43 protein-coding genes and 1 pseudogene (2 of these 44 only partly in view) are annotated in these 57,671 nt (G+C 43.7%); 18 read left to right on the top strand and 26 right to left on the bottom strand.

Annotated elements, in window-relative coordinates; genetic code table 11:
* The 6 genes from ACK8P8_RS05095 to ACK8P8_RS05070 form a co-directional block, all read right to left on the bottom strand.
* Positions 1 to 69, bottom strand: the beginning of a protein-coding gene (locus ACK8P8_RS05095) for a hypothetical protein (RefSeq protein ID WP_369859110.1). It extends 165 nt beyond the left edge of the window; only the first 69 of its 234 coding nucleotides appear in the window; its start codon is at positions 67 to 69; its stop codon lies beyond the left edge, outside the window.
* Complete coding sequence (locus tag ACK8P8_RS05090; protein ID WP_369859111.1) at positions 62 to 2,338, bottom strand: DEAD/DEAH box helicase family protein; 2,277 nt, start codon at positions 2,336 to 2,338, stop codon at positions 62 to 64. The genes ACK8P8_RS05095 and ACK8P8_RS05090 overlap by 8 nt, the downstream gene beginning before the upstream one ends.
* A 27-nt stretch (positions 2,339 to 2,365) precedes the next feature.
* Positions 2,366 to 3,466, bottom strand: a complete 1,101-nt coding sequence (locus tag ACK8P8_RS05085) for a phosphoadenosine phosphosulfate reductase (protein ID WP_369859112.1) — start codon at positions 3,464 to 3,466, stop codon at positions 2,366 to 2,368.
* Positions 3,459 to 6,686 (bottom strand): ATP-binding protein, encoded by a 3,228-nt coding sequence (locus ACK8P8_RS05080; RefSeq protein ID WP_410025588.1) that lies wholly within the window; start codon positions 6,684 to 6,686, stop codon positions 3,459 to 3,461. Before ACK8P8_RS05080 ends, ACK8P8_RS05085 begins: the two co-directional genes overlap by 8 nt.
* The gene (locus ACK8P8_RS05075; protein WP_369859203.1) at positions 6,683 to 7,546 is read right to left on the bottom strand and encodes a DUF4007 family protein; all 864 of its coding nucleotides are present in this window, start codon (positions 7,544 to 7,546) and stop codon (positions 6,683 to 6,685) included. The genes ACK8P8_RS05080 and ACK8P8_RS05075 overlap by 4 nt, the downstream gene beginning before the upstream one ends.
* 101 nt (positions 7,547 to 7,647) lie before the next feature.
* A complete protein-coding gene (locus ACK8P8_RS05070; RefSeq protein WP_369859204.1) occupies positions 7,648 to 7,830 on the bottom strand; it encodes a helix-turn-helix domain-containing protein in 183 nt (60 codons plus the stop codon).
* Between the two features lie 360 nt (positions 7,831 to 8,190).
* On the opposite strand from ACK8P8_RS05070, the pseudogene ACK8P8_RS05065 reads away from it, so the two are divergent.
* A pseudogene (locus tag ACK8P8_RS05065) lies at positions 8,191 to 8,817 on the top strand (alcohol dehydrogenase catalytic domain-containing protein); the annotation flags it as partial.
* Between the two features lie 88 nt (positions 8,818 to 8,905).
* Here ACK8P8_RS05065 and ACK8P8_RS05060 read toward each other — a convergent pair.
* The gene (locus tag ACK8P8_RS05060; protein WP_369859205.1) at positions 8,906 to 9,295 is read right to left on the bottom strand and encodes a DUF1016 N-terminal domain-containing protein; all 390 of its coding nucleotides are present in this window, start codon (positions 9,293 to 9,295) and stop codon (positions 8,906 to 8,908) included.
* Positions 9,296 to 9,696: 401 nt separating this feature from the next.
* Between ACK8P8_RS05060 and ACK8P8_RS05055 the strand changes: the two genes are divergently transcribed.
* A complete protein-coding gene (locus tag ACK8P8_RS05055) occupies positions 9,697 to 10,740 on the top strand; it encodes an alcohol dehydrogenase (RefSeq protein WP_410025587.1) in 1,044 nt (347 codons plus the stop codon).
* 227 nt (positions 10,741 to 10,967) lie between these two features.
* Here the strand turns inward: ACK8P8_RS05055 and ACK8P8_RS05050 are convergent, their stop codons facing one another.
* Positions 10,968 to 12,119 (bottom strand): bacteriophage abortive infection AbiH family protein, encoded by a 1,152-nt coding sequence (locus tag ACK8P8_RS05050; RefSeq protein WP_410025586.1) that lies wholly within the window; start codon positions 12,117 to 12,119, stop codon positions 10,968 to 10,970.
* A gap of 132 nt (positions 12,120 to 12,251) precedes the next feature.
* On the opposite strand from ACK8P8_RS05050, the gene ACK8P8_RS05045 reads away from it, so the two are divergent.
* Positions 12,252 to 13,019: a LuxR C-terminal-related transcriptional regulator gene (locus tag ACK8P8_RS05045; RefSeq protein WP_410025585.1), complete on the top strand. Its 768-nt coding sequence runs from the start codon at positions 12,252 to 12,254 to the stop codon at positions 13,017 to 13,019.
* A 101-nt stretch (positions 13,020 to 13,120) separates the two neighbouring features.
* Complete coding sequence (locus ACK8P8_RS05040; RefSeq protein WP_410025584.1) at positions 13,121 to 15,220, top strand: HelD family protein; 2,100 nt, start codon at positions 13,121 to 13,123, stop codon at positions 15,218 to 15,220.
* Here the strand turns inward: ACK8P8_RS05040 and ACK8P8_RS05035 are convergent.
* Positions 15,171 to 15,647: a YbaK/EbsC family protein gene (locus tag ACK8P8_RS05035; RefSeq protein ID WP_099290462.1), complete on the bottom strand. Its 477-nt coding sequence runs from the start codon at positions 15,645 to 15,647 to the stop codon at positions 15,171 to 15,173. The two genes, ACK8P8_RS05040 and ACK8P8_RS05035, sit on opposite strands and share 50 nt — an antisense overlap.
* Before the next feature lie 90 nt (positions 15,648 to 15,737).
* Between ACK8P8_RS05035 and ACK8P8_RS05030 the strand changes: the two genes are divergently transcribed.
* Together ACK8P8_RS05030 and ACK8P8_RS05025 are read left to right on the top strand one after the other, a co-directional pair.
* On the top strand, positions 15,738 to 16,508 hold the full coding sequence (locus ACK8P8_RS05030; RefSeq protein ID WP_410025583.1) for a GNAT family N-acetyltransferase: 771 nt from the start codon (positions 15,738 to 15,740) through the stop codon (positions 16,506 to 16,508).
* Between the two features lie 260 nt (positions 16,509 to 16,768).
* On the top strand, positions 16,769 to 18,064 hold the full coding sequence (locus ACK8P8_RS05025) for an MATE family efflux transporter (protein WP_410025582.1): 1,296 nt from the start codon (positions 16,769 to 16,771) through the stop codon (positions 18,062 to 18,064).
* A 120-nt stretch (positions 18,065 to 18,184) separates the two neighbouring features.
* Here ACK8P8_RS05025 and ACK8P8_RS05020 read toward each other — a convergent pair whose 3' ends face one another.
* From ACK8P8_RS05020 to ACK8P8_RS05010, 3 genes are all read right to left on the bottom strand, one after another.
* A complete protein-coding gene (locus ACK8P8_RS05020; RefSeq protein ID WP_099290464.1) occupies positions 18,185 to 18,550 on the bottom strand; it encodes a VOC family protein in 366 nt (121 codons plus the stop codon).
* Positions 18,551 to 18,644: 94 nt separating this feature from the next.
* Positions 18,645 to 19,448 (bottom strand): AraC family transcriptional regulator, encoded by an 804-nt coding sequence (locus ACK8P8_RS05015; RefSeq protein ID WP_410025581.1) that lies wholly within the window; start codon positions 19,446 to 19,448, stop codon positions 18,645 to 18,647.
* A 78-nt stretch (positions 19,449 to 19,526) separates the two neighbouring features.
* Complete coding sequence (locus ACK8P8_RS05010) at positions 19,527 to 19,838, bottom strand: hypothetical protein (RefSeq protein WP_186978626.1); 312 nt, start codon at positions 19,836 to 19,838, stop codon at positions 19,527 to 19,529.
* A 278-nt stretch (positions 19,839 to 20,116) separates the two neighbouring features.
* Between ACK8P8_RS05010 and ACK8P8_RS05005 the strand changes: the two genes are divergently transcribed.
* The 12 genes from ACK8P8_RS05005 to ACK8P8_RS04950 all read left to right on the top strand — a co-directional run bounded on the left by ACK8P8_RS05005 (position 20,117) and on the right by ACK8P8_RS04950 (position 38,502).
* The gene (locus ACK8P8_RS05005; RefSeq protein ID WP_369859241.1) at positions 20,117 to 21,166 is read left to right on the top strand and encodes a tyrosine-protein phosphatase; all 1,050 of its coding nucleotides are present in this window, start codon (positions 20,117 to 20,119) and stop codon (positions 21,164 to 21,166) included.
* A gap of 45 nt (positions 21,167 to 21,211) precedes the next feature.
* The gene (locus ACK8P8_RS05000; RefSeq protein ID WP_410025578.1) at positions 21,212 to 22,648 is read left to right on the top strand and encodes a bifunctional metallophosphatase/5'-nucleotidase; all 1,437 of its coding nucleotides are present in this window, start codon (positions 21,212 to 21,214) and stop codon (positions 22,646 to 22,648) included.
* Positions 22,649 to 23,012: 364 nt separating this feature from the next.
* A complete protein-coding gene (locus tag ACK8P8_RS04995; protein ID WP_369859243.1) occupies positions 23,013 to 24,701 on the top strand; it encodes a TldD/PmbA family protein in 1,689 nt (562 codons plus the stop codon).
* A 190-nt stretch (positions 24,702 to 24,891) separates the two neighbouring features.
* The gene (locus tag ACK8P8_RS04990) at positions 24,892 to 26,673 is read left to right on the top strand and encodes a metallopeptidase TldD-related protein (RefSeq protein ID WP_369859244.1); all 1,782 of its coding nucleotides are present in this window, start codon (positions 24,892 to 24,894) and stop codon (positions 26,671 to 26,673) included.
* A 228-nt stretch (positions 26,674 to 26,901) separates the two neighbouring features.
* On the top strand, positions 26,902 to 27,459 hold the full coding sequence (locus tag ACK8P8_RS04985; protein WP_369859245.1) for an RNA polymerase sigma factor: 558 nt from the start codon (positions 26,902 to 26,904) through the stop codon (positions 27,457 to 27,459).
* Entirely contained in the window at positions 27,456 to 28,046 is a 591-nt protein-coding gene (locus tag ACK8P8_RS04980; protein WP_227217361.1) for a Spy/CpxP family protein refolding chaperone, read from the top strand. The genes ACK8P8_RS04985 and ACK8P8_RS04980 overlap by 4 nt, the downstream gene beginning before the upstream one ends.
* 72 nt (positions 28,047 to 28,118) lie before the next feature.
* Positions 28,119 to 28,406 (top strand): hypothetical protein, encoded by a 288-nt coding sequence (locus tag ACK8P8_RS04975; protein WP_099290472.1) that lies wholly within the window; start codon positions 28,119 to 28,121, stop codon positions 28,404 to 28,406.
* A 41-nt stretch (positions 28,407 to 28,447) separates the two neighbouring features.
* Positions 28,448 to 31,294 carry a TonB-dependent receptor gene (locus ACK8P8_RS04970; RefSeq protein WP_303180351.1) on the top strand — a complete coding sequence of 949 codons (2,847 nt, stop codon included), beginning with the start codon at positions 28,448 to 28,450 and terminating at the stop codon, positions 31,292 to 31,294.
* Between the two features lie 12 nt (positions 31,295 to 31,306).
* A complete protein-coding gene (locus ACK8P8_RS04965) occupies positions 31,307 to 32,512 on the top strand; it encodes a DUF4876 domain-containing protein (RefSeq protein ID WP_303180353.1) in 1,206 nt (401 codons plus the stop codon).
* A 26-nt stretch (positions 32,513 to 32,538) separates the two neighbouring features.
* The gene (locus tag ACK8P8_RS04960) at positions 32,539 to 34,116 is read left to right on the top strand and encodes a DUF6850 family outer membrane beta-barrel protein (RefSeq protein ID WP_292270871.1); all 1,578 of its coding nucleotides are present in this window, start codon (positions 32,539 to 32,541) and stop codon (positions 34,114 to 34,116) included.
* A gap of 23 nt (positions 34,117 to 34,139) precedes the next feature.
* Positions 34,140 to 36,080 (top strand): 4Fe-4S binding protein, encoded by a 1,941-nt coding sequence (locus ACK8P8_RS04955; protein WP_099290476.1) that lies wholly within the window; start codon positions 34,140 to 34,142, stop codon positions 36,078 to 36,080.
* A gap of 250 nt (positions 36,081 to 36,330) precedes the next feature.
* The gene (locus ACK8P8_RS04950; RefSeq protein ID WP_369859246.1) at positions 36,331 to 38,502 is read left to right on the top strand and encodes a S46 family peptidase; all 2,172 of its coding nucleotides are present in this window, start codon (positions 36,331 to 36,333) and stop codon (positions 38,500 to 38,502) included.
* A gap of 260 nt (positions 38,503 to 38,762) precedes the next feature.
* Here ACK8P8_RS04950 and ACK8P8_RS04945 read toward each other — a convergent pair whose 3' ends face one another.
* From ACK8P8_RS04945 to ACK8P8_RS04880, 14 genes are all read right to left on the bottom strand, one after another.
* Positions 38,763 to 41,417 (bottom strand): zinc-dependent metalloprotease, encoded by a 2,655-nt coding sequence (locus tag ACK8P8_RS04945; RefSeq protein WP_410025577.1) that lies wholly within the window; start codon positions 41,415 to 41,417, stop codon positions 38,763 to 38,765.
* A gap of 67 nt (positions 41,418 to 41,484) precedes the next feature.
* Complete coding sequence (locus ACK8P8_RS04940; RefSeq protein ID WP_369859248.1) at positions 41,485 to 42,570, bottom strand: TlpA family protein disulfide reductase; 1,086 nt, start codon at positions 42,568 to 42,570, stop codon at positions 41,485 to 41,487.
* A 5-nt stretch (positions 42,571 to 42,575) separates the two neighbouring features.
* The gene (locus ACK8P8_RS04935; protein ID WP_369859249.1) at positions 42,576 to 43,631 is read right to left on the bottom strand and encodes a redoxin family protein; all 1,056 of its coding nucleotides are present in this window, start codon (positions 43,629 to 43,631) and stop codon (positions 42,576 to 42,578) included.
* Positions 43,632 to 43,649: 18 nt separating this feature from the next.
* Positions 43,650 to 44,639, bottom strand: a complete 990-nt coding sequence (locus tag ACK8P8_RS04930; protein ID WP_369859250.1) for a TlpA family protein disulfide reductase — start codon at positions 44,637 to 44,639, stop codon at positions 43,650 to 43,652.
* 6 nt (positions 44,640 to 44,645) lie between these two features.
* Positions 44,646 to 45,734: a TlpA family protein disulfide reductase gene (locus ACK8P8_RS04925; protein ID WP_369859251.1), complete on the bottom strand. Its 1,089-nt coding sequence runs from the start codon at positions 45,732 to 45,734 to the stop codon at positions 44,646 to 44,648.
* 5 nt (positions 45,735 to 45,739) lie between these two features.
* Positions 45,740 to 46,669, bottom strand: coding sequence for a hypothetical protein (locus ACK8P8_RS04920; protein WP_369859252.1), 930 nt, complete (start codon positions 46,667 to 46,669; stop codon positions 45,740 to 45,742).
* 9 nt (positions 46,670 to 46,678) lie between these two features.
* On the bottom strand, positions 46,679 to 48,313 hold the full coding sequence (locus ACK8P8_RS04915) for a RagB/SusD family nutrient uptake outer membrane protein (RefSeq protein ID WP_369859253.1): 1,635 nt from the start codon (positions 48,311 to 48,313) through the stop codon (positions 46,679 to 46,681).
* Between the two features lie 9 nt (positions 48,314 to 48,322).
* Positions 48,323 to 51,994 (bottom strand): SusC/RagA family TonB-linked outer membrane protein, encoded by a 3,672-nt coding sequence (locus tag ACK8P8_RS04910; RefSeq protein ID WP_369859254.1) that lies wholly within the window; start codon positions 51,992 to 51,994, stop codon positions 48,323 to 48,325.
* A 147-nt stretch (positions 51,995 to 52,141) separates the two neighbouring features.
* Positions 52,142 to 53,299, bottom strand: coding sequence for a FecR family protein (locus tag ACK8P8_RS04905; protein ID WP_369859255.1), 1,158 nt, complete (start codon positions 53,297 to 53,299; stop codon positions 52,142 to 52,144).
* 230 nt (positions 53,300 to 53,529) lie between these two features.
* Positions 53,530 to 53,709: a Fic family protein gene (locus ACK8P8_RS04900; protein ID WP_369859473.1), complete on the bottom strand. Its 180-nt coding sequence runs from the start codon at positions 53,707 to 53,709 to the stop codon at positions 53,530 to 53,532.
* A gap of 274 nt (positions 53,710 to 53,983) precedes the next feature.
* On the bottom strand, positions 53,984 to 55,420 hold the full coding sequence (locus tag ACK8P8_RS04895) for a S8 family serine peptidase (protein WP_369859256.1): 1,437 nt from the start codon (positions 55,418 to 55,420) through the stop codon (positions 53,984 to 53,986).
* A 106-nt stretch (positions 55,421 to 55,526) separates the two neighbouring features.
* Positions 55,527 to 56,096, bottom strand: coding sequence for an RNA polymerase sigma-70 factor (locus ACK8P8_RS04890; RefSeq protein ID WP_369859257.1), 570 nt, complete (start codon positions 56,094 to 56,096; stop codon positions 55,527 to 55,529).
* Between the two features lie 903 nt (positions 56,097 to 56,999).
* Complete coding sequence (locus ACK8P8_RS04885) at positions 57,000 to 57,188, bottom strand: hypothetical protein (protein ID WP_369859258.1); 189 nt, start codon at positions 57,186 to 57,188, stop codon at positions 57,000 to 57,002.
* Positions 57,189 to 57,193: 5 nt separating this feature from the next.
* Positions 57,194 to 57,671: the 3' portion of a hypothetical protein gene (locus ACK8P8_RS04880; protein ID WP_369859259.1), read on the bottom strand. The gene runs 47 nt beyond the window's last position; the window shows 478 of its 525 coding nt (coding positions 48-525); its start codon lies off the right edge, out of view; the stop codon is at positions 57,194 to 57,196.

Below are 57,671 nucleotides of genomic sequence, written 5' to 3'. Positions count from 1 at the left end.
GTATTCGTAATACGAACTTAAATTGTTGTCCGAAAGGACTAATCGCAACATTTTATCTTCGTTACTCATTGTCATATAAGTTTAAATTATAATGATTCATTGTATCTAACAACACCCCAACCGTATAAGCACTATTTTCAGAAAGTGAAGCAAAATTACACACACGCTCCAACTCTTTTTTCAACATACTACGTTCCATATTATAACTATCGCTATATGGCTTAACTTCAGGAACTACAACTAAATCGTGAATATATGCGAATAATTTATCAGCATGTTTGCGCAATATTCTTCCACGCCGTTGCACAAATTGCCGCGGATTTCCCGTACTTGCACAGAAAATCGCTAACTCGGCACGAGGAACATCTACACCTTCATCAAGACATTTCATTGACGTAAGTACGTCAATTTCACCTTTGGCGAATTGTTCTAAAATTTCATCTTTTCCATTTGTCTCCGAAATAAATTTACGCACTGTTGTTCGAGAATCAATATCTTTAACAGCCTTCGTAAAAACATCAATCAAATGAATTGCATTAATGTCTGTATCCGTTTCGTCTTTTTCAGAATAAATATCTGTTTCAAAATAATCGTTCGGGTCGTTTCCCTCGGGAACATACACAAGCGTATATTTCAAATTTCCTTTTTCTTGATAACGTTCCCTAAGAACATCACAAAAAATGTTTTTTTTATTAAACGCTTTATGAATAATGCGCTTTCTTGCTAACAACAAGGCTGTTAAAATCGGATTACTTTTAAAACTATCTGTCTTGCTATTATAAAACTTTGAAATTTTGAGAGACAAATCCATATAGTTTTTCAATTCTTCTTCGGTTAAACTAACAAGATGTGGATAGTAATAATAACGACATAAAACAGGGGCAATATCTTTTTCTCTATCGCCATTTATCGCCAATTCCATCGAAAACTCGTAAGTATAGCCATTTTCACTATTAAAAAACTTGTATATTTTTTGTGTACCATCCTCATCAAATTGCCGTTCAGGTGTTGCCGATAACCCAAGTCTTCGTTTATAATTTATATCCGGTAGAAATTTCAATAAAGAGGAAGATCCCATATTGTGACATTCGTCTGCAATAAGTAATGCTTTTGCAGATAATTTATTCAATTCTGCAAAAATATTTTTTCTTGAAAAAGAAGCATAAGTTGCAATAACTATATACGAAACATGTTCTACAGACAGTATTTTTTCTTGCAATAATATATTTCCGACCTCGTTTCTCCAATTAGGATTTTTGGAACAAACTTTCACGATTGAATTAAAATTAAATTTCTTACACTCACTTTCCCATTGATTCACAAGGGTAATAGTCGGCACGAGGATTAAGGCTTTGTAGTATCCTGTTTTTTTATAAATTTCGAGCAAGCAATTTAAAGAAGTTACGGTTTTACCTGTGCCTGTCGCCATTGCAAACAAACCTTGTTGATTATTATTTTTCCAATTTTCAAAAGCTATTTGTTGATATTTTCTTGCTCCTTCTGGATAGGGAAATCTAGGTTTTAATTGTTCTACTTTCTTCTTTTCTATTTCTTCCTTCAATTTTTTCTTTGCATTATCCATTGCCTTTTTGATTGTTGGACGAACTTCATTATTACTATTATGAAATATTTGCTCTTCTTGCTCAAGAAGTTCATCTATACTCTTGCCACCAAAGGCATTTTCTATGTCAGATATAATATCAATTGGCTCTACATAATTTACACTATCATCTTGTTCTGAAAATGTTTTTTCAAAAATCGTAATTGTATTTTTTACTTTAGCAGCATTTATATCGCCATCCCAATCACAAAAAGCATCAATACTTTCGATATTGTCTAATAATGCAGTTTTAGTAAAGTTACACGAACCATTAAATGCCACCATATTTTGCCCGTCTGAAAATACACCCGATTTCGTATGAGCAATTCCAATACTGTTTTTGGGTACGATAATTTGAAACTCAATGCGCTTTTTAGCAATTAACCAAGACAAACATTCAAAAAAATGTCTGTCCTTTTCAGACAATGTATTTCGCAGTTGTTCAATATTGGTTAAATCAAATGGAATTGTAGAGTTATCTTTTACACCTGCAATTATGGCATCTTTGTCTTGTACAGAAAGAATATTATTGATAATCAATCGCATTGTTCCTCCATTGTACAAAAATAACGCAAAGCCATCTGACAACGTACGAATAGCCGAAGAACTGAAAAATCCAAGCATCAAATCAAAGCGTATACTACTACACAAACATTCAGAAAAGAAGCCTAACGGTTCCCATTCCGTTTTTGATTTATATTGTCTATGAGGGGGCCATTGTACATCGGACTTTAACATATGCGGTTAAAATAATGTATGTAAATATTATATAAAACAATTCGCACAAAAAGCATCGCTATCGTCAGCAAACATATCTACTAACAAAGAATTTGCATTTTTCTTTGCTTTTTGTTCCTGCCGTTTGATGGCATCTAATTTGATTTGACGAATACGTTCCGGCTTAATCAAATCTGCTAAACTTTCACCTTGATTCCAAGTATAGCCATCTTTCTCAAATTCCATTGACTTTTGAAATAAATCGGGATGCTGTTCATAAAGCCAAATCCATTCTATTTTTTGTTGGAAAAAACAAAAGTAACACCCCGATCGACTACGACTGTATGTTCCCTTCTTTCCGTCAACTTCAAATTCAATCTCTTTATAATAAGCAGGAACTCCAACACCACTATCTTCCAAAATTTGATAAATATCGTTTATGCCCAAAACATCTTCGTTATCAAGTAAAGGAAAATCATCCAATTTTCCAACAGGAAAATCAGTCGTTTTTAGAAAAGCAAATACTGCTTTATTAAAAATTTTAACATCTAAATCTAACAACGCATTTAGTTTTTTACTGTAATAAAATTGCTTTGTCAGTGGTGTTTCTATAATTTGAATCGCTTTAAGTGAGTTATTTTCATCACAAACAGACTTATAAATTTCAACAAGTTGTGGAATAGCATCATTATGTAACACTTTATTGATAACTTCCATACTCCAAATATTTCTGCGAAATGGAAAAATCGCTTGAATATTCGGCTTTGTGGAAACATATCCCTCGCGTTCTTCATCACCACGTATACCTACATAAGAAATAGTGGGTTCATCACCAACAAATTTCTCAAATTCTGCCAATTTCATTTTTTGCGTACACCATCGTGCCTGAGGCGAAGGCAAATAACCTCCGCTTGATTTTAAAAAATGGTGAAATGGCGTTGGCTCGGGACTCCCCTGCGCCGCCTTTAACCTTTCAATACGTCCTAAAACAGATTCCAAATTATTTATAAGTTGTTCCGTTTCTTCCAATTCGCAACCTGTATCCGTATTATAATATTCCACTGGTAATTCAGGATATTTATTTTTCAGATAAATAGCCAATGCAGCACTGTCTTTTCCACCTGATATACCTAATACTTGTCTAACCATTATTTATTTTCGATTTTAGTATTCTTAATAAAGTACAAACATCTAAATTTTCATCACCCGTCAAAATTTGATTGATTCTTATTTCTAATTCTCTGGTTTTTTCTTTCTGATTTTCAGGTAAAATATAAGATTGCGGTTTTACTATTCCTTTTGTAGAAACTAACTCAAATTGATATATTTCTGAATTCGAGTTTTTATAAGCAACTCTCGATATATCAATAAATTTAGTAAGAGTAATAAACAAATGCCGTAATGTTTCTATCAGCAATGCAACCTCGTTATCTTTAATTGAAACTAACGGTTTATCCAATACAATAAAACAGATAGATTCATACCACTGTGTTTTGTCGGTTTGAGGCATCAACAAGCGATTTAGAAAACTTTTTTGCTTGTTAGATAATAAATTCATTTTTATCCCTTTAAATCGACTTTCTATTTCTAATTTATATTCCGGGAAATTATTTGCTTGCAGTCCCAAAACTTCAACAATATTTTCTTCAATTCGACTAATAAGATTCTGGTAACAAGAACGCAACTCCCGAATTGAGTTTTTTATCAAGTCCTGATATTGTGACATAAATTCTTTGTTTGCAGCTAAAGAATCGTTTTTGAAACCAAAAACAGCAGGCAAATCTTCAAAAAATGTTTTTTCAGGATCGGTGGCCTTTGCAAGCACACTACGAAATTTTGCCGTTTTGGGATTATCGAAATTCAATGTACTCTTGGCATATTCATTCAGATTATTGTAAAATACCAAAAAAGGCTTTATCGTTTCCAAGAAACTGTCTCGTGTAATTAAATCCTTATCATTAAGATTGATAAAATTACGGTATTGATTAAAAAACTCAATTTTAATTCCTTCTACTGCAAATGTCTTTATCCTAAATTCATTTGGCGATTTTTGCAATAAATCAAGTACCTCACGATTGATATTCGGAATATACCTACCCTCACTATCATAAAGTGAACAATCCTGTTTTCTGATAATTAAATAAATGGGAATCCAGAAATCTAAAAAGCCTTGTTTAAGTTTAAACGGTGCGACTTTTAAGGATTTTATCAAATCGCCTAATTTGCGCTGTTTCTCAATAGCTGACAGCAAAAACTCCTCACATTTGTTCCATAAATCTTTGATAGAATTATTATTTGGCTCACATAATGTATACGCACCATTAATTTCTCTATGAATACCCGTATTTTTAAGCAAAGAGTAATAAATTGTCTTTTCAGGCGGAAATTTATTTTCTTCAAAACCTAAATCGCTTGTTGCAACGCAATTATCATCAATTAAAGCATTGAGTAAATTTACACGAGCGAGTGAAATTGCACTGTTTATTTTCTGCCTATTAAACAATTCATTTTGAATAACTGGAGTTGAATAATAAACATCATCACAAACTTTTGAGAGCAATTTATTGAAATCTGCTTGCGAATGAACTTGTTTTTGTTCTCCACGGTAATACCATTCAATATTTTCCGAAAAAGACATTAAATTATAATTAACTTCCTTATTCAAAATATCCTTTTCGTATGAAATTAAATATTGTATTTCCTTTTCAGCAACTTTATCTTCTATCAAAATCTGTTTCCGAACATATTCCAGTTTCCGAATTTCGTACAAATGATTTACGATTGAATCTGAATTCTTGAAATGCACATACAACACTGCATTATTGCAGTTTTTTGAAATTTCAATTATTTGCTTATGACCTTCCTGATTTGCAAAAACAAGATTAATATAACCGTCGCAATCATTTGATGGAGTTAATACTTGTGCTTCATTAGAAAGTCGATATTCAAAAAAACGCGGTGTTCCTGTTTTATAAAAAGAAGCGTTTGCCTGTACTACCTTAAATTCAAAAAGTACATTTAAATCATCTATAAAATCAATCGGACGCGGGACTTGCCCCGCTGCTTTATAAAGTTCATCTTCTATATTTATATCAGTACCTTCAAAAATAATATACTGCGATTTATACTTTGCGAAACGAATAATTTTCTGATTTTCAAGTTCATTGATTACATCTTCAGGATTATGAATATTCAACGCTAGCTTTGCATATTGACACAAAGCGGTTCCGTCAAAATTGATAGTATTACTAAACAAATTACACAATCCAATTGTCTTTACAATTTTGCTAGCAATATCAACTTTCTCTACTTTCAAATACCCCTCAACTCGCTCCAACGCAACACGAATAGCTCGCCAATTTGTAGAATCAGCATTTACTTCCGACAAATAAGAATAAAAATTATAAATAATATAATCGTAAACATTTGCCAAATTATAAGTTTGAGTAACTGTTGGCTCAAAGTTATTGATTGAATTATTGTCTTTGGAATTTAGAAATGAAAACAGTGAGCGTTCATTTTGTCCATATCGCTGAATAGCATACGTGAGAATGACTGCAGAGAAAATATCAAGTGGATAGAGTTTTTCTGCAACTGAAATACTCAAATCATTGTTAATAAACTTAGTTCGTTTTGCCAAATTAAAAAGTGCATCAAAATTCTTTCCCGAAACGTTTTTTTTACTTGATTTTTCAATTTGTGCTGCAGCTAAATACAAAAGTTGTTCGACTGGTTCATTGAAAACAATCTCTTTAAAGCGTCCTTTTACTTTTTCCCATTCGTTGCGCTGCTGTTCACTTAACTTTTTGGAATAAGCACCGAAACTCTGGTGTAAAGTGGTAATCAGAATGACATTGTCGTGTTTCGGGTGATTAACAAACTCCGCTAACTGTTGTAAAAAATACAACTCTTTTTCAGGATTGTGATTTGCCGCATGTTCAAGTATTTTTCCAAACTCATCAATAACAAATAAAAGAAATTCTTTTTTCTTTTTATGCTCTATCAATTTCTGTTCAAGGCGAGAAAAAAACTCTTTTACATTTGTAGAATTACTTTCCAATTCATCGCTTAAAAGATTAGCAAGTGTATTATAATCACCTACAATATTAAGCGTTTGAAATTTCTTATAGTCATTGAATTGTCCTTTATTTTCAAAAAAAGATTTGGTATTTAGCAACAAATCTCTTTCCAACGCCGCCAAAAAACTTGATTTTCCCGTGCCGTAAGTTCCTACCAAGGTAAAACAATGAATACCTGAACTGTAATCAGCAATTAGACTCCCAAGAACTCGACGGGAATTTGAAGTTACAATATAATGAAAATCATTGAACTGTACGTTTTTTATATTTGTTGATAATGCGAATTTCATTGCCTCGTATAGTATTTTTCTAAAACGTCATTTTTATCTATTTCTTTAAGGAAAAATAATTGCTTAATGCCCCCGTCATCTGTATACCTCAACAATCGAGGATATTTTTCCACTAAGAGTAAAATAGTATCTATCAATTCGGTTTTACTTAAACAAAAAATCAACGCCAAATCCATTAACTTGTCGAAAGAAACAATTTGTTCGTTGTTTTTATAGTCAATTATTGCATACAAGAATATTTCAGGAACTAATTCACTTCTTCCCTTTATATTAAAATACAGCGTTTTATTTTCACTATCAGACTGACGAATAAGATTCAAATTGAGTAATAAAGCTGCAAAATCTTCGTTCTGTTTATCCTGCTTTGGCATTTCATAATTTTGTAATAAAACTCCAATATCCCTTTTAACCGTATTTTCGTTGTACAGATTAGAATACGCCGTTTCAGCACTTTTACGTTTTAGAAAATGCTGTAACTGTTCTCTTGTAAATTCATTATTTCTTTCTTTATGGAAATCGACAAAAAACAACTTGTAAATACTTGCTAATTCTGTTTTTACAAGCATATAATGCAAAAGCCATAAAGTTCCCAAATCTTCAATATAAGGATCTTTCCCGTCCTCATTATTAAAAAGGAAATCTGCAATATCGGTCGTTTTTCCCTCATCAAACAAGCCAAAAGCTCGTAACCAATAACGAATTGAAGAAACCATATTTTTCCCAACACCCAAATGGACAACAGCATCTTCGGCATTGAAATTATGATTTGCATTAACAAAATCATATCCCTTTTTTAGCCAAAGCGACTTACAATAAAAGGATTCATGTCCTGAAAATGTATATCTTATTTTTTCTACCATGTTATCTCTTTATATTTTTTAGCAATATTCAATACTTTACCTAAAATCATATATTCGTTCTCAACTACTACTGTACTTTAAGCGGCAAACTCAAGTGTTCGTCACTCGTCTTCGTCTGTTTGTAATAAATCAACAATCATTATAATCCGTTCGGCTTCAATACTCCGTTTTCCTTCTTCTAATTTGCAACAAGCTACCGTATCTATTTCCGAGACCGCAGCAAATTGTCGTTGTGACATTTGGCAACCTTCACGCAACTGTTCAGTCCGCTCTATAAATTTCATCTCCTCTCTATTTTTTTGCGTTTTGATATTTTTGGTAAATATATAATTTTCTCTGAACAATATCTATTTTAGCAGATGTTTTCTTTTAAATCCGCTTACCAATTCTATCACCAGTCTTGAATAGCTTCCAATTCTTTCACTGTTTTTTCCAATTTATATAGTCATATGCTGACATATCTAAATTTAGATTTTTCAGTGATTACTAATCAACAAAATTAGTGCATAACTTATCGATATCTTTAATTTTTCTTCTAATTCAGTACTCTAAAATCTCTCCTTCGAGATTAAAAAACTATATTTGAAACCCGAAAGAAAAATGCTTCTTATCAGTTTTAATATCAAAGTATATATTACGATTAAATGTTAGCATACACATACATAAGCAAAGGGAACTTCAGACTCCAAGAGAAGCCGCTACCTCAAATAAAAGATTCACGAGATGCTATCGTGCGTGTCACGCTTGGAAGTATTTGCACGAGTGATTTACACATCAAACACGGTAGTGTACCTCGTGCCGTAGCGGGCATTACCGTTGGGCATGAAATGGTGGGTGTTGTAGAACAAACGGGAACCGACGTTACTACCGTGAACCCCGGGGACAGAGTGGTCGTGAACGTGGAAACCTTCTGTGGAGAGTGTTTTTTCTGCAAAAAGGGATTCGTGAACAACTGTACCGACCCCAATGGCGGCTGGGCTTTGGGTTGCCGCATTGACGGCGGACAGGCTGAATACGTTCGTATTCCCTATGCAGACAGCGGACACAACCGCATTCCCGACGCGGTAAGCGATGAACAGGCTCTTTTCGTGGGTGACGTACTTGCCACCGGATTTTGGGCCTCACGCATTTCGGAAATCACAGAAAACGACACCGTACCTGTCATTGGAGCCGGCCCCACCGGAATATGTACCCTGCTTTGTGTGATGCTGAAGAAGCCGAAAAGAATTATTGTTTGCGAAAAGTCCCCAGAAAGGATTCAATTTATCCGGGTGATGTTGATATTTTCTGCATTCCTTCCTTCATTAGGTAACATTCATTGACCACTCGTTTAAATAAAGTTCAGACCTTCCCTGAGTATCAATTTCTTCGGGTACTATGTCCTCTGCTGACTTTCCACTGCGAGTTTTTACTCCGTGCTTCCGAAAAAAACATCCGCACGTCTGTGAGACCTCCCCAGTTAAGAATACTCATAGGATTTATCCTGCATAATACTAATTTTTCCAATTTGTGAGAAAGCTTCTCACAAATTGGAAAACGAAGATAGAATAACCTCATATAATTAAGGTTAGAACTACTAAAAACACGTCCATGCCGTAAAGTCAAATCCCGTGAAAGATTTTCTAACAATTTCGAGCCGTATTTAGCCCTTGCACTTCCTTCCTGCTCATACTCAATAACATATTTACCAATAAACAATGCATTAATAAAAGTGTAAATAAAGAAACAGTTCAATAATACACTTTTCATTTCTATATTTTATTTCCAAAATGCACTATATTTGCTGCATAATAGAAACAAAATAAAAAAAATAGCCATCTCAAAATTTAAAAATCAACTACTCGCTTTAGCAAATAGCTCTAGACCACAAGAACAGATTCCCCTTCATCCAAGCAAGCCATTTGCAAATTAAAACACCACTTATCACAACTAACCAAAAAGGGCATAATTAAAAGAGAAGGCTCCGACCGAACGGGTAAATGGGTCGTGACTGAATATCAGCAATAAAAGCTATTACCTCAAAAACTAACACCTTTTTCTTCTAATTCAGTACTCTAAAATCTCTCCTTCGAGATTAAAAACCTATATTTGAAACCCGAAAGAAAAATGCTTCTTATCAATTTTAATATCAAAGTATATATTACGATTAAATGTTAGCATACACATACATAAGCAAAGGGAATTTCAGATTCCAAGAGAAGCCGATACCTCAAATAAAAGATTCACGAGATGCTATCGTGCGTGTCACGCTTGGAAGTATTTGCACGAGTGATTTACACATCAAACACGGTAGTGTACCTCGTGCCGTAGCGGGCATTACCGTTGGGCATGAAATGGTGGGTGTTGTAGAACAAACGGGAACCGACGTTACTACCGTGAACCCCGGGGACAGAGTGGTCGTGAACGTGGAAACCTTCTGTGGAGAGTGTTTTTTCTGCAAAAAGGGATTCGTGAACAACTGTACTGACCCCAATGGCGGCTGGGCTTTGGGATGCCGCATTGACGGCGGACAGGCTGAATACGTCCGTATTCCCTATGCCGACAGCGGACTCAACCGCATTCCCGATGCGGTAAGCGATGAACAGGCTCTTTTCGTGGGCGACGTGCTTGCCACAGGATTTTGGGCTGCACGCATTTCGGAAATCACGGAAGACGACACCGTACTTGTCATTGGAGCCGGACCCACCGGAATATGTACCCTGCTTTGCGTGATGCTGAAGAAGCCGAAAAGAATTATTGTTTGCGAAAAGTCCCCGGAAAGGATTCAATTTATCCGGGAACACTATCCCGATGTACTGGCGACCGAACCGGAAAGATGCAAAGAATTCGTGCTTCAGCACAGTGACCACGGAGGAGCTGATGTCGTGTTGGAAGTAGCCGGAAGCGATGACACCTTCCGTATGGCATGGGAATGCGCCCGCCCCAACGCCATCGTAACCGTGGTTGCTCTTTACGACAAACCGCAACTTCTGCCTTTACCCGACATGTACGGTAAAAACCTTACTTTCAAGACCGGGGGCGTGGATGGTTGCGATTGCGCCGAGATTCTTCACTTGATAGAAGAAGGCAAGATTGATACCACCCCACTCGTCACACATCGGTTCCCCTTAAACAAAATAGAAGAAGCATATCGTGTTTTCGAGAATAAACTGGATGGTGTGATAAAAGTAGCGATAACAGGGAAAGAATGCTGAAATTAAAAAGAGGATAGATTTTCACCTATCCTCATAACCATTCACAAGCAGTTTTCGAATGCCTAACACACCTACCAACAACTCTGGTTTTCACGAAGAAGTCCCACAAAAGTAGAACTTCAAATACGCCTATACAGTAGAATCTCATCCAAAAGATGCAATTAACAAGTCACGTACCACCCCATCGTATTGGGGTTCATAGGATACGCGAATAGGCGCAAGACCAGTTAACGTTTTAAAACCGACATACTGAACAACTGGTCATTTCCCGCTTCGGGTATTTTCAGTTGTCGGCAAAATCTTTTAATTCTACATTTATCTGCATCAGTATGATAACTAAATTTCCATTTCAAATCTTCCGGAGCAACCACATGGTCAAGAATAGCCCTAAAATAAGGTAAATCCACGTCGCCCAGAGAATGTCCAAGTACCGTTATCTCCTGCAATTCCCGCAATGACTTGAAAAATTCCAGATTCCGGTCTATAATCTCTCCGCATCGTTTCACGTTTTCTTTATAATAATCCTCCAAACGCTCTTCAATCAAATCCGCGGCATAATACCTGACAGGCAACCGCCATCTGCCTTTTGCTTCATCTTCCGCAAAGAATGCCAAATACACCAACTTATCATTGGCGAAATACCTCCCGTTTTTCCCTTTCAAATTAGGACGGTACCTTCTTTTGTTTCTATTTTTATGAATCCACTCGTCAAAAGCCGCCTCAGCATTCTCCGCACGATGTCCTAGTACCAACTTACCAAACTTTTGTCTTCGCTCTCCATGTATATACACAATTTGCTCCCGAGGAATACCATATTCAGTTTCAAGAAAAAGTGTATAATTGAAGTTCAAAAAAGCCGCATTTCCATCAAGTAGTAGCATTTTCTTCCTAAACCCTTTCTCGTAATGCACGGTATTAATCCAGCGATGGAAATGATACTGCATCTCGACAGAACACTCCTTTACAATATCGCTTACCCACCCTATCAGTGCATCGAAATTCGTGTAAAAGCCATCCTCTTCCTCGTCCAACTCAGATAACTCCTCATCCATGAAGTCAAATACCCGTTCCCGATTCAACTCGCCGAGGTATCTCTCGAAATCATTCCACAAGCATTTACAAGCCCACGTATTTCTCGGCGCAGGCAAAGCACGCCCGTATTGCAGGCAAAGCAAGTAGTCTTTTATCGACTTAAAATTATTCATCATCGACCTTGGCCCAAAAAAGAGTTCAAACATCTTTAGCGCAAAGTCATCATGCCTGATTAAATACCCCCTGAAATCCCAATAAGTGGATTTCGCCCCGTGGTATCGATCAAATCCATTTCCTATCACGTAAAGATGTCTGACAGGTTCTCCGTTAATCAAGTTCTCAAGCATAAAGACAAATATAAACGATAAGGCAAAATTACACAAAGTGACTGATAAGACGAACACCATAAATGTTCATGTATCAAAAGATTTTTGCACAAGGCTTCCTCGTTGTCACAAATTTATAGTATTTTTGATAGCATGAAACCAACCAACATCACCCGAGAAGAAATGTGGGCAAGGCAATGCCTTGCGGCAGAGGACATTGATTATGCCGTGTGGGAGCGGGATAAGGCGATGTTGCACCAAATGGAGAGAATCAGCCGGAATTGTTCATTCGTGGTGGATGTCTATAAAGGCAAATATGTATACGCTTCCTCGAATTTCTCGGATTTATTAGGGTATGATAGTCGTAAAATCTGTACACTGGAAAGGCAGGGAGATTACTTGGAATCCCGGTTCCACCCGGATGATTTCCCTCAATTGGAAAAATTACAAATAAAACTAAGCCGGTTTATTTATAGCTTACCTCCCGAACAGCGGAATGACTATTGCAATATTTACAGTTTCCGGGTACGCAATGCCAAAGGACAATATACACGGGTAATCAGCAGACAACAGGTACTGGAACGGGAACGCACGGGAAAAGCGTGGTTGATCGTGGGGAATATGGATATCGCCCCCAACCAGAAAAAGCACGAACAAGTGGACTGCACGGTGCTCAATCTTAAAAACGGGGAAATATTTTCTCCGACTCTATTATCCCTGCCGCGGATTGACTTGACCGAGCGGGAAATAGAAATATTACACTTGATACAGAGAGGGTTTCTGAGCAAGGAGATCGCTTACCAACTCGGCATCAGCATACACACGGTGAATATTCACCGCCAGAATCTGCTTCGCAAACTAGGCGTGCAAAATTCTATCGAGGCTATCAATAAAGGATTGGATTTAGGGCTTTTAAAATAATTGCTATAAAAGATAGCTATAAATAACTATTTACCGCCTCATCCTGTTGAATTAACTTTGTACCTCTTTTCGTGCATTTTTATTTAACTAAGGAGAGGTATATGGTTTTCAACAAAACAGAAGAACAGGAAAAAGAGTATTTACGCCAGCTCATCGGTATCATCAACGATACGATAGACAACACGGACAAGTCGGTAAAGGAACACGTGGACACGTTGCAGGAGTACAAGGATTACATCTGGTCGAATAAAGACATCGATCCTCACGAGATACGTTCCATGCGGGAGAGTATTCTGCGGCATTTCGCGTCGGGTGAAAGCGTGATTGACAAGCGTCGGCGGCTAGGGAAAATTCTGGAAATCCCCTATTTCGGGCGGATAGATTTCAAGGAGAAAAAAGAGGGAAGCGAAACCATGCCCCTCTACATCGGGATACACACGTTCTATGATCCCAATCAAAAAATGAACTTGATTTATGACTGGCGGGCGCCCGTTTCGAGTATGTTTTACGATCACGAATTAGGGGAAGCGGCTTATTCATCCCCGACGGGAGAGGTTAGCGGGGAGATTTCGCTCAAACGGCAATACCGCATCCGGAACGGGAAGATGGAGTACATGATCGAAAGTTCCCTGACCGTCCATGATGATATACTGCAAAAGGAGTTGAGCGCCAATGCCGACGACAAAATGAAAAACATCGTTACCACGATTCAGCGGGAACAGAACCGGATTATCCGGAACGAGGAAGCCCCGGTACTTATCATACAGGGAGTTGCGGGGTCAGGAAAAACGTCTATCGCGCTACATCGCATCGCCTACCTGCTCTACGCCCAGAAAGGGGATATCTCTTCCAAGGACATATTAATCGTTTCGCCCAACAAGGTCTTTGCCGACTACATCTCCAACGTGCTTCCGGAACTCGGCGAAGAAACCGTACCCGAAACCAGCATGGAGCAAATTCTATCGGGGATTCTCGACAATAAATATAAATACCGGAATTTCTTCGAGCAGGTGACGGAATTGCTCGACAAACCCGCTCCGGACTTTATCGAGCGGATACGGTACAAGGCTTCTTTCGAGTTTATCTCGCAACTGGACAAGTTCATTCTGCACGCGGAGAATACCTATTTCAAAGCGACAGACGTGCAACTCACCCGACTCGTCACGATTCCGGCTGAATTTATAGAGGAGCAGTTCCGCCGCTTCAACCGGTACCCCATGCGCCAACGGTTCGAAACGATGACGGATTACATTCTGGACATGATGAAAGTCAAATACGGTTTCACGGTAACCACGGCGGAGAGGAACCTGCTGAAGAAGGAAATACAAAAGATGTTCACCGGGAATAACGACCTTCAAGTGTACAAGGATTTCTTCGAGTGGAGCGGGCAACCCGATATGTTCAAGACACGGAAAAATCACACGCTGGAATACGCCGATTTGGCACCCTTGGCATACCTGCATATGGCACTGGACGGGAATACCGTCCGACACCGGGTGAAGCATCTCCTGATCGACGAGATGCAGGATTATTCACCCGTGCAGTACAAAGTACTCCAAAAACTATATCCCTGCCGGAAAACCGTTCTCGGCGACGCCTGCCAATCGGTAAACCCTTACGGTTCGTCCACAGCCAACATCATCCGGAAAGCGTTCGTCACGGGAGAAGTAATGAAATTATGCAAAAGTTACCGTTCGACTTTCGAGATTACCGATTTCGCTCAAAAGATTCTGACAAACGAGGAACTGGAACCCGTGATACGACATGGCGAACACCCCGCAATCCTCCGTTTCAAGAACATGGAAGAGGAAATATCCGGTATCGCGAACATCCTGTCAACCTTCAAGACCTCGAACCACAAATCACTGGGAATCATCTGCAAGACCGAGGCACAAGCCATGGAAATGACGGAAAAACTTAAAGCGTACACCTCCAATATCTATTTCCTCTCCAACCGGAGTTCCGCTTTCGCGAAAGGCATCATCGTCACGTCAGCCCACATGGCGAAGGGGTTGGAATTTGACGAAGTCATCGTTCCGCGGGTAGACGATAAAAACTACTCCACCCCCATCGACAAGAGCATGCTTTACGTCGCTGTGACACGGGCGATGCACAAATTGACTCTCACGTATCACGGGAAGCCGAGCGGGTTTATTCCTCCCTCCACCCCTTGCACACGTCAATCCAAGCCGTGTAGTTAGAGCAATCTTCCAACTCCTTGATTGACAATTCGACGGCACTGTTACTTGTTCCCGCCGCCGGATAGACTATGTCAAAACGCTTGAGGGACACATCCAGATAAACTTTCGTTCCCGGGGGAATGGCAAACGGGCATACTCCACCGGGGGCGTGCCCGATATACTGTTCCACGGACTCTCCCGGTATCATCTTTGCCTTGTGATGAAAATTCTCCTTGTATTTCTTATTATCCACCTTGGCGTCCCCGGCGGTGACGATTAAAATGGCTTCCTCCCCTGCCAGAAAAGACATGGTTTTAGCTATCCGTTCCGGCTCACACCCCACGGCGACAGCCGCTTCCTCGACGGTGGCACTCGATTGAGCCAATACCATTACCCGTTGTCCCAAACCGAGGGTATCGAAATATTGTTTTACTTTTTCTAGTGACATAAGCGAACCTCTTTATTTTGCACGACAAAGATAAAAAAGCCATTGCATTATAGTATCTTTGCCGATAACAAAATCACGAAATACAAACTTATGGAACCACGATTCATCACCCTAACCCAAGAGAACATTCCCCAAGAACACATCTGTTGCGCCTTTTCCGACAAGAAATGCAAGGACAGCTACGAGCTGAAAAAAGAATGGCTGAAGAGAGAATTTGACAACGGGTACGTGTTCCGCCGACTCGATGAACGGGCGAAGGTTTTTATAGAATACTGCCCCGCGGAGAAAGCATGGCTCCCGGTAGATGCTCCCGGTTACCTGATGATCAACTGCCTTTGGGTTGCCGGGCAATACAAGGGCAAAGGATATGCCAAAGCGTTGCTGCAATCCGCCATTGACGACGCCACGGCACAAGGCAAAACGGGATTGGTGACCGTGGTCGGAACCAAGAAATTTCATTTCATGAGTGACGCGAAGTGGTTTTTACTACAAGGGTTCGAAACGGTCGAGAAAACCCCTTCGGGCTTCAGCCTTCTGGTGAAAAGACTGAAACCGGATGCGGCATTACCTAAATTCCACGCGAACGCAGTCAGTGGCGAATGTCCGGATAAAGAGGGACTGGTAGCCTATTACTCGAACCGTTGCCCTTTCACGGAATACCATATCCGAGAGTCTTTAACAGCAACAGCCCAAAGTAGAAACATTCCGTTGAAAATAATCAAACTGGAAACCATGGAGCAAGCCCAAGCCGCCCCGACTCCTGCCACGATTTTCAGTTTATTCTACAATGGCAAATTCGTCACGACGGATATCAGTGCCTGTATAGATAGCAGATTTGATAAATTATCACTACATTTGTAACGTGTAACATTGACAAAAGAATATTCATCCATTTATGAAACTCTGCATATAGCTACGCCCCGGGAATAGCACTTACCTAAAAAAAGCTATTCAGCATAAACGAACCATACCGGTTCGGTAGAGAGTTTTATTTTCAATTATTTACGAATTTCGAAATAAGATTTCGAGTTTATAAAACACCCGCAAGGTTCATTACTTTATGAACTTTACGAACCTTATAAACTTTTGACTCTACATATTTCGAACCATCGAATGAAGAGATGAATTATACTTATAAACAAATCTGGCTCATCAACTACCCGGTGATGATGAGCATATTAATGGAGCAATTAATTAATATCACCGACGCCCTTTTCCTCGGGCACGTGGGAGAAGTTGAACTGGGTGCGTCCGCCTTGGCGTGTGTTTATTACATGGCAATCTATATTCTGGGTTTCGGGTTCAGCCTCGGGTTGCAAGTCATGATCGCACGCAAGAACGGGGAACGGCAATATGAAAAGACAGGCAGGACATTCTTTCAAGGACTGTTTTTCCTCTGTGGATTGGCGGTGGCGTTAATCCTCGTTTCGTATTGGATAACCCCGCCCGTCATGCAATATTTTATCAGTTCACCCCAAATCTATCAAGCGGTCATAGATTACTTGAACTGGCGGTGCTTCGGGTTGCTTTTCTCCTTCCCGTTTTTGGCATTCCGTTCTTTTTATGTCGGGATTACCAAGACCAAGGTATTGACACTGGTAGCGCTCACGGCTGTCATTATCAACATTCCATGCAATTACCTGTTTATCTTCGGGCTTGATTTAGGCATAGCGGGAGCGGCAATGGCATCCTCGTTCGCGGAAGCGGGTTCATTGCTTATCATTCTTATCTACACGCTACGCGTGACGGATAAAGTGAAATACGGATTACAAATGGTGTATGACAGCAAGCTATTAAAAGCGGTACTGCGATTATCCGGATGGAGCATGATGCACTCGTTCGTCAGCACAGCCCCGTGGTTCCTGTTCTTTATCGCCATCGAGAGATTGGGTGAAGTGCAACTGGCGGTATCCAATATCACCAGAAGTGTTTCGACACTCTTTTTCGTGATTGTCAACTCGTTCGGCGCCACGACGGCTTCGCTCGTGAGTAACTTGATCGGCGAGGGGAAAGGGAATCAACTTTTTCCGCTCTGCCGCAAGATACTGAAACTGGGGTACGCCATCGGGTTGCCCTTGATTGTGCTTGCCCTGCTTTTCAGCCGGCAAATCATGGGATGCTACACCGACAACACGCGCTTGATTGAAATCGCATCCACCCCGTTTATCGTCATGTTGCTGAATTACCTGTTTGCCGTACCCGGGTTCGTCTACATCAGTGCCTTGACCGGCACGGGAGATACCCGGACTGCGTTCATCTTTCAAGTGACGACGATAATCGTTTACCTGATATACCTGTACGTGTTGAGCTATTGCTTCACGACACCGCTGGCGGTATACTTGACGGCTGAATACCTGTTTGTTGCCATGTTGGGAATACAATCCTACATCTACTTGAAAAGGAAACAAATATATTAGTCCGTAAGGTTCATAAAGTCCGTAAGGTCTATAAAGTCCATTAAACTCTGCTCTAAGAACTCCCGTGACCTTATGGACTTTACTGACCTTATGGACCTTATAGACCTTACGGACTTTTAACTATTTCTCCTTGTACACCCCGAAGCGATTCCCCTCGCTATCCGTGCACACGGCGAAATATCCCCCGCATTCCGCCTCTATTCTGGTCTTCGGGATAACGACATCGCCGCCTTTTTTCCGAACCCTCCGGATGGCTTCCTCTATATTGTTGCAACGGAAGTGTACAAGCACTCCTCCCGCCGACGGTTTAAATTCGGGAGCCCAAGCGACGGCGCCGACAGTTTGTCCGTCCTCGATAAAGCACGCCATTTTCTCGTGTTCGCATTCAAAAACGGCGAGTTGCAGGTCAAGCACGGTTTCATAGAAATCAACAGCCCGTTTGAAATCGACAGCCGGAATCTCGAAAAATGCAATTAAGTTTTTCATCTTGTTCTTTTTTATTGGTTACTACTATGCCTCTATAAAGACAAGGCAAAAATAAGAACACCGCCTCTCCCCGGATAGAAAAAAACGGACATCCTTACATATGGGAAAAATAATCGGAATAAGGTGCACAAATAGTCAAATATTCCGCCGGGGTATACCCGGAAAAGAGTTTAAACTCTTTGATCATGTGGGACTGATCCGAAAAACCGCAAGCGTACGCGACTTGAGCGAAGGGGGTAGCCCCGTCCTGTTGCAACATAAACAAAGCCCGCTGCATCCGCACGATACGTATAAACTCCTTGGGTGTCGTACCCATGTAATCCATAAACACCCGACGAAATTGTTTATCTCCCAGACAAGCGACATCCGCCAAACGAGGGATATCGACACTCGGGCAAACATTTATCTCGTGCAAGGCAGCAACAACACGTTTCAAGTTATATTCCGGGAACGTATACAGGCGGCGAATCAAAAACCGCTCGATCAACCGGATACACTCGTCCTGATCGGTCGTGTCCGTTACTCGCGTTGTCAATAACTTGAAATCCTTATCCTCCACGTCCTCCATAGCCACGCTCTGCCCGTGAAACAAGCGTACCGGGATATGGAGAAAGGCTTTGGCGGCATAAGGCTGGAATACAACCGTGAGCATCTCTATCCGCCCCGTCGAGAGGACATCCGAGAAGCCGAACGTGTGACCGCAAATCATCGCGCGAGGTTGTAATTTTCCTTCTTTCAATAAAAACAGGGATTCTCCTTTATGAAATACCAATTGCACACAACCGACAGGCAACACCCGTTCGGAAACAGGCAGTACCGCGTCCTCTTCCAAAATCCAATAATGCCTCACGTATCGAGCCAACCCCGGGGCGGGCTTTATCATTCTGAATGACTGCATACTACCGATATATTCTTTTAAACAACATAACAAAGATAATGTTTTACGCGTTTGCTATATTGTAAAAAAGGGACATTTTCAGTCCCTTGATGTAATTTCTGCCAATAAAAGCGTTCGATCCGATTTCTCCTTCACGTTCACGATAATCTTGACTTGTTCAAAAAAACGCATAATCTTCTCGTCAATACCGGAAACGTAAATCATTTTAATTCCGCGGTCAACTAACCAAGAAACAAAATTATTAAAGTTACGGATCTTCACCTCGCTGTTTTTGATAGAAACAACTTTATCTTCCTCCGTGGTAATAGTTGAAACTCTGATTTCCTTCCTGCGGGTATTCTCGTCAAGATGGCAAAGTTGATCGTTTTCAAAAAACAAAGCTGTCTTCATAACTTTATTTTTAAGGGGTTATACATGGGTTACTGACAAAAACCGCACCACGAAACCCGTGTTATGAAAACATTAAGAATTTATTGTAAACTTTTAAAGATACATGACAAGTCACGGGTATCCTTCGGATGTCGTTTATCGGCAGCCCAAGCTGCCGTGAGCAAAGCGCCCCGCAGGGGGCCATTGACCTTATAAACTTTATAGACCTTACAGACTTGACAGACTTAATTATTTTTCGCATATTTGTAAACACCAACACGATTAAAATACAGAACATTATGAGATTAGCCATGATTATTATTACCACTACCATCGTATGCCATTCATGTAAAGACAAGACACCTGACAAAACGCTCGCGAACGGGTATGCCACGCCTGATATGGCAGAGATTACTGCCAACAAAAACACGAAAGAAACGACAATCACCTTACAAGTCGATGGAGATTGGGCACTATTCGAGGCTTCTTCCATCGATGCGCTCGACACGCTACAAACCCCGATTGGCAATGGTAATTCCAGTAGTACAACAACCAACAGCATAACCATCCCCTCCCCGGAGAAAAAATATTACCGGCTCGTCACCCCGCGAGAAACATTCACCTTCTCCGAGAGGCAACTCCCTATGGCGGGCGGGTATAACTTTCGTGACTTGGGCGGATTCCCGACTCAAGACGGGCGGCACGTCAAATGGGGTAAACTGTTCCGTTCCGACGATTTGCACAAACTGACGGAAGCCGATTTACATTACCTGTCAAGCATTCCCGTCACCTCCGTCGTGGACTTCAGAGGACCGAAGGAAATCGCCAATGCCCCGGACAAACTACCCGGCTCAACCCGCCATGCCTACAAGCTATCCATTGAACCCGGCAACGTGCTCACCCTCGTGAATTTCTCCGATCTCGGTCCCGAACAACTCGACAGCCTCATGACTCAAATATACGTGCATCTGGTCACCGAGGAACCATTTATTGAACGGTACAGAACATTCTTCCAATTATTGCAAGACAGCACGCGAGTCCCCCTGCTCTTCCATTGTTCCGCCGGGAAAGACCGCACGGGTACGGCTGCCGCGCTCATCCTGTACGCCTTGGGGGTGGACGAGGCGATCATCATGGAAGATTATCTCGCCTCCAACCATTACCTCGGCGACAAATACGCCAAGGAACTGGAACAGAACCCCGGTCTTAAACCCGTGCTCACGGTGAAACGGGGATTCCTGCAAGCCGCGATCGACCGGATAAAACAAGATCACGGCAGCGTGGAGAACTTCCTCGTGAAGGTATTACATGTAGACATCCCCAAATTCAAAGCACGCTACCTGTATTAATATACGCTGATTTTGACTATATTTGCCGCCCGATAAAAAGATACGATGAAACACGAGCGGGCAAACAAACGGGTGAACTTCTATTCCGGTATTCGCTACCGGTACATACTCTTGTACATCCTTTTGCTGCTTGTCGGTTGCCGGACAAAAACGGCGGAAAAGGAAATCGTCATCATCTCCACCAACGACATTCACGGGCATATCGACCAATTCCCCAAGTTGGCGACATTCGTGGAACGCGTGAAAGCCGAACACCCGAACGTGATTCTCGTTGACGCGGGCGACCGTTTCACGGGCAATCCTTACGTGGACTACGCCGAGGAACGGGGCAAACCCATTATCACGCTCATGGACGCGTTGGGGTATGCGGTCGCCACACTGGGAAATCACGAGTGCGACTACGGGCAGGAAACTCTACGCCGAAGAATAAATGACGCCTCCTTCCCCATCATTTGCGCTAACATCAACTCCTCCCGTGCCGCATTGGACACGATAGCACCCTACCATTCCATGACGGTCGACGGGCTTGAACTATGCTTCATCGGGCTGACGCAAACCACGAACGGGCTTCCCGACGCCAATCCCGATCATTTCACCGGAATCACTTTCGACGACTACCGACAGACTGCTGCCCGGTACAAATACTTGAAACAAAACGGCGATGCCCTCGTCGCCATCACCCACTTGGGGGTAGACGCCGATTCCGTGCTCGCAATGTCCATGCCCGAACTGGACGTCATCATCGGCGGTCACACGCACACCTTGCTGGACACAGCCAAGTTCATAAACGACGTCATGATAGGACAGTCTGGAATCGCGCTGAAATATGCCGGAGTCACGATACTGAAATTCTCCGGCAAGAAGCTGATTCACCGTTCATACCGCTCCGTCAACATCGACACGATTACCCGTCCCGAGCCCCGAATCCTCGATCTGGTAAACCAATTTTACGACAGACCGGAATTTAAAAAGATAGTGGGGCATACATCCCGCCCGTTGTCCCAAGAGATGACAGGACACATCGTGACAACCGCCACGCGGGAAGCCACTCGCGGCGACTTCGCTTTCTACAATCTCGGGGGCATCCGCAAAACCCTTATCCCGCCGGGCGACATCACGCTGGAAACCTTACTCGAGATAGAACCTTTCGGCAACCATATCGTCATTCAGGAGATGACCGCCGAAGATATAAAACTCCTCCTGCTGAACCGCTTCAACGAACTTCGAAAATACCCGTTCACGGACTTACTCATGGCGGGAGGTACTTTTTCCATCACCCGCGACAGCACGGGCAAAGGCATCGACGTCCTCTTGAAAGACCATTCCGGCACCCCGCTCGCAAACGGAAAGCGTTACCGTGTCGCCTTGAATAATTACATCAACGCCGAGTACTCCTTCCCGGGCAAAGGCAAGGGGATACACTCGGGCATTTCCGTCATGGAAGCCCTGCTCGCCTACCTCAAGAAACACCCTTCTCTATAAACACCTCCCCGTTTCCCGGCGTAATACAACACTTATCCCCGCGTCGAGCTACCCGCAAGCCTCCCGCTACCCCCTGTACAAGGCAGGAATTACCCGAAATAGCCAAGATATCACGTGTGTTAAATTTACTTATTTACCACTAAAACGTGGGCGATGAGTGGGCGAACATCAGGCGAACATCGGGCGAAGCCTTTAGACAACCACCCAAAAGCTGCCCAACCCCCACCCATCGAGCCAGCTTATCCCTTGTCCCGGGGTTATAAATGTATAGCTATAACTTTTTTTTACCCCATCCCGCGCAAGTTTTTCCAACCGAGGTTGTCCAAACCCGTGACGAACAAGAGAAAAACTAACAGCATAAACCATGAAAAAAACCCGTATTATTATTTTAGGGATTATATCCATCCTCCTTATTCCCTTTATATCCGGCGCACAGGATCAGTTCACCGACTTTCTGAGAACAGAACTCCGCGCCCAAATGGACGAACTGAAGAAACAAGAGTTCCCCCCGTATTACATGAACTACCGGGTAGTGGACGAGCAATTTGCCCGCGTGATTACCTCCTTCGGGGTATTGACCGCGAAAGAGAGCAACCGGGAGCGTACGCTGGTGCCGCAAATCCGAATCGGGAATCCCGAATTTGATAATTTCAAGATCAAACAAATGGGTTCCCCCATCTCCCGTTTTCACGGACCGTCATACGCCGTACTCCCTATCGACGACACGAACGGGGACAACGCCACGCGGCAAGCCATCTGGAACGAGGTGAACAACCGTTACAAGTTTGCCATCGACGCCTACCAGACCGCGAGAGCCGAAACCACGATCAACGTGGCGGAAGAAGACAAGGCACCCTGTTTCTCGCAAGCACCCGCGGAAAAATACTACGAGGCACCGCTCCCCGCCAACCGGACAGCGGTAGACCTTGACGCGTGGGAAAAACGACTGAAGGAAATCTCTGCCGTGTTCAAGAAACATCCCAAAATACTACGGGGAGATGCCTCTTTCCGCTACACGGTGAAACGTATCTACGTGCTAGACTCGGAAGGAACGGAAGTCGTGCAGAACCTCACTTACGCCCGCATCATGGTACAAGGTGCCGCGAAAGCGGACGACGGCATGGAATTACCGCTCGTGCTTTCCTATTTTGCCCATTCGCCGGAATCCCTTCCCTCGAACGAACAAATCGTGAAAGACGCCAACCTCATGGCGGACAAACTGATCGCCTTACGGGACGCGCCGATTGTCGACCCGTACACGGGTCCCGCCATCCTGTCGGGGAGTGCCAGCGGGGTATTCTTCCACGAAATATTCGGTCACCGCATCGAGGGGCAACGCATGAAAAGCGATAAAGACGCCCAGACATTCAAGAAAATGATCGGGGAATACGTGTTGCCCCCTCACCTCCAAGTGTTTTCCGACCCGACACTCAAGAACTACGCCGACCAAGACATGAACGGCTACTACAAATATGACGACCAAGGCGTGAAAGCCGAGAGAGTGGATGTCGTGATCGACGGGAAACTAAACGATTTTCTGATGACAAGAACACCGCTCGACGCGCATCCCCGCAGCAACGGCCACGCCCGTGCCGACATCGGTTACGACCCCGTGTCCCGCCAGTCCAATCTCGTGGTGGAAAGTTCCGACCCGAAAACGGAAGAAGAACTGCGCCAACTATTAATCGCCGAGATCAAAAAACAAGGGAAAGACCGGGGATACTTCTTCAAAAGCGTGACGGGCGGCTTCACCATGACCAACCGTCGGGGAGCGAATGCCTTCAACGTAACGCCCCTCGAAGTGTACGAGGTGTATGCCGACGGTCGCCCCGACAAACTGGTGCGGGGAGTAGACCTCATCGGGACACCCCTCTCCATGTTCTCGAACATCATATACGCCGGTAAAGCACCCGAAATATTTACCGGGACGTGTGGCGCAGAATCGGGCGGCATACCGGTAACCGCCACCTCCCCGACCATTCTCGTACAGAAAGTAGAAATGCAGCGCAAAGCGAAAGCCTCCGACCTGCCCCCTATTCTGGAAAAACCATGAAAGTCTATAAGGTCTATAAGGTCCGTAAAGTCCATAACACTGGAGTCCTTCGGACTATATTTATCAGCAGCAACGCTACCGTAGGAGAAGCACCCCGCAAGGGTCAATGACCTTATGAACCTTACAGACCTTATAGACTTTATGAACTTTATAAACCTTATAAACTTTATGAACTTTAACCCTTGATGTCATGAAAAGATTTATCCTCTACATATTATTTCTCTTCCTCATCGGAAGCCTGTCACCCGTTTCCGCCCAGACGGCCAAAGACGACGTTATCATCCAAGCCATGCAGGACGAATTGCAGCGCAACATGGAGCAATTGAGCCTGTCCAAGGTGCAGAAGCCGTTCTTTATCTCGTACGCCACGGGAGTATCCCGCAACTTCGAGATCTCGGCTACCTTAGGTGCGGTTACACGCTCGACGGAAAAACCGGAACACATGGTCGGCTCGGTCAAACTACTACTGGGCGATTACAGGGAAAACAGTGACAGCCGCTACCTCGGCAGGCACACGAGGGTAATCCTGTCCATGGAACCGGATTACGACCTGCTTCGCCAAGATTACTGGCTCGCGACGGATAACGCCTACAAGAACGCCTCCCGCGAGTGGATCACGAAACGAAGTATGCAGAAAAGAAACGTCCAGTCCGGAGAAGAAACACAACTCCCCGATTTACAACAAATACAACCGCAAGAAAAAATCATCACCCCCCAAATCCCGTTTGTATTCAACCGGGAGCAATGGGAAGAAAACCTTCGGGAATTATCGGCAATCTTTGCCGACTACCCCGAATTGTACAATTCTTCCGTTCAACTGTCGGGCATGGACATGGAAGTCTACCTGACTACCTCCGAGGGAACGGTGGTAAAACAACCCGTGCGGGTGGTTACCCTTCGGGCTGAAGCCACAACCCGCACGGACGACGGGATGCAAATCAAGGACGCTTTCGGAATAACGGCACGCGTACCGAACGAATTGCCCGCGTTGGCGGAATTGAAAACCCGAATCGGGAATTTCGCAGAACAACTCGCGGCACTGAAAAAGGCGGAAACTATCGACCCGTATTACTGCGGTCCCGTGTTATTCGAAGGAAGTGCCGCCGCATCCATTTTGAGAGAGAATCTATTGAGTCAGGAAGGACTGTTCGCCTACCGGATGCCCCAAGATCCCAGAACAGCGTCCCAGAACAAGGTCAATTCCATAGCCCCCCGCATGGGACTAAAAATCATAGACAACCGCCTGACCGTTAAGAATTACAGCACGTTGAGCAAATACAACAACACCCCGTTACACGGAGCCTACGAGATAGATGCCGAAGGCGTGGTACCCCCTCAGGAAGTCACACTGGTTGAAAACGGGATACTGAAAAACCTGTTGAACGGCAGAGTTCCCACGCTCAACTGCGAGAACACTACCGGAAGTTCGCGTTACATCGCTTCCGACCGGGAAATCGCGTACAAAACGGCACCGGGAACCATACACGTGTCGGCAAAAAACGCCGTGAAACCGGAAACACTGAAAAAGAACCTGTTGAAAATAGCCAAGTCGGAAGGTCTGTCACACGCTTACATCGTGCGGAAAATAGCCGGAAACGCCACCCGTATCTACCGGGTGAATGTAAAAGACGGCAGCGAAACACTGGTACGCACGGGAGAAATCATGCCCATCACCTTGTCCCATTTAAGAAGATTAAACGCTATTTCCAACAAAGAAAATGTCAGCAACTATCTCTTGGACGGAGAAGTCATATCATCAATGATCTACCCGTCGGCACTGTTGCTGGAAGACATCGAGATCAAAAAGGCGGAAGTGAAAAAAGAAAGCGAGCCGGCACTCCGGTTCCCGTTGATATCGGGCGAAAGCGTAAAAACGCTTTGCCCTTGGAGTCAAAAGTCCATAAAGTCTATAAGGTCCATAAGGTCACAGGCGTCCTTCGGACAAGGTTTACCGGCAGCTACGCTGCCGTAGAAAAAGCGCCCCGCAGGGGTCCATGGACCTTATAGACTTTACGGACTTTATGGACCTTCGACTAAAAAGATTATCCACTTCAAATAATTCAACTAAATTTGCACCATATGCATACACCAATACCCTAATACACAAAACGATACAACAGACAGCTAAAAAGCCGCAAAGACAAAAGATATCGCATCCGGCGATATACCCGATTGACAGTTTTTGACCCAAAAGTTGTACATGTGTGAAACATTGAGAATAAAAGCAATCCTTGAAGGAGATCAACGAGCCTTCAAGGATCTGGTTGACGATTATAAAGTGATAATCGTCAACACCTGCTACGCTTTCGTTCACGACAAAGACGATGCCGAGGATCTGGCGCAGGAAGTTTTTATCCAAGCCTACGAATCCCTCGACAAATTCCGGGGAGAATGTAAACTCTCCACGTGGCTGTACCGCATTGCCGTGAATAAAGCGATCAATTACAAGAAATCCGTCCGGTACAGGATGAAAAGAATACGTCTTGAAGGGGACAACCCGATATCCATTCCCTCGAAAGACGAATTGGCACAGGAAAAAATAGAAAAAGAAGAAATCATATCACATCTCCACCAAGCGATCAACAACCTGCCCGAAAGGCAACGCACCGCTCTGGTTTTAAATAAATATGAAGAACGCCCGTACAAAGAGGTCGCCGAAATCATGGGTATTTCCCTCGCTTCCGTCGAATCCCTCCTGTTTAGGGCAAAAAGCTATTTGGAAAAATATTTCAGTAACTATAAAAACGATTTGACATGACAACGGGTAACAAGAACAAGCTATTTTACTGGTTCAACATCATCTTCCTCATGATAAACACCTCCCTTGTGGTCTTCTTGTGGTCGAACACGAGCCAAGAGCAACCGACCGAGAACACGAGCCAAGAACTGAACATGGAGTTTTTAAGAGAGGAACTCGAACTGACCGACGAGCAATACGAGCAACTCATGGAAATGGATCGCCAAGTGCTCAAAAGACACGAAACCGTTCTGAAATTACTGTGCCAGAACCGCTACCGTCTTCTGCACGAACTCGCGAAACCCGAGCCCTCCATGGAAGAACTGAACAACACGGCGAGGTCTGTCGGTTTCCTGCACCGGGCATTGAAGAAGCAAACCATCTATCATTTGCTGAACGTGAAGAAGATATGCACCCCGGAGCAATCCAAGAAACTGAACAAAATCTTTATCGACATTTTAGAGATCGACAAACACTGCCCGGAGTGTAAAACCAAATGCAGCAAAAGCGAGAAAAAAGAAAAATGCCGTCGTTGCACGAAAACTTATCCCTATGACAATCAAGCCGAAGACCGACTCCGACAGCAAGAAAAAGATTCTTTACTATAAAAAAACGGGCATCTAACGCAAGTTATCCCGTACCCCGTTGTCAAATACACAAATACCTAAATCTCAAGCGTCATGAAGTGGGAAAATATAATTCAAGAAGATAGAATCAAATCCGTGTCACCCGATTTCACGGAACAAGTGATGAGCCGCCTTGCCGGGTTACGCAAGTACGAGTTCCGATTCAGAAAACGTTACCTCGGGATGAGCATAGCGGCAGGCATCATTATGGGGATGATCATGCTCGGGCTGCAACACCACTTGGGGGAATCACGAGATCGCGACACGATGCTCAAAGAATGGATCGGTCAATACCATCTCGACGACATGAACCTTGAAAAAATGGACATCAATCTGTTTTAACGGAAACCTAATACCAACTTAACCTACAAATACAATTAACTATGAGTCTTTATCGTTTCATTTTTCTATGCTTGTGTATCTTCTTCACAAGCCAACTTCCTGTAACAGCGCAGGAAGCGGAAAAAAAGGTAATATTCGAGGGAACTATCCTCGATTCTAAAACCGGAGAAACCCTTCCGGTCGTGGTTATCCATATCAAAGAACTGAACATGTGGACGACTTCAAACCTCGAAGGCGCCTTCAGTTTCAAGAATATCAAACCGGGAACCTACACGGTTACCGCCTCGTGCCTCGGGTACAAGGATTACGAGATGAAAATGGTGCTCACGAAAGACGTGACCAATTACAAGCTCCGGCTAGAAGAAGTATCCCTCGCCATCTCGGAAGTGACGGTAACCGCCAAATCCGGCGGTAAACTGAACAGTTCCTACTCGATCAACAAAACGGCAATCGAGCACTTGCAAGCCACCAGTTTGACGGACATCATGCAATTGCTGCCGGGAGTATTGACCTTCAATCCCTCGCTGACAAAGATCAACCAGATCACCATCCGCGACTTGCCCCCTATCACCAACGGAACGGCTGTCCCGAACACGACCAACGCGCTGGGTACCGCCATTATCATCGACGGGGCACAACTAACCAACGACGTCAACATGCAAACCCGCTCATCGGACAACAACGCATTCTCCACGAGCAGCGAAGGGGGTATCGATACCCGCCAGATCCCGATCAACAATGTCGAATCGATAGAAGTCATCAGCGGTGTAGCCTCCGCCGAATACGGCGATTTGACTTCCGGAGCCGTTATCGTGAGGACGAAAGCGGGACGGGCACCCCTTGAAGTCGGTTTCAAAACCGACCCGAACATCAAGCAAGTGAGCGCCACGAAAGGATTCGCCCTCGGCGGCAACAAAGGATTTTTCAACGCTAACATGGACTATTCCTACTCCAACAAAGACAACCGTTCCCCCTCCACCACGTTCAACCGGATCACGCTGGGGTTAGGCTATTCCAACACGTTCAACAAAGAACGGACACCCCTCAGCTTCAACGCCAAATTCAACGGTCACATGACTCTCGACAAGCAAAAAGAAGATCCCGACATGAAACAGGAAAGGCTGTACAAGGCGGAAGACAAACAAGCTAGCCTCAACCTGTACGGGAACTGGATGTTGAACAAATCATGGATCACGAACTTGAAATACACGGTAGCCGGATCATACGGGAAACAATACAACTACGAGAAAAAATGGAATTCAGGAAGCATGCAACCCACGACATCCGCCACCGAATCGGGACCCAACGTGGGGACATTCCTGCCTGCACAATACTTCAGCACCTTCTGGGTGGAAGGAAAACCCTACACGGCACAGGCGAAATTGGTTGCCAACCTGTCCGGTAAATACGGTGCCGTCTACAACAGTGCCCTCGTCGGAGCCGAATGGAGAGTAAAGGGAAACAACGGTGACGGCAAACAATACGGGCAATATCAACCCGCATCCGGACTGCGCCCCCGTTCATTTAAAGACATTCCCGCCATCCACGAGTATTCGTTCTTCGCGGAGAACAAGCTGACCATTCCCTTGAGCAAACAACAATCTTTCGAACTCTCCACCGGGGTCCGCCTGTCGAACATCAGCACGGACGCCGCGGATTACGACGTGATGGTCGATCCCCGTTTCAACGGACGACTGGTACTCTACGACCAGAAATGGAAAAAGAGCGGTTTGCAGCACCTCAGCATCCGAGGCGGCTGGGGTATCCAACACAAGATGCCGACCATGTACTACCTCTACCCCGACCCGAGATACACCGACAGAATCGCGTTCCAATACATAAACGGCGATACGACACTGGCAGTGTATCACACGCAGGTCACCCCGACCGATAACCCCGATCTGAAAACCCCGATCAGCCGGAACACGGAATTTGGCGTGGATGTCAACCTTTTCGGCATCAGGGCAAGCATGGTATACTACCGCGAGAACTTGAAAGACGCTTTCAGCACCAGCAAACAAGTGATCCCGTTCCACTGGACACGCTTCAAGAATCTCGACATCGTAACCAAACCGGAATACATCAACGGTGAAATCGTCTATGACGGCGGAAAAACCGTCGAGTCCTATCAAGACTCTATATTCATTTCCTACGACAGTCCCAGCAACGGAAACCGCATCAAGAAATGGGGAATCGAGTACACGCTTGACTTCGGTATGATTCCCGCCATCCGTACCTCGCTGATTGCCAACGGAGCCTACCGCTACGAAAAAAGAACAGACCAGAGTCCGCTGATGCGCGATAAATCCACCACCTACTACGACTACGCCGGAATCTACGCGGGCACGGACAACGGGGTGGATAACGGAAGGATAGCACAACGCTTCAATACCAATTTGCAGATTATCACGCACATACCCAAGTTACGTTTCATCGTGAGCCTCACCATGCAATGCGTGTGGGTAGACAACAGTAAACGTACCTTCAGTTACAACGGGAAAAACATGATTTACATGAAAGACGAAGCCGGCAACATCGTCCCCGGTAACCCGAACAAGGATTCACAACATTACAAGTACATCAACCCAACCCATTACATGGATTTGGCGGGTAATATCCGCGAGTTCACGGACGAACACGCCAAGATGCCCGAATTTCAGAACCTAATCCTCAGCTCCAAGCCGAAATACTTGTTGCAGGATAACTTAGACCCCTATTTCATGATGAATTTGCACTTGACGAAAGAAATCGGGAAACACACCACGTTCTCGTTCTACGTGAACAACTTGACGAACTCATCCCCGAAACGTTATTACCGTTCCACGGGACAATACCAGAGAATGAACTCCGACATCAGCTTCGGCGCAGAACTCAAGTTAAAATTCTAAACTCCGAATACCATGAAAAAATACATATACTCCCTTCTGGCACTGTTCTTCATGACAGGCTGCCTTAAAGACGAAAAGATACACACGAGTCTACAACTTAGTCTGGACTTCCCGGAAGAATTTGCCGACATGGACAGGACTCCTATCGTGGTGACTTTACGAAACACGTCGAACGGCGTGCAATACAAGAGCAATTGCGACGCGAACGGTATCGCCTCGTTTAGCGCGGAATACGGTTTCTATGAAGCGAGTTTCCAACACAAACACATTGATAATGAAAGTGGAGTCATCCACATTTTTAACGGGCGTTTCGAGAATATCGTTCTTTCACAAGAAATGGAATCCCAAAACGCCACTCCTTACCCGATGGAGATCATCGCGGCCACTTCGGCTCAATTGATTATCAAAGAATTTTATCACTACGGATGCATCGGCAACGACGGGAAGAATTACACGTATGACACGTACCTGTGCATCTACAACAATTCGAACCAAGTGGCTTACCTCGACAGCATCTGTATCGGAATGGTTACCCCGATGGTAAGCAACTCCCCGAGCAGATTCATGGTAAACGGCAGCCTGCCCGATTTCTTACCCTTAGACCAAATGGCTTGGCAATTCCCCGGAACCGGCAAGGATTATCCCCTGCAACCCGGCGAAGAATGTGTCGTCGCTTACTCGGCAATCAATCATAAAGCCCTTCATCCCAATTCCATCGACCTGTCGAAAGCCGACTACGCCTTCTGGACAGAAGAATTTGACATGAGTTCCAGCCAAGTACAAAAACCCGCCATCGGGGTAAAACACATGGAGTGCATTTGGAGAACAAAGAATACGACTAAAGCATTCCCAATCGCCAATACCGCCAAAGCCATGATATTGTTCCGCATAGAAGGACAAAGTGCCGCGGCATACGTGGCAAATCCTGATAATATCACGAAAGCCCCGGATCAACCGACCGGATTGGACTATCTGAAAGTGCCGCAAGAATGGGTACTTGACGGCATCGAATGCGTTACCAGCGCGGAAAGAAACAACAAACGCATACCGACCAGCGTGGACGCCGGCTTCTTCTTTATCGAAGGCGGGGCTGCCGGATGCGGATTGGCTGCCATCCGGAAAGTGGAAGAAATCGCGGACGGAAGAATAGTCTATCAAGACACCAACAATTCTTCCTTGGATTTGGAATCCGGAACACCGACATGGAAAAACAGATAAGGTCATAACCCTAAAACGCAAGCATTATGAAATTCAATAAAATATATACCTTAGGTTTAAGCCTTCTCTTAGGCAGCACACTATCGCTCTCTGCCCAGAAAGAGGATAAAAACATCTACAACATGGAGCGTTTGAAAGCTGACAATCCATGGATTAGCTCGTACAATGCCGCCGGATTGACATTCAACCGATTCTCAGACTTCTCGTTAGCCGAAATCGGTTTCCAATACGACAAAGGGGATTTCAGAAACGTGATAGACCCGACGTCAGCCTTCGGCACGAAAATATTGGCAGAATCTTACCGGAAAATCGACAAAGTCTACTTTTACGGGAAATTCGCTTTCGATTATATTCATCGGCAAAACAAATCGTGGTCGAGCGTACTCGATCCCTACGCGACCCCGTTCTTTCTTGCCGACTCCGTACCGGGACGCCAGACTCTCGAATCTTATATTCTGGACGCGGGAGTGGGAACCACGTTTGGCGAACATTGGGCTGTAGGCGGATACGTTCATTATCAAGTAGCTTCCAACTCCAAGAAAAAAGACGTGCGCAACACCAACACGTACATGGAATTTGAAATCTATCCCGGTGTCATGTATAAATCGAAATATTTCAACTTGGGAGCCAACTTCCTCTACCAACGCTCGACAGAGAAAGTGACAAACAAACTTTTCGGGGAAGGAATCAATCACGAAGTATTCTACTTCGAAGGCATGTGGTTCTACACCTCTGTCACCACGACAAACAACTACTCGGAAGACCGTAACTACACGACCAACATTTACGGGGGCGCAGCCCAAGTCGAACTGGCAACCGGGAAAGTGAGATTCTTGAACCAATTCACGGGGAAGAAAGCCGACCAAACCATCTGGATCAATCATGTACAGGGGCAAAGAGGCGGACAAATGGAAAGAACCACTTACTCGTACAACGGACACCTCGATATTGACGGGGATAAATTCCACCACGTGATCAAAGGAGAAGCCCATTTCAACGAAACGCAAGGCTTTGAAAATATGCAGAAATCCGAAATCGTGGACGGGTACACCACTTGGACCCAATACGGGAAGAAAAACAAAAACACGCAAGACGCCACCACTTACGACGTGAGCTACACGCTCTACCGGGATCGGGCGATGCTCGATAACTCGTGGAACGCCAGCGCGGGAGTAAAAGGTTTCAACGTGGAAAACACATACCGCCTTTACCCCGTGGAATATTCCCAGAAATGGGAAAACACGGAAGTGTACGCCGCCTTCAACAAGAACTTCCAATTCAAGAAAGGGATGTTCGACTGCGGTATCGGACTTGCCTACACGGCGGGCGACGGCACGATGCTGAAAGTAAAGAGCGTGTCGGACGAAATCACGGGAGAAGACCTTTACAAACAGCGCACCGACCTGCTGCAACGTGAATTTGATTACATCACGGCAGACAAATTCACGGGCCAACTGAAAGCCCGCTATACCTACTTCCTGAACAAAGAAAAAGGCATGAACCTCTACGCGGACGCCCATGCCACGTGGAAGAGGGCTTTAAGCGGCAGTTTCAAAGACGACGACCGGACAGCGGTCAAAATAATGTTGGGATTTTCATTCTAATAATATAAAACTAAAGAAAAGTCATGAGCAAAATTAAAAAGAATTTATGGAGGCATGTATTACAAATAGGTGTGATTGCCCTCATTGTCGGATTTATCGTGAAAGTATTTTTCGGGGGGAAGCCGGCGGATGTTGAAGCCTACTGCCCGCTAGGCGGACTGGAATCTCTCGCCACCTTCCTGAATTCAAGCACTCTCGCCTGTAGTATGTCTATCGTGCAAATCATGATAGGTATCGTATTGGCTGTCGGAGTCATTCTATTCAGCAAACTGTTTTGCGGGTACGTGTGTCCCCTCGGCACCATCACGGAATGGCTGGGCGTACTGCGCAAGAAAATGAAGATTAAATACGAGATACCCATGGGTTCGGTAGCGGACAAAGTACTGCGGGTATTCAAGTATATCATCCTCTTCTGGATATTCTACATGACTATCACCACAAGCGAACTCTTCTGCAAGAACTTCGACCCCTACTATGCCATGGCAACCGGATTCAGGGGAGAAATCACGGCTTGGATGACCGTTATCTCCATGCTCCTGCTCTTCCTCGGCAGCCTGTTTATCAATATGTTCTGGTGTAAATACATTTGCCCGCTGGGAGCGTTGAGCAATATTTTCAAATTTACCCTCACCTTCGCCGTGTTGGTCGTACTTTCCCTTATTGCCGGGGCTATCGGGTTATCCATGCCGTGGGTATGGTTGCTGGGAGTTGCCTGCGTGATATGCTACATCTACGAGATCGTGTACTACGAGAGCAAGGTATTCCCCTTGTTGCGCATCACGAAAGACGAAACGACGTGTACCAATTGCGGCGCTTGCAGCCGGAAATGCCCGCAACAAATTGACGTGAAGAACATGAAAGTGGTCAAACACGTGGATTGCACCCTGTGCGGGGAATGTATCGCTTCCTGCCCGGAGAAATCACTGAATATCAATCGCCGTTCCGGCTTGCGTTGGGTTCCGGCAATTCTGGTTGTCGTCTTGTTCTTCCTCGCCTTGTGGATGTCCCAACATTGGGAATTACCGACCATCGACGAGCGTTGGGGAGATGAAGCAAAAATCGAACGCCTCGAATCCTTCGAACGGGACGGAATGCGCACGGTGAAATGTTTCGGAAGTTCGAAAGCATTCGCGAACAAAATGCGCACCGTGCCGGGAGTTTACGGGGTAACCACATACGTGAACCGCTTCGCCGTCGTGATTCATTACGACCCGACCGAAACCACGAAAGAGAAAGTCGAGGAAAGCATGTTCACCCCGACAAAACGCAAACTGAACACGCCCCCGGCAAACGTGCAGCAATTGAAAGTTGTCACCATGGAAGTGGATAAACTTTTCGACCGGATGGATATAACTTTCTTGGGCAACATCATCAAAGAAAAAGAAGGATTCTACGGTATCGTATCCGAATACGGCTGTCCGGTGAAAGTGATATTGTACATGGACGTGAACAAACCCGTTGATAAAAAAGAACTGCAAGGAATCGTGGAAACCCGCAAATTCGAAATGCCGGTTCACGGGGGCGGGGTCAAAGAAATCACTTGTAACTACGAGTTGACTAGCGTATCCGATCAAGTAGACACGATAGGACGCCAAGAATTTTTGGATTACATGTTCCCAAAAACATCTTCCGCATTCAAAGGCAACAAGGATAAATATGACGCGAACGTAGCCACCGCCGTTTACGAAATGGACTACCCCGGCATCGACAAACCGTTGATTCAACGGCAACTCCCTTACTTGGGCAGCTTCCTTTCCAACAACCCCGGTATCCTTGCTTACGAAACAGCACTCCGCGGCGATATGTCCGTCATCCGGATTACCTACGTGAAAGATGTCCTTGACGACGAAAAGATATGGGAATATCTCCAATCTCCCCAATGGACAATTCACTTTAAAGACGGCACCGTGAAAGATATGGATCCTACCCTCAGTTTCAAACAACAGGGAAAGACCGTAGAATGATTCTGTGATTGTCGATTAAATAGAGGTGTGTCAAAACACACCTCTAGTCCATAAAGTTCATAAAGTCGAGCCTCCGGCTCTTAAAGTTTATAAAGTCCGTGATTAATAACGTGATGGTATCCAATATGTATTCATGGATTACTTGTACATTTGACCTTACGACCTTATGGACTTTCAGACTTTATGGACGAGAGGGTGTGTCAAAACACACCTCCTATTACATTTTTCTCAAACCATTAAAATTATCACCATGTCACCAATACGTCAGATTAAAAGTCTGTTACTCGTCTTATGCCTTGCCTTCCCCACTCTTTCGTTCGCGGACGAGGGGATGTGGCTCGTGCAACTCATGGCACAGACCAACTACAAGGCAATGAAATCCCACGGGCTGAAACTGAAAGCCTCGCAGATATACAACGAGGAACAACCCTCGATAAAAGACGCCATCGTCGCCATCGACTACGGCACCTGCACGGGAAGCATGATCTCCCGACAGGGACTGATGATTACCAATCATCATTGCGCCTACAACGATATTCAAAAACTAAGTTCCCTCGAACACGATTACCTGCGGAACGGTTTTTGGGCAAAGAGCCAATCGGAAGAAATCCCCCTGCCCGGCAAAGTGGTTTTATTCCTCGACCGGGTGATTGACGTCACTGACGAGTACCGGGAAGAACTGAAAAAACACGCGCCGGAAAGAGAATACCCCATCTATTCCATGCGAAAAGTAAACTTCATGCTTGAGAAACGTTATGCCAAAGAAGGCTACGAGGTATCCTGCAATGCGATCATGAAAGGCGATAAATATTACCTCTACTTCTACCGCATATTCAAAGATGTACGTCTGGTATTCGCTCCCCCCACGTGCTTCGGGGCTTTCGGGAAAGACACGGACAACTGGACATGGCCCCAGCACAAGGGTGATTTCACCATGTACCGCGTGTACGGGGACAAAGACGGCAACCCGGCAGAGTATTCCCCGGCAAACACCCCCATCACCCCCCGTTATGTACTGCCCGTATCCATGAAAGGAGTGAAAGAAGGGGATTACGCCATGATCATGGGATACCCGTACACCACCTCCCGCTACACGCCCTCGTGGGGAGTTAGCGAAAAAATCGGACGTTCCAATCCCGCCATGATTAAGGTAAGAACCAAAAAACTCGACATCCTTAACGAGGCGATGAACGCCGATCCGGAAGTCAATATCAAGTACGCCTACAAAGCATTCTCCATCAGCAACCCGTGGAAATTCACCATCGGGGAAAGCGAATATGTGAAACGCTACCAAGTGGCAGCCTTGAAAGCGGAAGAGGAACAACGCCTTGACCGCTGGATAAAAGCCGATCCCGACCGTCTGGCACGCTACGGCAACCTGCTGGAAGAACTGAAAAACACGTACGACATCACCGCCCCCTACATCTCGTCGGACGTCTACTACAAGGAAGCCATTGTCAACGGTGCCGACATCATGCGTCTTGCTATGCGGGTACGGGGGTTGGAGTCTTCCATGCTCCGGGAGAAGGTCACCACACTCGACCCGAAAAGCACACAATGCGACGGTTTCCGGGATTACTGCGAGAAATACTTCAAAGACTACGACGAGGCGACGGACAAAAAAGTATTTGCCGCCCTCTTCCCGCTCTACGTGAAGAACGTGAACCCGGAACATTTACCCGCGGAAGTCACGAACCTCGTGCGGGAATACAACGGCGACTACACCCGGCTGACGGATTCACTTTACGCCCGCTCTTTCTTGGCAAACCAAGAGCGCCTGTACGCGGCATTGGAGAACTTCAATCTCGAACTGTTGGCAAACGATCCGGTATACTCGCTCTCCCGAATCACGCGGGAAACGAATCAAAATCTACGGGACGGCATCCGGGACAACGAGAAAAAAAATGCTTACTTACGCACACTCTACACGAGAGCCCTGCTCGAAATGAACCGGGATAAAACTCTTCCCCCGGATGCCAACTCGACCATGCGTATCACGTACGGCAACATCGGCGGCTATTCTCCAAAAGACGGAGTCACCTATTCTTACCGTGCCTCTATCGACGGCTACAATGAAAAATACGTGAAAGACGATCCGGAATTTGACCTGACACCCGAAGCCTTGGCAGCCATCCGCACGGGGAATTGGGGACGTTACGCCGATAAAGACGGCAAACTATACACGAGTTTCGCCTGCAACTTGGACATCACGGGAGGCAACTCCGGCAGCCCCGTCCTGAACGCGAAAGGCGAAATCATCGGTCTTGCCTACGACGGCAATTGGGAATCCATGGCAGGCGACCTGTATTTTCATCCCGACTACAATAAAAGTATCTGCGTGGATATCCGCTTCGTTCTCTGGATTTTAGACAATTATGCCGGGGCAACAAATATACTGAAAGAAATTTCCATTGTTGAATAATAAAAAATTACTATATTTGTATTTGTCAAGGAGTGAGTAATCTTGATACGAAAAGCACACTACGATTATTTAATGTTTTTAATCAATCGGTCACTGAAGCACGCACCAAAAAAAGTGATCTTAGTTTGATTCCTTGACATAGCGACCTCGCAACGAGGTCGCTTTCTTTTTACTAACAAAACAATATCAATCATCAAAAAAGGAGGTTATCCCGAAAGGGACAACCTCCTCATCTTATAAAATAAACGAGAAATTACCAATTACTTTTTCTTCATTTCTTCCAACACGAATATCAAACCTTCGTAATGCACTCTATCATCACGGTTCGCTGATGCTAACTTACCCTTCAACAAAGTAACAACCCGTTTCAACATGGCCTGATTATACCCGAAGCTATTGTCAATAGCATTGATTTTCACCTCATCTTGGAAAGGCGAAGCACCTTGTCCGAACTCCACGGGCAATCCTTCACGTGCCAAAACGTTCATTCCGAGTTCTTCCTCAATATTTTGGACATGACTATGTAGCACCTCCATCAATCCTTTAGGACACAACTCGTAAGCCTCAATTTCTACCAAAGAAGGATTCAAACTTTGAATTGCGTCCCCCTTCATATGCTTACTAGAAACGGAAATCATATTATTGAAAATATTTTCCTGCATGATTCTATCTGCCGCAGTTAATTTTCTTCCCTGAATCGTGGGAGCAAATACACCAGCATACAAATCATCGTAGAATTCACCAATTGTATAAGGATTTTTCTCTTTTGAAACATGAGAAGACAAAATTACATGTCCTCCTTTAGCAACGATAGCCTTACTGATTCCGGCAACAATCTTTGCAGACGGATATACAGCCAATCCCGTTTGATTGATTAATTCGGGAAGATTAATCCAGTCGCTATTTCTCAATTCTTTAATCACCCATGCCAACGCTTCCTTTTGTTTTGCACGCGGCACAGATACCACAGCCTCACCAGCCGTACCATCTTTCACTTGTGTCAAATGCACACCACCAACCTGATACAGCACATTCAACAAATAACGCATATACTGCGACTGAATAGCACTGTAAAGTTGCATTCTATGAGTGTAATCCACATCATCTTCAATCCACTCGTTCAAATGGCTCAAGATATATTTCAAATTCTTGATCCCGTAGGTACTTGCTTTCAACGGATCATCACCCAAATCTTCTTCCAATGCACTCGGGTCGATACGAAGCATTAATTGCTGACGACCGTAACGATAAAGAGGATCTCCTGCCTTCTCGTCAATCCATTTTTGTGCAATCTCGGCTTCCTCCCACATATCCTTAGCTTCCGGAATAGGAGAATACAACCACTTAATCACGTAATAATCATACACACCAAGTTCGGGAGGAGTCAATTTCACCCCTTTATCTCCCGGTTGCGCTACATAATTGAAACGAGCGTAATCCATGATAGAAGGAGTTGTCCCGTATTTTTGAGTGAAAGAAGCGGAACGCAACGAATCCACCGGAATAGAAGCTGAAGCAGACATATTGTGCAGCAAACCCAAGGTATGTCCGATCTCGTGAGAAATGACATAAACGATAGACTCATCAAGAACATCTTTCGGCATCTTAGATGCACGAACACGAGGATCAAGTTGTGCGGTTTGAACAAAACGCCAATTATTAATCAACTCTACAATATTGTTATATACAATCACAGAAGCATTGATAATCTCTCCGGTTGTCGGGTCTACCCACGACGGTCCCATGGCATTTGCCTCTGCATTCGGGCTGTAACGGACACATGTGTATTTCAAGTTATCCGGATCGAAATTAGGATCATCTTTCGGGAAATCTTTTGCAACCATCACGTTTTTGAAACCAATCTTCTCGAAAGCCTTATTCCAAATCAAAATTCCCTCTTTGATCGGACCTCTCCACTCGTCAGGGAAAGCATCATCCACGTACCACACGATCGGCTTCACGGGTTCAACAAGCTCTCCGCGCTTCCAAGCCTCCATATCTTTGGGTTCCAAACGCCAACGGTTCGACAAAATATAAGAATCAAATCCGTCTTTCTCTTGAGATATTTTCCGAATAGGCAACTGCATCCTATCGCTTGCCGAATTCACCGTGAAAAAAATTCCGACACGGGAATCCTGTATGCGAGGACGCATTTTAGCTTCCGGCAACAAAAGAAAAGTTATCACGGAACGCGTTGCCACTTGTCCCAAATTTATTTTAGAGAATAACACCGAAACACTAGCCTCCACAGGTTGAGAAACTTCCACCGATGCATTATCTTCAAACGCTTTTACCCCTTCAAAAGAAAATTTACCTGAAACCGGAGAAGAAGAAATACTACCGGCACTAATTTTCGGAGCCAAACTCTTATTATCTTTTATAAAGGAAGTCACGTCAATGACTACAGCAGAACTATCCGCATTATACGAATGAATCGAGAACGAGTTTGCCTGCATATCCATGTAATTCTTTTCCATGGCTCTCTTCACCCAAGGTTTATCTTCTCCCGCGGTAGCCGCCAGATTGGGTTTATTGAAAACAATAGCAGAATCTTTCTTAACCACGCGATAAAGAATAGGATCATTGTATTTATATCCCACATTAAGCAACATAGGCTCCGAAGTGGCAGACACGGTTCCTCCCACCAATATTTCACGATCCATGTATTTCAAAGGATACTCCAGATAAATCTTCTGTCCCACTTTATGAATCGTCAAAAAATCACCTTTCGCGGTAACGATTCCCGGGCTTTTCATCAAAGTTTCGTATTTATTTTTCTTCTTGACAACAGGCCGTTTCACCTCCTCAATTGTTTCTTTTTTCTTCTTTTTTTTGAACAACTCCCCTGCATAACTCTCTCCCGCAGAAGGAATAAGCAAGGATAGTAACATTACTAAAACAAAACAATTTTTCATTTTTTAGAATTTAAAATTAAACATTGTGATAACATAAAAAACAAACATTTATCATTAAAATAACATCCTATATTCCAACTCGTTTGTAGAACCAAAGATTTTTCACGAACACCTGTTTAAACAACGACTGATTAACAGGAGAAATAAACCACCCGGAGCGCAATACACCATCTATTTCCACGAAAATATAACGCGGAAGAGCCTCTATCAGGTAATCTTTCACGAAAGCACTTTTCGTCTTGTCGCAAAACAAGTTTATCATCCATTCCGTTTGCTTTTTCTCCGTCAATATTTTTCTCCATTTGTCCATATCTTCACTTGCACCCATGGCAATATTCACGAACTCGATACCGCCCTCTCCCCATTTTTCATTCACTTTTTTTGCTTCAGCAAAGGTATCCAACTCATCAGCACCATTCACGCTATCCAACGCCCACACGCAAATAAACACACATTTTTCCTGAAAATCGGTCAATCGAAACGTATTTCCCTTGTCATCCGGCAACACGATTTCGGGCGCAATCGCATTTTCCCGAACAGGAGTGTACATCTTCTCCAATTCATTCACCCGCTCCACAATTTCCCGGTTTTTCATACAACACCTGAAAACTTCAAATACAGGCTCCAGATCTTTGCTCATCCCATTCACTTGCAACTCTCGCTCCAACAACCCGAACGCGTAAGCCTGACGCACTTTTTCACTCTTGATACCATACAAACACTCCTTCATCCGCGTATAACTTGTACTCCCCTTATTCACCCGGAAATACCAATCCAACACGTTTTTCAAATCCTCCGGCGACAACAACTCCAACTCGGGAACATCCGGATCCGTACTCAATTGACAAGGACGCAATTTTTGCAAATCTGCAGGTCGCCCACCTATCGCCTTCCAATATTGAAAAATATTTTCCCGCTGATACGCGTGCCACAACAACGTGGCTCGCCCTCTCTCTTGGGTATCATCAATCCCACGCACAAGTTCGTTAGCCCGGGCATCCATCCCTTTCAACGCCTGCATATAATTGTCTATTGAAAGCGTCCCGTCCACATTCTCGTAAATCTTTTTTAATTCCGGGTAAGACGTTTGGGCATGCAACTCCCCTTGTAGTAGCACAAAACACGCTACAATACAGCATACAACACTTCTCATACTCATTATTTTAACATCTCCAATAATTTATTCCGCAAAACTTCCTGCCGTAAAGATTTCCCCGCGACAGTTCCATCTTTATCCAATACCACGATAAAAGGAATACTTCTAATATCCAAAGCTTTGCATATTCCTTGTTCCAAATCAAACCCGTACCGGTTACGAACACTTAACCACTCCAACTTCTCTTCCGCATTGGCACGAGCCCAAGCCTTCGGCGAATTATCCAACGACACACTCACGAACTTCACGCCTTTCCCCTCCAATTCTTTATACAACTTCTTCAAATATTGAAGCTCCGCCCGACAAGGCCCGCACCAAGATGCCCAAAAATCAATCACGTACACGCTTCCGCTCCAATCCTTCAATGTCAACGAATCTCCCGCTATCGAACACACTTCTATTTCGGGAAATTTCTTCCCGTTAGCCACGCTTTCCACTTGCTCCAATTTCCGTTTCAACGCCTTGCCTATCTCCAACCGCTTCACTCTCTCCGACAACAATTCATACATCTTTATACCCTTATCGTAATCGTTCTTCATCTCCGTCAGGGCAATATGGGCAGAAGCTATATTATCCGGATTCTTCTCTATAAAAATACAAGTTTCCTTAAACCTCAACTGTTGAAGTTCATCTTCAGCTGCAAACGAAAATATATTTTCCACATCAACATTCTTTTCCGACATCTCGCTTACTTTTTTTCCCATCTCCATTTCATATTTCTTGAAACAGTCTTGGGCGGGCGAACCCTTCAAATTCTTCAAATGAGCTCCTTCAAGAAATTCTGCAACCAACTCTTGTCCATCCAATAGAACCGTCATTTTCTTGTCATTTACCTGCAAAACATAACATCCCGGTTCCTCCAACTCCCCCTTCAAAATGAACTCATAATTATCCAAATCCGCGGAAGCCAAAACACGTGATTCGGAATCATTCGTGCGAATAAACACCGTCCCATACTTCATGTCCGGCACACGCCCTTTCATGGTAAAACAATATCCACCGGCTTCAGAGCATCCCCACGCGCAACACAACAATATAGCTATTATCACCAATCTCATAACCAAACAATTTCTATTTTACTTCAACATATCGAACAGATTCATAGGAACTTTATCTCCAAATTGATAAGAAAACTCAGGCATCCCCGGAGCTATATACCAAGCATCTCTCAAAGACCCCTCCTTGTTGACAAATATGTAACGAGGCAACCGGGATATACGATAATCCCGCACGAAAGAGCACCTTTCCACGTCACAGAAAAGGAAGTCTACTTTACCCGCCTTATCACCCACCTGTTTTCTCCACGCCTCCCGTGCATCCGCTTTCCCCAAACAAACACAGAGATACACGAACCGATCGGTATTATTATATTCATCGGGTAAATCCACGAACCGACTTATTGCCTCGTTCTCATCCATTTCTGCCGAAAAGACTCCCATAAATACATGTTTACCCTTGAAACCAGAGAGTTTCACGCTCTCCCCCTTTCGGTTTTCCAACACGAATTCTGGAGCTGCAGCCCCTGCCTGAAGCGGACGGTATTGCTCCACCAATGCTTCCACCTCTTTCACGGTTTCCGGGGTCTTGGAACACCAGCGCACATTCTCGCAAACCTCAGCCAATTCCTTCCCGTATCCCCTTTGCTCGAATGCACTCCTCACGTAAGGTAACACGTAAGCATTACGCACTTTCTCGCTTTTCACGTTAAACAACACGTATGAATACTTGCTCACGTTCATTCGCACCACATCATACACCTTGAAATAATCCTCAATCAACTCCACCATCATCTCTTGCGGCAACAACTCCATATCCGGGCAATCCAAATCAAATCCCGGGTACAAACGCTCCAACACCCCCTGCAAACTATCCCGTTTCGCGTTTCTCTCTTTTTCCATTAAATGACCGACATTCGCGAAAACCGCCTTTATCTCTCTAATCCGCACGCTCCGGGCAGAATCTTTGGGAAGAGCATCCAGTGACCGCCCCTCTTCTTGAGCGAAAAGGGCGAGTGGCATCAACCAACAAGAAACCAATAATATACAACCAATAAAATATACTCTCATCTCGTACTATTCTTGTAACAACTCCATGATTTTCTTTTTCAAATGCCCCCTTCTCAAATTGCGAGCAACAATACGACCGTCTTTTACCAAAACAATGTAAGGTATACTATTAAATTTTAACTGCCCACAAATACCCGCATCACTCTTAAAGCCGTATTTATTCCGCACGCTTTTCCAAGGAATCTGTTCCTCCGCGTTCCCTTTCTTCCAAGCCGCCACCTTATCATCCATGGAAATACTAATCATATTCACACCGAGTTTATGCACCTCCGGGTACATCTCTTTCAAGTAAACCATTTCCTGACGACAAGGTCCGCACCAAGATGCCCAAAAATCGAGCACCCATATCCCCGGGAAATGCTCTATCACCTCAGCCTTTCCCTCTTCCGTTTCCACCTCGATCGGGGGAACTTCACGCCCCAAGGCTGAAGCTGCAAACACTTGAGTTTCTGCATACAATCGTTTTCCCAACGCAGACTGCTGCATTTTCGGCGAAAGCAACGCGTACATTTCCATTCCTCGCTCGTAATCCCTATCCAGCATTTCCAACGCCTGATACACCGAGAATACACCATCGGGATACGCCTGTATAAAATCACGAACAACACCGTATTTCAATTTTTTCAAACCAAAATACTCGAATGTCTTTTTATCCAAATCAGCTTTATCTTCCGGCTGTTGCTGCGCCTTCCAATACTCCCGCCCGATTCGTTCCTGTAACGGTTTATACTTCTCCTCCATCCATTTCTCGAACAACTGTTCCATCTCCATCACCTTCCCCTCGGTCAACTTCACCCTATCACTCGTGATGTCAAGAGCGACCTTCGTCCTCCCCTCTTCCAAGAGTAAAAGATATTCCAAGTGATTTATTTTCAATATATACTCTCCCGGTTCCGGCAAATCTCCTTTCAACGAGATTATTCCGCCATCTATCTCGGAAGAAAAAAGAATATTCCGGGCGGAATCGGCACTCACTAGAAGTGCCGTTCCGTATTTACAACCTTCAATCTCACCTGTCAATTCCACCCGACAAGTATCCGGTGCAGTACATCCCGCCCAAAATATAATCCAAAAGATTATTCCAAATCTCATCATTGATTCTACCGTTTTCCAAGTGTTTCCTGCAATTCCGCTACAATCGATTTCATCACTTTGTATTTCTCCATACACCGTTTAAATTCCCCATTCTCCTCTTCAAAAGCCTTATCGCCCAACAACACAGCTTTCACGTAATCGGTAATATCCTGAATTTGTGTAGGACAATAATATCTATAATCCTTTGTATATGTTCTGTCAATGTTATACGACAAAAAACCGAATGTCCGCCAATCCGGGTCCCACTCCGATTTACTATCCAATCTACTCAACTGCTGGTTATACAACGGCATATCCATTTTATTATTTACTTTTCCCACGGAAAAAGAATAAAAAACAGCTAGTTTATCGGGAGTCGTCCTAAATATATAAGCCGCATACTCCCCCGCCAATACAGCCACGCTCAAACTCTTTTCATCTATTGTCTCCTCCTCCTCGTACAAAGCGACACAAGTTGTTCTTCTCGCTTTAAATACATCCCTCAAACGAGTGTTCTTGGGAACTTGAGAATTTGCATGTACCAACGAATCAACCAACAAGAAACTGCAAGGAGAAGCTCCATTCAGCAATCCCGGTATCACTTCATCACGTAAAAATTCCATTCCTTTCTTTATTCTATCCCGATCTGTAAGTAACGGGTACAAGTATTCATAGTGAGTGGTCACATCATAATTAACCCCCAAAACCTCGTAGCGATACATCGGTTCTCCCGCTGAATTTACCCCACGCTGAACTTTGGCTATTGTATCGTTATAAAAAATAGTAACACCTGTTTCCTTGTAAATTTCATAAGCCAAATGCCCCAATTCGTCATCCGAATCTTCCAAGGCAAACCAATTCGTTTCTCCCGTGGGAGATAAATTCTTATCATCATCACCATTGCATGCCACAAAACACAATGCAACACCTAATAATAAATAATGTAATATCTTCATAACCTAATATTAATTCAATTTTACCGCTTTTCTTTCTTCACGTTCTTCATTAAGTTCCAATCGACTATTCAAACGATGTTCTTCAGCCGGAATAGGAAATACCCAAGCCGGATCTTCTCCATAAGGAGCTAAAACATAAGTCTCCTCTCCCGCAGGAATTCCTAAGTCCGCATTTCCTCCCCAAAGCCAAACATGAGTTATTTCCTTCTTTTGCGGATACTTGCTATTCACGGCATATCGACGTAAATCCAACCACCGGAATCCTTCAAAATTAAATTCCAACCTACGCTCCGCGCGAATAGCCGTCATCAAATTCTCCCCATGCAGCGCAACAGCTTCCGGTTCCGCTATTCTATACCGACGTAATTCCTGCCACAATTGGTTAGCCTCATCCTCGCGTCCCACGGCTGCCAACGCCTCCGCTTTATTCAGATAAGCTTCTGCCAAACGTAATGTAAAAACATCGGATACCCCACCATCATTCCATGTTTTTAGCTTGGCTGGTAACAAATGTGGTACTTTTACAGGAAACCAACCACCACCAGCCGCATAGTCGAGTAGAATCACCGCAGCTATCCCCACGTTATAACGAGAATCATTTTCCTGTGACTGATCCGGTACTAAACTATTGTCATTAAAAGCATCCATCAAATCATCGGAAACACCATAAAATGGAACTATTAAATTATTATCATCATCACTCCAGTTGATTTCCCCTCCTCTAAGCATACCACCGGAACCCAAAAAATACCGTAACCGATAACCTCCTTGAGAAAATATTACTTCCGGCGAATGACTCGTTATCAGACTTTGTGAAGTATTCGCGATTAAAGTATAATCATCCAACCGATAAATATTATTTTGCAATAACGTATCACACTCGTTAATCACACCCTCGTAATTCTCCATGTGCAAATAAACTCGGCTTAAAAACAAGCGGGCTGCCTCCATTGACGCACGATAAACAGACTTTCTCTCGTATCCGGAAAGCAATTGAACGGCATTTTCCAAATCGGCAACAATCTGCCCATACACCTTTGCCACGCTAGCTCTGGAAAATCCGCCCTCCTCCTCGTAATCCTCCACGTAGGGAGTCAATTTTAAAGGCACTCCCGGGTCGTTATCTGCTGTTTTCACGTCATAAGCTTTCGAATAGATATTGAGCAACCACCAGTAATACGTGGCACGCAAAAACATTGCCTCTCCTTTAATTCGATTATAATCAGGCTCATTCTTGAACTCTTCCGCCTCATACAGTATAATATTCAACGCATTGATATACCGATACAATTCACTCCATGCATCATTAGCCGTGGAACTAGGACTATCATCTGTCAAACCACCTTTCCAAGGGTCCCTTTGCCAACCGTAAATTGCAGAACATGAGCGACCATCACCTTCTCCTGCCGCTCCCGCTCCACGATATTGCAGGTCATCATCCAAAAGATGCATCCAAGCAGGTACCGAACCATTCCAATTGCTGCACTCCTCAAAAGATGCTATCACATACCCTTCTCCAATCAATAACTGATCCAAATCATCGATCGAATTCACATAAGTCAAATTTTGTGCATCCTCCTCCAGAAAGTCACTACAAGACCATCCGAATGTCAGAAATACAAGTAAATATAAAATCTTCTTCATAATCATCAACTAAAATGAAACATTCAAATTAAACGAGAACGTCGGACGCAATGACATATTCAACTCAGGAGCATTTCCCGACTGAGTGGCAGGATCCTGTCCTTTCAGCTTCTTATCACAAATCATAAACAGATTCGTACAAGCAAAACCGATATAAGCCGATTTCATAAAGAATTTCCGACAAAAATCATCCGTAAACTGGTAACGTAAAGAAAGCGATTGCATCTTCAAGAAATTTCCACTTGCAACCCGAATATTCGAATTGTCATACATTTCCCAGATATTATTGGCAAACTTGTAATCATTATTATTACACCAAGGCTCTAACAACGATTTAGTAAACTGAGTCCCAGATAATACCCCGGGAATATTCGTGTATCTCTCGTCACCGGGCTGACGCCAACGATTCGCGAATTCTTTGCGTACATTCTCGGTTGGAAGCGGGGCTATCGACCCATTGAGTTTATTCACATTAGGATACATTTGCAACAAGCGAACCTTCGATCCCAAGCTATACGCCAAGTTAAATGATAACGTGACCCCTTTATAAGAAAAAGTATTACTGATTCCACCTTGAATTGTCGGTACGCGAGTTCCTGAATGTTCCATCACTTCCATAAACACTTCTTCCCGATCCATATCACGATACTTTTCCCTTAAATCCACCGCGTTCTTTTTCGTTTCGTCGTTAATATCAAACAAGGGCAGACCATTAGCATCTACATAAAAACCTTCTGCCGAATCCACCATCGAACCGGTATTATAGAACATCGGTCGACCATCCCGTTCACTCAAACCGGCAAAACGATAAGAATAAAACGTATTCACCGGACGCCCCACGATAAGCACACTTCCTTTCAAATATTTATCGTAAGTCGGCGTATCCTGCAAGGGATTATCTTTCACTTTCCTTTTATTAAGCAACTGATTCAACACCGAGCCGAGTTGAGGATCAATCGACCAATGAAATCCCCGAACGTTTCCGGCAGAACGGAAATCAAGCGGCACAATTTTCAAGGAAATTTCCGTACCCTTGTTCTCCACGGTTCCCTTGTTCATCGTGTATGACGACCGTCCGTTCACGGTTGAAATAGTCTTCGATAGGAAAGCATCTCTGGTCTTTTTATAGAAATAAGACACCGTACCGTTCAATTTCTTTTTAAAGAACGAAAATGTCAATGACACGTTGGTAGAAGAAGTTTTTTCCCATTTCAAATCGGGATTCGGATAAGTCACAATTTTGGCATAAAGTTCCCCCCCGGCATTAACCGAGCCCTCTTTCGAAACAACTAGCCTTGAACTCTCCGTATCCAACATATTCCCTTGATAACCATAAGAAGCCAAGAGAGAAAGTTCATTGATCCAATCCGCTCTTTCCAAAATATTTTCCTTAACATTCCACCGACCGGAGAACGACCAGATCGGGGCAAGTTTTTCGTTAGCCCTGCTACCGAATTGATTGGATTGATCGAAACGAATATTGGCATTCAACACGTACCACATTTTATATGCGTAAGACACGCTCCCGTATCCGGACAACAAATTCGATTTCGACAACTTGCGAGTGGAAGGATTACTATTCATCCATCTTACAAAGGCGGAATATTTTGCTATATCATCAAGTTTGGCAACAATCCCTCCCCGATCACGCATATACCCTCGCTGGATATGCTTGAATTGGTCCGATTCCGACGAAGAAACTTCAAACCCCGCCATAGCACTTAAATTGTGGTTCTCTTGAAAAGTTTGAGCATAACTCAACTGCAAACGCAACATATAGTTGTGTTTCTGATCGCTCTGCTTCTCAATTTCACCACCCATTGGGCAAAGACTATTTGTGCTAACATCCCCTGTAGCCCCCTCTGTTTCTTGACGCAAATTCCCTATATAAAAAGATTTTTCACCATACCACGTTTCTTGATTGGAATTCGAAAAACCATAAGCCAGCGTTGCGCTCAACTTCAAAGGATCAATAATCTGATAACCCACTGTCGTGTTAAAATTAAACGAATACTGATCAATATCGTACGAGCTATTCTCTACCTCGTTCAAGATATTATAATAAGAACCGACATATTCACCTCTTTTATAAAACCAATAAGAACCATCCGGGTTCGTGGCAGGTACTGCACGGCTAGTATGATAAGCATAATTCATCACATTCACTTTTGGAGGCGTATATTCCCTTTCCAGCGCACTAGCGTCCATGCCTGCCTGAACCGAGAATCGATTAAAATGAGCCGACAAATTCATATTAGCCGTATAGCTTTTATTCGCCTCCCGCTTCGTGGTCCCTCTGGAATCATTGTAACCGATAGAAGCATAATAGGTCACGTTTTCACCACCACCGGATATGCCGATCGTGTGCTTGTGAGAGAAAGAATTTTGTCCCAATAAACCGAACCAGTCCGTGTTCAATTGTTCCAAAGCACCAATCTGTCGGTTCATTTCATTGAAATCGATACGATTCTGGTAATAATCCCGCATAACACCTTCATAACCTACCCAACTCTTGAAAGAAGGGAACTCCAACAAAGCCGCGTCCATCTCCCGACTATAAGCAATTCGCTCCTTGGAATTCATCATATACACGTTTCGGTCGCCATAGTGCGGACGTCTTGTAAAAGTTCCAGACAAAGCATAAGATACCGACGGGGGACCTTTCCGACCTTTTTTCGTCGTGATCACAATAACTCCATTCGCGGCACGAGCCCCGTAAATAGCAGTAGCCGAAGCATCCTTCAACACATCAATCTGTTCGATACTCTCCGGGTCCAACCCTGAAATCGCATTACCTAACAAGTTCACGAAGTCCAAATCGTTCAACTTTGCCGGATCCACGTTCACCGGATCGGTACGGACTATTCCGTCAACCACCCACAACGGTTCCTGATTTCCCAACAGCGTGGAAGTTCCCCGGATTCTCAACCGCGGCGCGGCTCCCAACTGTCCGGAATTCTGCATAAACATCATACCCGGCACGTGTCCTTCCAACATCATATCAATCGTGTTCAACCCGGGAACCCGAATATCATCTGCTTTAATAGAGGTAATAGCACTCGTCAATTTACGCTTGTCCACCTGCTCGTACCCCGTGTTCACCACGACAACTTCATCCAATTGATTCGACGACTCTTTCATTACCACATTGATCGTATCCTTCCCGGTGTACGCCACGGTCTGCGTTTCCATTCCTAAAAAAGAGAATATCACCTCGATAACATCCGCTTTCGGCACAGGCAGAGTATATCTTCCCTCCATGTCCGTTGCGGTTCCCCGGCTCGTTCCCTTCAACACTACCGTCACCCCGGGAAGCGGAGCTTTTTTCTCGTCCGTGACCTTTCCCCTGATGATGAGCATCTTCTTCTCGTCCTTGGGCTCCTCTTTAACCTTAATAACAACAATATTGTTGTCATAAGAATACATCAGACCGTAACGAGGTAACAGATCGTTCAGAAAAACCAAAAACTCCTTGTCCTTCACGTCCAAATTCTTCACGACTTTCCCTTCCATTAAATTCAAATCATAAAGAAAATCGCAAGCAACTTGTTTACTCACTTCTTGTAACACATCGTTCAAAGAGGCTTCTTCCACATGTAAAGAGACCTTTGCCTCCTGTGACAAGGTTGTTGCATGAACCGTCATACAAAAACCAAACATCAATACACTCAACAATTTCATGTTAATTAACATTTTACGATACAAAATCAATCGCCTAAGATTGACACACATTCGATTTTTCTCCATATTTTTGCTTGTTAGTAAGTAAAAATATACTTTTTGACCGTTCCAAAATCAAGAAAGTATATGGTTATCAGGTTGGAACCTTTATTTCCAACCTGTTTTTCTTTTTACCGTGATTACTTTATCCTTTATTATAAATTCAACATTTCCGGTTTCTTCAAACTTATCCAATAAATAAAGAAAATCATCATACCGCTTCAATCGTCCCGAAAACTTATTGTTCTTCAATGCTTCATCCAAATAAAACACCTCCAAACCATACCACTTCGCCAGCACGTCCATGATATTTTCCAAAACCTCCCCGTTAAAGCAATAGAATCCATCTTTCCACGAGGTATAATACATCGTCGTCACACTCTTTTTCTCCGCATTCCCAGTCACCTTGCTAAACACTACCTGATACCCCGCCTGCAACTCAAAACGTTGATCATGGTCACAATCCACTTGCAACCGTCCTTCTTCCAACGTAGCGATAATATCATCCTGCTCCGGGTAAGCCTTAATATTAAAAGAAGTCCCCAACACCGTCGCATCCATGTTCAACGCGTGCACGATAAACCGCTTTGCCGAATCTTTAGCCACCTCGAAATAACCTTCCCCCTTCAAATACACTTCCCGATTTTCCCCAGAAAACACCTCCGGGAAACGAAATTCCGAATCCGCATTCAAATGAACCGTTGTCCCATCCGCCAAAAGCACCCGGTACTCCGCTCCCACGGGAACCGTGATCGTGTGATACGCCACCTCCTCATTCTTCTCCTTGACTCCATCATTCGTGTAGATCAACGTACTATTATCATTTTCTATACGCTTGAAACTATCCTCCACGATCACCTCATTTGTTCGGTCCGCACGCAACGGAAGAACCTTCCCGTTATCCAGCTTCAACGTCACCAAAGTACAATCATCGGCAAAGGTATTCGCCCTCTCCTCCACCACGGGACTTTTAAACAAGAACATCAAACCGAGCAGGAGCAACGCCACGGCAGCCACAGCCCCGCCATACCACAAATTACGCCGCCGATTTCTCCTTCTCCACCTACGTCGGATAGCCTCCATTCCCGCCTCGGCATCCCGCTCCAACTCTTCCTGCAACGTTTTTCCTACACGCATTCCGTCCAATACTTGAACAATCCTCGCATCATCCCCTTCCTGAAGCCACTTCTCTAGCTTCACCGAATCACTCGCGGACAATTTCTCACCCCCGAAATAATCAACCAATATATCTTCAATTTCTCTCATTCACGTTCGCTTTTTATATATAATCTACAAAAAAAGACAAAAGGGTGACAGCAGAGCAAATATTTTTTTCAGAAAAAACAGGAATCAAGTTATATCATCGAAAAAATGTATCTTTGCTGGAAGAATAACACTATTACTAACACAAGGGAATAGAAATGGAACGAAAAATCATAGCCAAACTCAAAGCATGAAACTCAATCCAAAATCGTAAATCATAAATCTAAAATCTATCAAGAATCACTTGGCAAAGAATTATAAACCGCCAATCCTTTTACCGTTAACAGATATCTTTGTCTTGGATGTTTAGGATTATTAGGGTAGAGCATCACAACAAAACCCTCTTTCATGGCAGGATTCAGATAATTTGCTATAAAGTTCTCTCGGTCTTTTAAATTCATGGCCGCAAGCATTTCTTTAATTGATAGTTGCCGCTCAGCCAATACACGAATCAAAGTTTGTATTGCAACAGAACTTGTCGGGTACTTGTCGGGTACTTGTCGGGTATTGTTCCTCAATCCATTCTGATGGAGGCTCCACAACCATATACAGCCAGAAGCCCAATAAAGGTCTTCTGGCTGATATTCAATAAAGAAGTCTTATTATTTTGTATATGGACAAGAAAGAAAAAACGAGATCCATTTTATTGAATCTCGTTTTTGTATTTAGAATTGTTCCATGAAAAAATTATTCTCCCGCCATACGTTCGGCAATCTTCACTGCCTGCAATGCATTCAAAACGCCCCCCGTAACACACAATTCTTCGAAATTCACCACTTTTGCCACGCTCTTCCTTCCTCCAAAAGCACGAGGCAAATCAACACGACGCCCTTTCCACGACTCCACACCTTGCAAAATCGCCTGTTTTACTTGTTCCGCAGTCAATTCCGGGAAATAATTCCATATTAAAGCCGCCACCCCGGTAACCACGGGAGCCGCCATACTGGTTCCGGAAAACTCTTTATACTGATTATTCAATACGGTAGAATATATATGTTCACCGGGTGCGAAAAGATCAACACTGATTTTCCCGTAATTACTGAAACGGGAAACCTCCCCGTATGGACCTATCGAACCGACACAAATAAAATTCCGTAACGTTTTCTTCCGGCTTAAAAATTTATTCGGATAACCAGGATATTCATCTAACGGAAAACTATCATTCCCGGCAGCTTTCACTATCAATACCCCTTTACTCTCGGCATAACGCATAGCTTTATACACCAGCTTCTTGTTCGGGGAAAAGAATTTATTAATACTCATATTAATCACCCGAGCTCCATTATCCACGGCATAATAAATAGCCGATGCCACATCCTTATCCTGCTCGTCACCTTTCCCGAGCATTCGTACGAACATCAACTCTACATCCGCTATCCCATTCGCACCCGACTCATCGGTCGGTTTCGCTCCCACGATTCCACCTACATGCGTCCCGTGCACAGCATTTGCTCCAAGCAAATTATTATTCCCGTAACAACGTATTTTCAAACTATTCAAATCATCACCCACGGATTCGCGCATTTTCTGCCTCTCGTGCATAACCTCAACCTTCTTTCGATAAATTTTCGATGAATCAGGATACAAACGCAAAGTAGAAAAAGGCCAAACCACATCAACAAAATAACGATACTCCGCCTTTTCCTTCCTCGAAAGCTTCATTGTATCAACATTCGCAAACTTATCGCATAAACGCAAAAATTCCCAATCCGCCGCCACGGTTCCGGGGATATCACTTCCATCGGGTAAACCCAAAAAATTCCAACCATGAACGTCATCCACGAACCCGTTATTGTCATCATCAATACCGTTCCCAGGTATTTCTTTCCGATTCACCCAAAGCCGATCTTTCAAATCCCGATGCGTCACATCTCCCCCGGCATCGATAATGGCCACAACAGTTTTCGCCTTGGGTTCCCGTCCTTTCAGGTAATCATAAGCTCTATATATATCCGCCCCGGAAACCGTATCGACCTCCATACATCCCCAATGCCAATCGCGGGGTAACTCCCGAGGCCTTAATATCGCAACTTCGCTAGATTGCCCTTTCTTCATCTCCTCTTGTGCAATAAGCCCTAAAGGCAATAAAAATATCAATAACTCCAAAAAAACTATTGCTTTCATTTCTCTCTTTTTACTATTATACATTTACATACGTGGAAATGCCATCACGCATCCCTCATCCATATTAAAATCTATAAAAAGTACCTAAAGGGTGACAAGCAACAAATTATTTTTTTACCAGAAAAATAAAAAGGAAAGATATATCATTATCTTTCATCTCCTTGCGAAGAAATTTCAACGCCCTCGCCAATTGGGTCTTCACTGTATTCTTAGAGATTTCCAACCGTTCCGCCACCTCTTGGTAAGACATACCATCAACAAAAACCATCATAAAGATTTGGCGCCGCTCTGCGGGTAACAAATCGATCATTTGATAAACGACCTTGATAATATCTACCTGCTCCTCCAGTTGTATCGTGTCTTCTTCAGACATCATTTCCCGAGAAAAAGAGTGGTAAGAATCCTCTTTTCGCCGCGCTTCTTTCAAATAAGTTATAGCCGAGAATTTAACCGCTTGAAAAATATACTTATCCAAACCGGATTTCAATGTTTTGTAAGGCTTCGTAACCCAGAATTTAGCCAAATAATCCTGCACGATATCTTTCGCCACCTCCTTATCATTCACCACTTGATTCGCGAAAAGCACCAACGTTTTATAATACGTATCGTATAGCAACCGAAAAGCTTTCTCTTCTGTTTCACCAAACATACGAAGTATTTTCTCTGCTATCATCATTTTCGCATAACGTTTAAATACGCCAAAAAAGTTGCACAAACTAGCAACATTGACGGCTTCAAAAATATAAAAAATATGCAAAATATCAAAATCAACGAATCATTCTAAAATAAAACCTCTCCCCACCCCCCTTGTACTCCCCTTCCCCTCCCCCTTCGTAACCTCATGAACGTATCATGAACGTACCATAAACGTATCATAGACGTAAATCTGCGTTCATGATAGGTTTATGCCTCGAAAGAGCAACACTTGTAAGGTTGGGGAAGGGGATGTCAAAGAGGGGGATGACTCGGAACAATGTTCCTCGTGAACGCGTTACGAACCCCGCCGTCCCTTCGTTCGAATCCCTCGAAAAAAAGAGAGTCAGACACTTGTTCCAACTCTCATTCATCTCAATTTCAGCGGAAAGAGGGAGATTCGAACCCCCGAAACCCTTTAGAGGTTTACACGCTTTCCAGGCGTGCCAGTTCAGCCACTCCTGCACCTTCATAACTAATTGTACTTATGATGTTTACAATCAAATATTATAATTTGCATTCTGTTTGGTTTAACTGGCGGTTTAACTCAAAGCTAAATCAAGAAGGATTAATACTATTAATGAACTCTCTCTTATTGAATCTCAAATATAAGTAACATATAGCTTATACACAAGCAACTTACCACTAAATTATGGTGGTTGGAATATGATTTTTATACACATACTTTCTGTATTAATTGGTGATGTAATAGGAATCAAATTTTATGCACATCTCTAATTGAAACACGTAAGTTGGTGTAAAATTATCAACTTCTATATACAATCCAATTTTTTCAAATTTTCCACCACGATATAAAAAGGGATGATAAGCCGAAACTTACCACCCCTCACACCATGTGTCAAACACACGCTAACTTACGATTTAATTAACGTACTTTCCAATTCTTTTTTTCTGCGATTGTTTTATCTCCTTCTTCATGATAAGCCTCTATAATTCCTGCTTCTTTCCCTGTTCTATCGGGCAAACCATTGTAAATAGAGTTTATTGCATTTTCGTCAAAGTAATTGGCATAACAATCTAAATAACGTAGTTTAGTACATCCTTTAATATTCAATGACGTTAATTCAATGACGTTAATTCACTCTCGTAACATACCAATTCCACAAGTTCCGTACATTTGCTCACATCTAATGACTTTAATTTATTGTCATTACAGGATAAATAAATTAATGTGGGGCATTTGCTTACATCTAGTGATTTTATCGTATCGCAATCTAAATTTAAGTACGTTAATTTCCCCTCACCTTTTATTGTTATCGTGTATGAGCCTTTTTTAGCATAAGTGTGTTCAAATTCACGTCCATCAAGGTCTTCATCCGCATCAAAATTTTCATCATATTCTTCATATAATGGCAATTCCAAATCTTTACTTATTGTCCCATCTCCCCAATCAATTTCCATTTTACCACTTCCCGCACACATAAGATAGGCTTCTTTATCCTCTTCATATTTGTCATTTATTATTCGATTCATCGTAACAACCCAACCTTTTTCATTTCCATTACCATCATCTTTGTCGTCATCATCTGAACAAGCA

The organism is Butyricimonas muris, assembly GCF_046365375.1.
In the GTDB taxonomy this organism is placed as follows: Bacteria; Bacteroidota; Bacteroidia; order Bacteroidales; family Marinifilaceae; genus Butyricimonas; species Butyricimonas muris.
The sequence above is the reverse complement of the archived record's forward strand: the minus strand, read 5'-3'. Positions and strand labels throughout refer to the sequence as shown.

Coding starts and splice junctions, on each gene's coding strand:
- ACK8P8_RS05090 (WP_369859111.1), bottom strand. CDS start 2,338: ATGTTAAAGTCCGATGTACAATGGCCCCCTCATAGACAATATAAATCA.
- ACK8P8_RS05085 (WP_369859112.1), bottom strand. CDS start 3,466: ATGGTTAGACAAGTATTAGGTATATCAGGTGGAAAAGACAGTGCTGCA.
- ACK8P8_RS05080 (WP_410025588.1), bottom strand. CDS start 6,686: ATGAAATTCGCATTATCAACAAATATAAAAAACGTACAGTTCAATGAT.
- ACK8P8_RS05075 (WP_369859203.1), bottom strand. CDS start 7,546: ATGGTAGAAAAAATAAGATATACATTTTCAGGACATGAATCCTTTTAT.
- ACK8P8_RS05070 (WP_369859204.1), bottom strand. CDS start 7,830: ATGAAATTTATAGAGCGGACTGAACAGTTGCGTGAAGGTTGCCAAATG.
- ACK8P8_RS05060 (WP_369859205.1), bottom strand. CDS start 9,295: ATGAAAAGTGTATTATTGAACTGTTTCTTTATTTACACTTTTATTAAT.
- ACK8P8_RS05055 (WP_410025587.1), top strand. CDS start 9,697: ATGTTAGCATACACATACATAAGCAAAGGGAATTTCAGATTCCAAGAG.
- ACK8P8_RS05050 (WP_410025586.1), bottom strand. CDS start 12,119: ATGCTTGAGAACTTGATTAACGGAGAACCTGTCAGACATCTTTACGTG.
- ACK8P8_RS05045 (WP_410025585.1), top strand. CDS start 12,252: ATGAAACCAACCAACATCACCCGAGAAGAAATGTGGGCAAGGCAATGC.
- ACK8P8_RS05040 (WP_410025584.1), top strand. CDS start 13,121: ATGGTTTTCAACAAAACAGAAGAACAGGAAAAAGAGTATTTACGCCAG.
- ACK8P8_RS05035 (WP_099290462.1), bottom strand. CDS start 15,647: ATGTCACTAGAAAAAGTAAAACAATATTTCGATACCCTCGGTTTGGGA.
- ACK8P8_RS05030 (WP_410025583.1), top strand. CDS start 15,738: ATGGAACCACGATTCATCACCCTAACCCAAGAGAACATTCCCCAAGAA.
- ACK8P8_RS05025 (WP_410025582.1), top strand. CDS start 16,769: ATGAATTATACTTATAAACAAATCTGGCTCATCAACTACCCGGTGATG.
- ACK8P8_RS05020 (WP_099290464.1), bottom strand. CDS start 18,550: ATGAAAAACTTAATTGCATTTTTCGAGATTCCGGCTGTCGATTTCAAA.
- ACK8P8_RS05015 (WP_410025581.1), bottom strand. CDS start 19,448: ATGCAGTCATTCAGAATGATAAAGCCCGCCCCGGGGTTGGCTCGATAC.
- ACK8P8_RS05010 (WP_186978626.1), bottom strand. CDS start 19,838: ATGAAGACAGCTTTGTTTTTTGAAAACGATCAACTTTGCCATCTTGAC.
- ACK8P8_RS05005 (WP_369859241.1), top strand. CDS start 20,117: ATGAGATTAGCCATGATTATTATTACCACTACCATCGTATGCCATTCA.
- ACK8P8_RS05000 (WP_410025578.1), top strand. CDS start 21,212: ATGAAACACGAGCGGGCAAACAAACGGGTGAACTTCTATTCCGGTATT.
- ACK8P8_RS04995 (WP_369859243.1), top strand. CDS start 23,013: ATGAAAAAAACCCGTATTATTATTTTAGGGATTATATCCATCCTCCTT.
- ACK8P8_RS04990 (WP_369859244.1), top strand. CDS start 24,892: ATGAAAAGATTTATCCTCTACATATTATTTCTCTTCCTCATCGGAAGC.
- ACK8P8_RS04985 (WP_369859245.1), top strand. CDS start 26,902: ATGTGTGAAACATTGAGAATAAAAGCAATCCTTGAAGGAGATCAACGA.
- ACK8P8_RS04980 (WP_227217361.1), top strand. CDS start 27,456: ATGACAACGGGTAACAAGAACAAGCTATTTTACTGGTTCAACATCATC.
- ACK8P8_RS04975 (WP_099290472.1), top strand. CDS start 28,119: ATGAAGTGGGAAAATATAATTCAAGAAGATAGAATCAAATCCGTGTCA.
- ACK8P8_RS04970 (WP_303180351.1), top strand. CDS start 28,448: ATGAGTCTTTATCGTTTCATTTTTCTATGCTTGTGTATCTTCTTCACA.
- ACK8P8_RS04965 (WP_303180353.1), top strand. CDS start 31,307: ATGAAAAAATACATATACTCCCTTCTGGCACTGTTCTTCATGACAGGC.
- ACK8P8_RS04960 (WP_292270871.1), top strand. CDS start 32,539: ATGAAATTCAATAAAATATATACCTTAGGTTTAAGCCTTCTCTTAGGC.
- ACK8P8_RS04955 (WP_099290476.1), top strand. CDS start 34,140: ATGAGCAAAATTAAAAAGAATTTATGGAGGCATGTATTACAAATAGGT.
- ACK8P8_RS04950 (WP_369859246.1), top strand. CDS start 36,331: ATGTCACCAATACGTCAGATTAAAAGTCTGTTACTCGTCTTATGCCTT.
- ACK8P8_RS04945 (WP_410025577.1), bottom strand. CDS start 41,417: ATGAAAAATTGTTTTGTTTTAGTAATGTTACTATCCTTGCTTATTCCT.
- ACK8P8_RS04940 (WP_369859248.1), bottom strand. CDS start 42,570: ATGAGAAGTGTTGTATGCTGTATTGTAGCGTGTTTTGTGCTACTACAA.
- ACK8P8_RS04935 (WP_369859249.1), bottom strand. CDS start 43,631: ATGAGATTGGTGATAATAGCTATATTGTTGTGTTGCGCGTGGGGATGC.
- ACK8P8_RS04930 (WP_369859250.1), bottom strand. CDS start 44,639: ATGAGAGTATATTTTATTGGTTGTATATTATTGGTTTCTTGTTGGTTG.
- ACK8P8_RS04925 (WP_369859251.1), bottom strand. CDS start 45,734: ATGATGAGATTTGGAATAATCTTTTGGATTATATTTTGGGCGGGATGT.
- ACK8P8_RS04920 (WP_369859252.1), bottom strand. CDS start 46,669: ATGAAGATATTACATTATTTATTATTAGGTGTTGCATTGTGTTTTGTG.
- ACK8P8_RS04915 (WP_369859253.1), bottom strand. CDS start 48,313: ATGAAGAAGATTTTATATTTACTTGTATTTCTGACATTCGGATGGTCT.
- ACK8P8_RS04910 (WP_369859254.1), bottom strand. CDS start 51,994: ATGAAATTGTTGAGTGTATTGATGTTTGGTTTTTGTATGACGGTTCAT.
- ACK8P8_RS04905 (WP_369859255.1), bottom strand. CDS start 53,299: ATGAGAGAAATTGAAGATATATTGGTTGATTATTTCGGGGGTGAGAAA.
- ACK8P8_RS04900 (WP_369859473.1), bottom strand. CDS start 53,709: ATGCTTGCGGCCATGAATTTAAAAGACCGAGAGAACTTTATAGCAAAT.
- ACK8P8_RS04895 (WP_369859256.1), bottom strand. CDS start 55,420: ATGAAAGCAATAGTTTTTTTGGAGTTATTGATATTTTTATTGCCTTTA.
- ACK8P8_RS04890 (WP_369859257.1), bottom strand. CDS start 56,096: ATGATGATAGCAGAGAAAATACTTCGTATGTTTGGTGAAACAGAAGAG.